Genomic DNA, 57,671 nt, shown 5'->3' with positions numbered 1-57,671 from the left:
CCTCAACATCGCGAACGTCCTGACCGTCGTGCGGATCCTCCTGGTCCCGTTCTTCATCTGGTTCCTCCTGCTCGACGACGGGCGGGACGGGCTGTTCCGCTGGCTCGCGGTCCTCACCTTCGCGGTGGCGATCTACACGGACAAGCTCGACGGAGACCTCGCGCGCAGCCGGGGGCTCATCACCGACTTCGGCAAGATCGCCGATCCGATCGCCGACAAGCTGCTCATCGGTTCGGCCCTCGTGCTGCTGTCCGTGCTGGGGGAGCTGTGGTGGTGGGTGACCATCGTCATCCTGGTCCGGGAGATCGGGATCACGCTGCTGCGGTTCGCCGTCATCCGGTACGGCGTCATGCCCGCCTCGCGCGGCGGCAAGCTCAAGACCGTCGTCCAGACCGTCGCCATCCTCCTGTTCCTCATCCCGCTGCAGGCCCTGCTCGGGGACTGGGCCTGGTGGCTCGGCGCCGCCGTCATGGCAGCCGCCGTCGCCATCACCGTCGTCACGGGCGTGGACTACGTCGTCCAGGCGATCCGCCTCCGGGCGGGCGCCCGGAAGTGACCGGTGAGGCGCTCGCGTCCGACGTCGTCGCCGTGGCCGCCCGGCTGGGACTCACCGTCGCGACGGCGGAGTCCCTGACGGCGGGGATGGTCGCGGCGACCCTCGCCGGGGTGCCCGGTGCCTCATCCGTCCTGCAGGGCGGCATAGTGGCATATCAGGTGTCCGTCAAGCGGAACCTTCTGGGCGTCGATGCTCGGCTCCTCGCGGAGGCCGGCGCCGTCGATCCCCGCGTGGCGGCGGCCATGGCGGAGGGGGCCCGGGCCGCGCTCTCAGCCGATATCGGCGTCGCGACCACCGGCGTCGCCGGCCCGGCGGCCCACGAGGGGAAGCCCGTCGGCACCGTGTTCACGGCGATCTCGAGCGTCGCCGGCACGGAGACCGCTGCCCACCGCTTCGCCGGGGGCCGCGACGCCATCCGGATCGCGTCCCGCGACGCGGCGCTCCGCGAGCTCCTCGGGGTGCTGTCCAGGGGAACAAACGGTGCCCAGGGGTAGTTATAAACAATGCCGGCCGTTGATAGGGTTGGCGGCTCAGGCTCAAGCAGGACGGGCAGGTCATCACGGAGCATGCGCCCCCCGGGGCGATGCCCACTCATGAGGGAGCAAGGCGATACAGATGGTAAAGCAGCCCGTATCCGTAAACGGCGTGGTCCGTTGGCGTGATGTGGGGTTGGCAGAGGATGCACAGCGCAAGCCCAAGGAGCGCAAAATGGTGGTTCTTCGCCATGAGATCGGCGATGTCCTCCGGGACGTGCGCCAGCGCCAGGGCCGTACCCTGCGAGAGGTGTCGCACAGTGCGAGGGTCTCCCTCGGATACCTCAGCGAGGTCGAGCGTGGCCAGAAGGAAGCATCCTCCGAACTCCTCTCATCAATCTGCAGTGCACTCGAGGTGCCGCTCTCCTCGATGCTGCGGGAAGTCAGCGACCGCCTGGCAGTAGCAGAAGGCGTCTCCATCCCGGACACCATCCCGCAGGAGTTCTCGCGGGAGTTCGGGGACGACCTCACCGACGAACTGAACGACGACTTCCGTCGGGGCCTCGCGGCGACGAACCGCTAGACCCCCACGACAAGGAAGGCCCGTCCCCGAAGGGACGGGCCTTCCTGCTGTCCGCTACCAGTTGTCCTTGGTGTAGGTGTTGTTCAGCTGGGCGATCAGGGTACCGAGGCGCGTCAGGTCCGCGACGTCCCAGTCCTCCATCAGCTGGTGGAACGCCTGCTTGCGGGCGCTCTGCGCGGCGACCAGCTGATGCGTCCCGGCCTCGGTGAGCGAGATCGCCTGGGCACGGCCGTCGAGCGGATCGGCCTCCTTCTGCACCAGTCCGAGCTGCTCGAGCATCGCGATCTGGCGGCTGACCGACGGCTTGCCGACGCCCACGCTGGCGGCGATGTCCGTCAGGCGCATCGAGCCCTCGCGCTGCAGGATCACCAGGAGCCCGTACGCCGCCGGCTCCATGTCGGGGTGCACGCGGCGGGCCACCTTGTACGAGTTGGACCGCGCACGCCGCCACAGCATGCTGAGCTGCTGCTCGAGTGCCTCGATGGCTGCATCGGTGTCGGCATCGTCCCCGGGGTAGGCTGCAGTGCCCGGGCCGGGGTCCTTGGTGCTCGGCTTCGCGTTCATGGGGCAATTGTAGGGTGACGCGTCGGCGGGGCACCATGCAGCGGAGAATGGACGGACGCGTCCGGCGGCGCCCCAGGACCGCCGTGCGGGAACGACGAGAGCAAGGGACGGCACATGCGGTTGAGCGACTTCTGGCGACTGATGGACGACGAGTTCGGCGCGGGGTATTCGAGGACCCTCGCCCGGGACCTCGTCGTGGACCGCCTGGGCGACAGGACCGCGGCCGAGGCCCTGGGCGCCGGTGTCGATCCGAAGGCCGTCTGGGAGGCGGTGTGCCGGGCCCAGGACGTACCGCGGGAGCGCTGGCTCGGCCGGGACATCAGGCCCCGGTGACACGGGTGCGGAGCCGTCCGCGGGACGTGCCCGAACACGCGGGACGGTCACGGATAATCGAATATCTGTTCGGACCGCGGTATGATGGTCGTGGCGGAGGGGCGCTCTTGTGCACATACCGGCGGCGCCATCTCAAACTGTCGGCGCAGGCCCATACAGTCGTACCGAACACGTAAACCGGCCAGTTGGCCATGAACAACCGAGGTGAAGAATGGCCGCTCCAGACCGCGAGAAAGCCCTCGAAGCTGCTCTCGCCCAGATCGACAAGCAGTACGGCAAGGGTTCCGTCATGCGTCTCGGGGACGAGGTCAGGGCCCCGATCGAGACGATCTCCACCAGCTCGATCGCCCTGGATGCCGCACTCGGCATCGGCGGGCTGCCGCGCGGCAGGGTCGTCGAGATCTACGGACCGGAGTCCTCCGGCAAGACGACCGTCGCCCTCCACGCCGTCGCCAGCGCCCAGCGCAACGGCGGCATCGCCGCCTTCATCGACGCCGAGCACGCCCTCGACCCGGAGTACGCGAAGCGGCTCGGCGTGGACACCGACGCCCTCCTCGTCTCGCAGCCGGACACCGGCGAGCAGGCGCTCGAGATCATGGACATGCTGATCGGCTCGGGATCGATCGACATCATCGTCATCGACTCCGTCGCGGCCCTCGTGCCGCGTGCGGAGATCGAGGGTGAGATGGGTGACAGCCACGTCGGCCTGCAGGCCCGACTGATGAGCCAGGCGCTCCGGAAGATCACCGGCCGCCTGAGCCAGACCAAGACCACGGCCATCTTCATCAACCAGCTGCGCGAGAAGATCGGCGTGTTCTTCGGAAGCCCGGAGACCACCACGGGTGGCAAGGCGCTGAAGTTCTACGCGTCGATCCGCATCGACGTCCGTCGCATCGAGACCCTGAAGGAAGGCGTGAACCCGGTCGGTAACCGGACCCGCGCCAAGATCGTCAAGAACAAGATGGCCCCGCCCTTCAAGCAGGCCGAGTTCGACATCCTGTACGGCTACGGCATCTCCCGCGAGGGAGGCCTGATCGACGTGGGCGTCGAGAACGGGCTGGTCAAGAAGTCCGGGGCCTGGTTCACCTACGAGGGGGACCAGCTGGGGCAGGGCAAGGAGAACGCCCGGAAGTTCCTCAAGGACAATCCCGGTCTGGCGGACGAGCTCGAGCAAAAGATCAGGGTCAAACTGGGCATCGGGGTGCAGGCCGAGGAAGCGGCCGAGACGCCCAAGCTCAAGGCCGTCAGCGGCGAGTAGGTCCGGTGCCGTCCGAGAGCGGAACCGAACCCGTCGGCTGGGGGAACGTGACGGGCCTGTTCGGTTCCGACAGCTCGGGGGGTGCAGCGGATGCCGCCGATCCCGCGACACCCCGCCGGTCGTCCTTCGGCCGGCGGGGGTCCACGCCGTCGGCGACCTCGTCCTTCCGTGCCGGGGGTTCCGCGGGGAAGCGGCAGGCCCGCACCGGCGGCCGGAGGGGCGGAGCGCGCCGTGCGGCGTTCGACGACCCGTTCGGACCGGTCGTCGGTTCGTCCGCGGACGAACCGGTGGAGGACGCCATCGTGCGCGAGGCGGGGGACTCGCCGGCCGCGGACGACGCCCCCCGACGTACCGGGGGCAGGGGAGCCAAGCGCCGCGGGGCCGGGCGCGGGAGTGACCCTGCGGCAGTGCGCCCGGGAGGTACCGGAGCCGCGGAAGATCCGGACGCGTCGGACGGCGGAGCCGGGAAGAGCGACGAGGAGTGGGCGTCGGAGGCGCGCTCCGTCCTGCTGCGCCAGCTGGCCCTCGGTCCCCGAAGCCGTCATCAGCTCGACCAGAAGCTCGCCGGACGGGCCGTCCCGCCCGCCATTGCCTCCTCGCTCCTCGACCGGTTCGAGGAGGTCCAGCTGATCGACGACGCCGAGTTCGCGCGGATGTGGGTGCGGACCCGGACCGCCGCGAAGTCGCTGTCCCGCTCGTCCCTGCGGCGCGAACTCGCGGACAAGGGCATCGACGCGGACCAGGCGGAGGATGCGCTGCTGCAGCTCTCCGACGAGGACGAGCAGGAGCAGGCGCGCGAGGTCGTGCGCCGCAGGCTGCGCCGGAGCGCCGACCTCTCGGACCGGGCCGTCCGGGAGAAGGAGGTGCGCCGGCTCGTCGGCGTGCTCGCCCGGAAGGGCTACAACCCCGGCACGGCCTTCTCGATCGTCAAGGACGTCATCGCGGGCGAGGGCACCGAGGACTGACGCGCCGACGGGATTGTGGGGGTCCGCGCCGCCCGCCGTACGCTTGATGGCGTGAGCATGACAGTCCCGGTTCCCCTCGGCGGAACCACCAGTGAGACCACCAGTGAGACCACCAGCGAGACGACGGGCACCGCCCCCAATCCCCGCACCGCCCCGGACCGCCGCACCTACGAGGTGCGCACCTTCGGCTGCCAGATGAACGTGCACGACTCCGAGCGCATCTCCGGACTGCTCGAGGACGCCGGGCTCACCCGCCTGCAGGAGGGCCAGGCCGACGTCGTCGTCTTCAACACCTGTGCGGTCCGTGAGAACGCCGACAACAAGCTCTACGGCAACCTCGGCATCCTCAAGGCCGTCAAGGAGGCACGGCCCGACCTGCAGATCGCGGTCGGCGGCTGCCTCGCCCAGAAGGACCGGGAGACGATCCTCCGCAGGGCGCCCTGGGTGGACGCCGTCTTCGGGACCCACAACATCGGTGCGTTGCCCGCCCTGCTGCAGAGGGCCCGCCACAACCAGGAGGCGCAACTCGAGATCCTCGAGTCCCTCGACGTCTTCCCGTCCACGCTGCCCACCAGGCGCGAGTCGGTCTACGCCGGCTGGGTGTCCATCTCCGTCGGCTGCAACAACACATGCACCTTCTGCATCGTGCCGTCCCTGCGGGGCAAGGAACGGGACCGCAGACCGGGGGAGATCCTCGCCGAGATCGGGGCCCTCGTGGCGGACGGCGCCGTCGAGGTCACGCTCCTCGGGCAGAACGTCAACTCCTACGGCGTCGAGTTCGGCGACCGCGGCGCCTTCGCGAAGCTGCTCCGCGCGTGCGGCGCCATCGAGGGACTCGAGCGGGTCCGCTTCACGAGCCCCCACCCGGCCGCCTTCACCGACGACGTCATCGATGCCATGGCCGAGACGCCCAACGTGATGCCGCAGCTGCACATGCCGCTCCAGTCCGGCTCCGATCGGGTCCTGAAGGCCATGCGGCGCTCCTACCGCTCCGCCCGGTTCCTGGGCATCCTCGAGCGCGTCCGCGCGGTGATGCCCGACGCGGCCATCTCGACGGACATCATCGTCGGCTTCCCCGGCGAGACGGAGGAGGACTTCCAGGCCACCCTCGACGTCGTCGAGGAGTCACGCTTCGCCACGGCCTTCACCTTCCAGTACTCGCGGCGCCCCGGCACTCCCGCGGCGGACCTGCCGGACCAGCTGCCCAAGGCGGTGGTCCAGGAGCGCTTCGAACGGCTCACGGCCCTCCAGGACCGCATCGCCGGGGAGGAGAACGCCCGCCAGGTGGGCAGGACCGTCGAGGTCCTCGTCACCGACCAGCCGGGCCGCAAGGGCTCCGAGACGCACCGCCTCACCGGACGGGCGCGGGACCAGCGCCTGGTCCACTTCTCCGTCCCCGCCGGCGCCGAGCCGCCACGACCCGGGGATCTCGTGACGCTCCCGGTCACCGGGGCCGCCTCGTTCCACCTGCTGTCCGACCCCGCGCCGGCCGACTACTCCGTCCGCCGCTCGCGTGCCGGGGACGCGTGGGACCGGAGCCAGGCCGACTCGTGCGGCGTCCCCGCGCCGACGGACGGGCCGCTCCGCCCGGTGGCCCTCGGCATGCCGTCGCTGCCCGTCCGCGCGAGCGCCCCGTGACCCTGCCGGTCGTCGCAGTGGTCGGTCCGACGGGAGCGGGCAAGTCCGACCTCGGCGTGGAGCTGGCGCTGCGTCTGCACGGCGAGGTCGTCAACGCCGACGCCCTGCAGTTCTACCGCGGGATGGACATCGGCACGGCCAAGCTGCCCCCGGAGGAGCGACAGGGCATCGAGCACCACCTCCTCGACGTCCTCGACGTCACCGAGGAGGCCAGCGTCGCCGCCTACCAGGAGGACGCCCGGCGCATCATCGACGGCATCCGCGGGCGCGGCAGTGTCCCCATCCTGGTCGGCGGGTCCGGCCTCTACGTCAGGGCGGCCCTCGATCGCCTGGAGTTCCCGCCCACCGATCCCGGCGTGCGGACGCGGCTCGAGGCGGAGCTCTCCGCCGACGGCAGCACGGCCTTCCGGGAGCGGCTCCGCGCCGTCGATCCCGCCTCGGCGGAACGCATCGACGACGACCGCCGCCTCGTCCGGGCGCTCGAGGTCCACGAGATCAGCGGGCGCCCCTTCAGCGCCTACATGCCGCGCCGCGAGTACCACCGGCCTGCGGTCCAGATCGGCCTCGCGGTCGACCGCGACGTCCTGCGCGAACGGCTGGCCGCACGGGTCCGGGCCATGGTCGGGGCCGGACTCGCCGAGGAGGTCCGCCGCCTCGCCGCACGCGGCCTGCGCGACGGACGGACGGCGTCCCGCGCCCTGGGCTACGGACAGTTCCTGCGGGTGCTCGACGGATCGATGTCCGAGACCGACGCCGTCGAGGACACCGTCGCGGCGACCCGGCGCTTCGCCCGCCGCCAGCTGACCTGGTTCCGCGGGGACCCGCGCGTCGCCTGGCTCGACTGGCAGGCGCCCGACCTCGCGGAGGCTGCCGTCGGGCTCGCCCGCCGCTCGGCGGGACCTATCCTAGAACGGTGACCGACTTCCCCGCCGAGACGGCGACCCCCACCGCCCCGCAGCCCGCAGGGCTCCCCTTCACGAAGGGCCACGGGACGGGCAACGACTTCATCCTGACGCTCGATCCCGACGGCGAAGGACCCATCGACGCGGCGTTCGTCGCGGCGGCCTGCGACCGCCACCGCGGGATCGGCGCCGACGGGTACATCCGGGCCGTGCGCTCGGCCTCCCTCCCCGAGGGGCGCGCCCTGCTGCAGACGGAGCCGCGCGCCGAATGGTTCATGGACTACCGCAACAGCGACGGCTCCGTCTCCGAGATGTGCGGCAACGGCGTGCGGGTCTTCGCCCACTTCCTCCTCGCCCGGGACGCCGCGGAGCTGCCCGAGGGCGGGGAGCTGGCCATCGGGACCCGGGCGGGCGTCAAGCGGGTGACCCGCTCCGGGGACGGCTACGCCGTCGACATGGGCCCCTGGGAGTTCATCCACCCCGACGCCGCCGTCGCGCGGGGCATGGACTCGCTCGTCGACATCGGCGGGCTCGACGTCGACCGGCCCGCGCTGTCCATCAGCATGGGCAACCCGCACACCGTCGTCGCCCTCGCCGAACAGGCCGAGCTCGACCGCACCGAGCTGCACCGGGCGCCCGTCGTCCAGCCGGTACCGCCGGAGGGGACCAACGTCGAACTCGTCGTGCCCGCCGATCCGCTCGTGGGGAACGACGGCGTCGGGCGCCTGACCATGCGCGTGCACGAGCGCGGTGTCGGGGAGACGCAGTCCTGCGGCACGGGAGCCTGCGCCGCGGCCGCCGGCACGAGATTCTGGGCCGGGGAGGGTGCACCCGCCCAGTGGCTCGTGACGGTACCCGGCGGCGTCGTCGGGGTGACCTTCTTCGCCGGTCCCGACAACCGAGAGCACGTACAGCTCAGCGGGCCGGCCGTCCTCGTGGCCGACGGCGTGCTGCTGACCGCCGGCTGAGCGCGGCACAGGGACCGCCCACCGCGGGATTCACTCCCCGCGGCGCACCTCCAGGATGCGGTACGACTTCGAGGTCTCCGCGCGCCGCACCGTGAAGTCGCCGGGCAGTTCCTCGGCGAGCCAGCGCTGCAGCGAATCGGCGCCGAGGTTCTTCTGCACGACGAGCCACGCGGTCCCGCCGGGCGCGAGGCGCGGCAGCCAGCGCAGCAGCAGGGCGTGCAACTCCTGCTTGCCGATCCGGATCGGCGGATTGGACCAGATGGTGGAGAACTCGAGGCCCACGTCGACGTCGTCCGGCGTGCTGGCCGTGACGTTGCCGAGCCCCAGCCGCCGGGCGTTCTCCGTGGTCAGCGCGAGGCACCGCTCGTTGACGTCGACGGCGAGGACCTCCGCGTCCGGCGCCTTCAGCGCCATGGTGAGCGCGAGGGGACCCCAGCCGCAGCCCAGGTCCAGCAGGCGCTGTCCCTCGGGCTCCGGCACCGAGCCGAGGAGGATCGCCGTCCCCTTGTCCACACCGTCGGGACTGAAGAGGCCCGACGAGGTCACCAGGTCCCTGCGGCTGCCCGCCAGGACGACGGCGAGGGGCCTGCGCGTGTCCGGTCCGGCCGGTCGTGCGCTGAAATAGTGCTGGGCGTCCGGCTGCGGCTCCTGCTGTGAATCCATGGAGGAAAGCCTAGTGGCACCTCCGTGCCCGTCCCTCCGCGGTGGCGTGCCCGGGCGCACCCCGGTTTCGCCCGGGGAGAATCCGCTGGAGCGCCCCGAGGGGCGGCCGTAGAATCGGAGGACATCCAACTAGGGAGAACATGACCGAGAATCACGGGCATTCCACCGGCGCCGACATGGGCCCGGAGGAGATCCAAGCCGTTATCGACCGGATCCTGGCGAGCGACGAAGCTGCCGTGGCGAAGGCGAAGAACGGGACGAAGCCGGAGAAGACCGCAGCACCGATCGAGACGACCTGGCGTTCACGGGCGCTCGCCCTCTCGGGTGACGACGAGACGTCGGACGCCGACGGGGACCAGCAGGACCTCGCGGAGCGCCGCGCCCTCCGCCGCGTCGCCGGACTGTCGACGGAACTCGAGGACGTCACCGAGGTCGAGTACCGGCAGCTCAGGCTGGAGCGGGTCGTCCTCGCGGGGCTGTGGAGCGAGGGTACGGCGCAGGACGCCGAGAACTCGCTGCAGGAACTTGCCGCACTCGCCGAGACGGCCGGGTCCGAGGTGCTGGACGGCATCGTCCAGCGGCGCCCCAAGCCGGACCCCGGGACGTTCCTCGGCTCGGGCAAGGCCCAGGAGCTGAAGGACATCGTCCAGGCCACCGGAGCCGACACGGTGATCGTCGACAGCGAGCTGTCCCCGTCGCAGCGCCGAGGCCTCGAGGACATCGTCAAGGTGAAGGTCATCGACCGCACCGCCCTGATCCTCGACATCTTCGCGCAGCACGCGAAGAGCCGCGAGGGCAAGGCGCAGGTCGAGCTCGCGCAGCTCGAGTACCTGCTGCCGCGCCTCCGAGGCTGGGGCGAGTCGATGTCCCGCCAGGCCGGAGGCCAGGTCGGCAGCGCGAGCGCCGGCATGGGCTCCCGAGGCCCCGGTGAGACGAAGATCGAACTCGACCGCCGGAAGATCCGCAACCGCATGGCGAAGCTGCGCCGCGAGATCGCCGGGATGAAGCCCGCGCGGGAGACGAAGCGCGCCAACCGCCGACGCAACCAGGTACCCTCCGTCGCGATCGCCGGCTACACGAACGCCGGCAAGTCGTCCCTGCTGAACCGGCTGACGGACGCAGGCGTCCTCGTGCAGAACGCGCTGTTCGCGACGCTCGACCCGACGGTCCGCCGGGCGGAGACGCCCGACGGCATCGGGTACACGCTGGCCGACACGGTCGGATTCGTCCGCTCGCTGCCCACACAGCTCGTCGAGGCCTTCCGGTCGACCCTGGAGGAGGTGGCGGACTCCGACCTCATCCTGCACGTCGTCGACGTGTCGCACCCCGACCCGGAAGGGCAGATCGCCGCCGTGCGCGCCGTCCTGACGGAGATCGACGCCCGCAAGGTGCCCGAGATCCTCGTCTTCAACAAGGCCGACGCCGCCGACCCGTTCGTCATCGAGCGGCTGCGGCAGCGAGAGCCACGCTCCATCGTCGTGTCCGCCCGCACGGGGGCGGGGCTCACCGAGCTCCGTCAGCTCATCAGCACGAGCATCCCGCGTCCCGGGGTCAAGCTGGACCTGCTCGTGCCCTACGAGCGGGGCGAGGTGCTGAGCCGCCTCCACGAGGAGGACGTGGAGATCCTCGGCCTGGAGCACGTCGACGACGGGACGCGCCTCGAGGTGATGGTTCGCGAGGGCCTGGCGGCCGACCTGGAGCCGTACCTGCGGCATGAGTGACACACCACGGTCCGGCGCCGCCGTCGCGGCGCCGGTCCCGGGCCCGTCCGCTCCCGGGAACCACCAAGCGATCAAACTGCTCGACACCGCCGTGGCCGCGATGGGCGGGGAGATGCGCACCGGCCAGCACGAGATGGTGCGGCAGGTCAGTGAGGCCATCCGCTCGGGCGACCACCTGCTCGTCCAGGCCGGCACCGGGACCGGCAAGTCCCTCGCGTACCTCGTCCCGCTCATCGCGCACGCCCTGGAGAGCGACCGGCCGTCGGTCGTCTCGACCGCGACGCTCGCCCTGCAGGCGCAGATCGTGGGCCGGGACCTCCCGCGCCTCCTCGAGGCCGTCCGGCCCGCCCTCGCGCGCCCCGTCGACGTCGCCCTGCTCAAGGGCCGCTCCAACTACGTCTGCCTCCACAAGACCGGCGGCGGCTTCCCCGAGGAGGACGTCCCCGATGCGCTCTTCAGCCTCGGCGAGGACGCCACACCGCACCCGTCGCCGCTGACCGGGGGCGCGCCCTCGTCGGCGCTCGGCCGCGAGGTGGTGAGGCTGCGCGAGTGGGCGGACGGCACGGACACGGGCGACCGCGACGACCTCGTCCCCGGCGTGAGCGACCGGGCCTGGCGGCAGGTGTCCGTGTCCAGCATGGAGTGCCTGGGCGCCGCCCGCTGCCCGATGGCGCAGGAGTGCTTCAGCGAGAAGGCCCGGGCCGCCGCCGCGGACGCCGACATCATCATCACCAACCACGCGATGCTCGCGATCAGCGCGTTCGAGGGGCTCGCCGTCCTGCCCGAGTACGACGTCGTCGTGATCGACGAGGCCCACGAGCTGCACGACCGCGTCACCGGAGCCGTGTCCGGGCAGCTCTCGGCCTCCATGGTGGGGGCGGCCTCCACCGCCCTCCGCCGCCACGCCTCCATCGGCACCTCGGCCCTCGACACCGCGGCCGCCGCCTTCGAGGCGGCCTCGGAGCTCGTCCCGTCCGGGCTCCTGCCCGGCGGGCTGCCGGATGACCTCGAGGAGTCGCTCGCGCAGGTCCGCGACGCAGCACGGGCCGCACTGTCCGACACGAAGACGGACGGCAAGTCCGAGGCGGACGCCGACGGCGGGCGGCAGGTGGCCCGCTCGCGCGTCACGCTGGTCTTCGACCTCGCCGAGCGCATCCTCGCGGCCACCGATTCGAACGAGGTGGTCTGGGCGTCCCGGACCAGCACCTTCACACCGGGATCCGGGTATGCGCAGCCGGACGAGGGTGCACCCGCGACACTCAACGTCGCGCCGCTCTCGGTCGCGGCACGCCTGCGGGAGGGCCTCTTCGAGGACCACACGGTGATCCTCACCTCGGCGACGCTTGCCATCGGGTCCGAGTTCGGTCCCGTCGCGGGGTCGCTGGGCCTCAGCGGACCCGGCGCGCCCGCCTGGACCGGCGTCGACGTCGGCAGTCCGTTCGACTACCCGCGCCAGGGCGTCCTGTACGTGGCGAAGGACCTGCCCAAGCCCGAGCGCGGCACGTCCGACGCGCAGCTGCAGGAGCTGCTGACGCTCCTCAGGGCCTCCCGCGGGGGTGCGCTCGGCCTGTTCTCCTCGCGGCGGGCCGCAGAGGAGGCGGCCGAGGCGCTACGGCCCCAGGTCGACTTCGAGATCCTGTGCCAGGGGGAGTCCTCCCTGAGCGGGCTCGTCGACCGGTTCGCGGCCGAGCCGGACACGTGCCTGTTCGGCACGATGTCCCTGTGGCAGGGGGTCGACGTGCCCGGCGCGTCGTGCCGCCTCGTCGTCATCGACCGCATCCCCTTCCCCCGGCCCGACGACCCCCTCATGACGGCCCGCACGCGAGCCGTCGCCCGCAACGGCGGCAACGGGTTCATGAGCGTCTCGGCGACCCACGCCGCGGTCCGGCTCGCCCAGGGGGCCGGACGGCTCATCCGTTCCACGGGGGACCGGGGCGTCGTCGCCGTGCTCGACAGCCGCCTCGCCACGGCCCGCTACGGCGGCTTCCTCCGGGCCGCGCTGCCGCCCTTCTGGGCGACGACGGACAGGGCCACGGTCACCGGGATCCTCGAACGCCTCTCCGTCCGCTGACGGTCCTGCCGATGCCATGCGAAGGGCGCCGCAGTTCCGGACTGCGGCGCCCTTAGCATGCCCGGTGGTGCGTGCCCGGACCTAGAGGGCGCGCATCACCGAGACGACCTTGCCCATGATGCTGGCATGGTCTCCGAGGATCGGTTCGTAGCGGGTGTTCTGGGGCAGCAGCCACGTATGGCCGTCGCGCTGGCGGAAGGTCTTCACCGTCGCCTCGTCGTCGAGGAGAGCGGCAACGATGTCGCCGTTCTGCGCGCTCTGCTGCTTCCGGACCACCACCCAGTCCCCGTCGCAGATGGCGGCGTCGACCATCGAGTCCCCCGAGACCCTGAGCATGAAGAGCTCCCCATGGCCCACGAGCTGCCGGGGGAGGGGCATGACGTCCTCCACGACCTGATCGGCGAGGATCGGCCCACCGGCTGCGATGCGCCCCACGAGCGGGACCAGGGCGGTGTCGACGGCGACCCTGTGCTCGGCAGAGGGCCGCTCCGGCGCCGACCCGTCACCGGTCGCCGGCTCGGGCGGCAGGGTCAGCGGCAGCAGGACCTCCATGGCCCGGGGACGCTTGGGGTCGCGCCGCAGGTAGCCGAGCCGCTCGAGCTGCGAGAGCTGGTGCGTCACGCTCGACAGGCTGGCCAGGCCGACGATGTCGCCGATCTCCCGCATGGAGGGCGGGTAGCCCTTGTCCGCGATCGAGCGCTGGATGGTCTCGAGGATGGTCAGCTGGCGCGCGGTCAGGCCCTTCGACACCGAGCGGCCGCGGGGGCGGCCACGGCCCGCCGAGATCGGCACGGCATTCGCCGGCACCTCGGCCGTGTTCGATTCCTGCCGGTCCGCCGATGTTCGTTCCGCCACTGTGATGCCTTTCGCCTGGGACTGCAGATCCCGTTGTGCCCGCCTGCCGCCCTCCGCCGGGGCGGGAGCGATTCTGTCAGTGGCGGGTGATTTCCTGAGGTACATCGACGCCGTGCCTGCCGCTTGGTGGCAGCAGGTGCCGTCCATGCCCTGCCCTGTTCACGCTAGGGCAGACGGTGGGGCTTTTCAAACATATGTTCGAGCGAGTCTCGACAAGGGTCGTCGGTCAGTGCTAGAAATAAGCTCAGATGAATTAGAACACGCGTTCGAAACGAGAGTCCAGCCCCGACCGGCTGTTCGAAGGGAAAGAGGCTACGTAATGGCTGAAGCACCAGCACAGCACGGCAGCACGGCGCTCTGGGCGCTGACCCCCACGCGTCCGGAGCCGCACCTCCGTCTCGTCCGGTCCGCCCCGCCCGCGACGGCCCCGCTCACCCGGTCCGTCCCGCTCCTCCGGTCCGTCCCTGCCCTGCAGTCCGTCCCGCCCGTGCGCACGGCGTGGACCGGGCCCCGCGTCCCCAGGCCCCGTGGCTCGGCGTCCCGCACCGCCACGTCCACGCTGTCCGATACGTCCATGCAGCCCCGTACCTCCATGCAGCGGAGTACGGAGCGGCCCGTGACCCTGACGCGGCGGGGACGGCTGGTGCTGGTCGGCCTGCCGATCGCGCTCGGCGTGGCGGCCCTCATCCTCCTCGGCGCCTTCCTCACGTCGCAGGCCCAGGCCTCGGAGTCGCTGCCGGCACCCTCGTCGACCGTCGAGGTCAGTGTGGCGGCCGGCGAGTCCCTGTGGGACCTGGCGCTCCGGTACGCGCCGGACCGCGACCCGCGCGAGGTCGTGGCCGAGATGGTCGAACTCAACGACCTGCGCAGCTCCGTCGTCCAGGCGGGCCAGAGCATCGCCGTCCCCGCGGCAGGATAGGCAGAGCCGGTCCGGCCGCCGCAGGCGCCCAGCCCGACTTCATTAGCCGCTGAAGTCGGCATCGCTTAAACTGGGAGCGTGCCCTCCTCCGTCGACGCCCTTGCAAACCTCCCGCTGCGTAACGACCTCGTCGGGCTGCACCCCTACGGTGCGCCGCAGCTCGACGTCCCGATCCTCCTGAACGTCAACGAGAACACGCACGGTGTCCCGGCCGATGTGCATGCCGCGATCGTCGAGGCCGTCGCCCACGCGACCCAGGGCCTCAACCGCTACCCGGACCGCGAATTCGCGGAGCTGCGGAAAAACCTCGCCGACTATCTCGGCCACGGCCTCACCCCGGACCAGCTGTGGGCGGCGAACGGCTCGAACGAAGTACTGCAGCAGGTCCTGCAGGCGTTCGGCGGGCCGGGGCGGACGGCGATCGGATTCCCGCCCACCTACTCCATGTACCCGCTGCTGGCCAGCGGCACGGGCACGCGGTACGTCACGGCGGACCGTCAGGCCGCCTACGCCATGACCCCTGGGGCCACGGCCCGGGCGGTACGCGAGTCGGCCGCCAACATCGTCTTCCTGTGTTCGCCGAACAACCCCACGGGCACGGCGCTGGGCCTCGACGTCGTCGAGGCGGCCTACGACGCCGGCGAGGCGGAACGCGCCATCATCATCGTCGACGAGGCCTACGGGGAGTTCGCGCAGAAGGACACACCCAGCGCGCTCACCCTGCTCCCCGGCCGCCCGCGGCTGCTCGTGTCCCGCACCATGAGCAAGGCGTTCGCCCTCGCCGGGGCGCGGATCGGGTATCTCGCGGCAGCCCCGGAGGTCGCGGACGCCCTGCGGCTGGTGCGCCTGCCCTACCACCTGTCGGCGATCACGCAGGCGGCGGCCAACGCCGCGCTCACCCACGCGGACACGCTGCTGGCCAACGTCGAGGCGATCAAGGTGCAGCGGGACCGGATCGTCCGGGAGCTCGAGCGCCTCGGACTGTCCCCGGCACCCTCGGACGCCAACTTCGTGTTCTTCTCGGGCCTCGACGACCCGCACCGCGTCTGGGAGGGACTGCTGGAGGCGGGGGTGCTGATCCGCGACGTCGGGATCCCGGGGTCGCTCCGCGTCACCGCGGGAACAGAACCGGAGACGACGGCGTTCCTGTCCGCGCTGGGGAAGCTGCTCTAGCCCCTCCGATGGCCCGTCCTGCGGACGGGTCTCCTAGACTTGAGGGGCCGCCCGGCGCGCCCCGCCGATCCCGACCCCCGGCTCTCCCAGAAACGCCGATCCGTGCCCGGATGCCCGGGAGCAGACAGAAGGAAAGCAATGACAGTTGATGCCGCCCCAGGCCGAACGGCCCGTATCGAGCGCGTCACGAGCGAGTCCAGCGTCCTCGTGGAGCTCGACCTCGACGGCACGGGTGTGTCCTCGATCGACACCACCGTGCCCTTCTACGACCACATGCTCACGGCCCTGTCGAAGCACTCGCTGATCGACCTCACCATCAGGTCCTCCGGCGACACGCACATCGACGTCCACCACACGGTCGAGGACACCGCGATCGCGATCGGCGAGGCCCTCCGCATCGCGCTCGGGACGAAGGCCGGCATCCGCCGGTTCGGCGAGGCCACCGTCCCGCTCGACGAGGCCCTCGCGAACGCCGTCGTCGACATCTCCGGCCGGCCGTTCCTCGTCCACGGCGGGGAGCCGGCCGGCCAGGAGTACCACCTGATCGGTGGCCACTTCACGGGGTCGCTCACGCGCCACGTCCTGGAGGCCCTCGCCCTCCACGCCGGGATCTGCCTCCACGTCACCGTCCTCGCGGGCCGCGACCCGCACCACATCGTCGAGGCCCAGTTCAAGGCCCTGGCCCGGGCGCTGCGCGCAGCCGTCGAGTCGGATCCACGCGTCGAGGGCATCCCGTCCACCAAGGGAGCGCTATGACCGCGCGCCGCGTCACGGTGCTCGACTACGGGTCCGGCAACGTCCGCTCCGTCGTCCGCGCCCTCGAGCACGTGGGAGCCGAGGTCGTGCTGAGCGCCAAGCCCGACGACGTCCTCACTGCCGACGGCCTGCTCGTCCCCGGCGTCGGCGCGTTCGCCGCCGTCATGAAGGGGCTGAAGGACGTCGACGCACTCCGCATGATCGGTCGGCGCGTGGCCGGCGGCAGGCCCGTCCTCGGGATCTGCGTGGGCCTGCAGGTGCTCTTCGACGAGGGTGTGGAGCACGGCGTCCGGACGCCCGGCATGGGGGAGTGGCCGGGGACGGTGGAGCGGCTCAAGGCCGACGTCGTGCCGCACATGGGCTGGAACACGGTGGAGGCGCCGGCGGACACCGTCCTGTTCGACGGCATCGGGGACGAACGGTTCTACTTCGTCCACTCCTACGGCGTCCAGGACTGGACCTTCGACGTCACGCAGCCCGCCATGAAGCCACCGCAGGTCACCTGGTCCGATCACGGCGGCCGGTTCATCGCCGCCGTCGAGAACGGGCCCCTCAGCGCCACGCAGTTCCACCCCGAGAAGTCCGGCGACGCAGGGGCCCAGCTGCTGCGGAACTGGATCGAGGGTCTCCGATGAGCCGATGCTGAGCCTCGTCCTCATGGGTGTCGCCGGCATCCTCATCGGCGGGGCGTTCTCCCTGCGCAGCCAGGACTTCCCGCGCTGGGTGTGGATCGCCTTCCTCGCGCTGGCCGGGCTGTCCCTCTTCGCCGCCTACCTGTTCACGCTTCCCGGCGACTAGCCGCAACCCGCCCCCGTCCCCGTTCTCCGCCCGTACGAAAGCAGACCATGAGCCCCTTCGCCGAAACACCCACGCTCGAACTCCTCCCCGCCGTCGACGTCGCCGACGGCAAGGCCGTGCGCCTGGTCCAGGGCGAGGCCGGCAGCGAGACCAGCTACGGCGACCCGGTCGACGCCGCCCTCGCGTGGCAGGAGGACGGGGCCGAGTGGGTGCACCTCGTCGACCTCGACGCCGCGTTCGGCCGCGGCTCCAACCGGGACCTGCTCGAGCGCGTCGTCCGACAGCTCGACATCAAGGTGGAACTCTCCGGCGGCATCCGGGACGACGCGTCGCTCGACGCCGCGCTGGAGCTCGGCGCCACCCGGGTCAACCTCGGCACCGCTGCGCTCGAGAACCCCGAGTGGACCGAACTGGCCATCGCGCGGTACGGGGACGCCGTCGCCGTCGGACTCGACGTGCGCGGGACCACGCTCGCCGCGCGCGGCTGGACCGAGGACGGGGGAGACCTGTGGGAGGTCCTGCAGCGTCTCGAGGACGCCGGCTGCGCCCGCTACGTCGTGACGGACGTGACCAAGGACGGCACGCTGAAGGGACCGAACCTCGCCCTGCTGCGTGAGGTCCTGGCGAAGACCACCCGCCCCGTCGTGGCCTCGGGCGGCATCTCGAGCCTGGACGACATCGCGGCGCTCCGCGACCTCGTGCCCGACGGGCTCGAGGGGGCCATCGTCGGCAAGGCCCTCTACGCCGGCGCGTTCACCCTGCCGCAGGCGCTGGACGTGGCAGGGCTGCCCGGGGCGTGACCGGCCGGCAGCTCCCGGCGCACATCGCGGCGGCACTCGCCGGCAACACCGCGGACTCCGCCGGGCAGGTGTGGGCCGGTCGGGACCTGTCGGGCCCGGAGAACCCCCTGCACGCCTTCGACGACGACGACGGGACCGCGGACCGTGGTCTCTCCGCCGCCGTCGCCGGGCTCCTGGCCGCCCCGGACCGGTCCGGGGACCAGCCGGGCGCGCGCGAGCGTGCGGTGTTCGCCGCCCTCACCACGGCGCGCGTGTTCATCCCCATCGTCGCCCGGCTGAGCGCGGCCGGGGAGGGCGCCTCCGGCCTGCGGTCCGACAAGGAGGCCGAGATGGCGCTCGTCACGCTGTCCGCGCCCGACGGGCGCAAGGCGCTGCCGGTCTTCTCGTCGACGGCGGCCCTGACGCGCTGGCACCCCGAGGCGCGTCCCGTGGCCGCCTATGCGGCGCGCGCCGCCCTCGCCGCCGCGGCGGAGGACGCGGAGCTGATGGTGCTCGATCCCGGGGCCGAGCTGACCGTCGTCATCCGGCGTCCCGCCGTCTGGGCCCTCGCCCGGCAGGTCGACTGGACGCCGTCCTACGAGGACACGGCCCTCGCGTCGCTCGTCGGGACCGCTGCGCGCGAGGAGCGGGACATCATCTCGGTGGCGCTCCGGCCCGCGGCAGGGGTCCTCACGCGGGCCGCCGACGGTAGCATTGCTTCCGGCGGAGGGCCGGGGCCCGAGCTGCGCATGGACGTGCAGCTCCGTGCCGGGCTGTCGCAGCAGGAGGTGCGCGACGCCGTCGCCTCCTTCCGGGGCAGGCTCCTGGGCCTCGCCGACTTCGTGGAACGCGTCGATTCGCTCGACATCAAACTCACCCGCTGACGTCCGTCGGCCAGGAAAGCCAGGAACGTGAACTTCGCCGTCTACCGGGACCTGCTGCGCATCCGCTCCGTACGGATGCTGCTGCTCGTCGGGATGATCGCCCGCTTCCCCCACTCGGCGGCCGGCGTGCTGCTGACCCTGCACGTGGTGCAGACCCTCGACCGGGGCTACGCCGAGGCGGGCGCCGTCGCCGCTGTCGTCACGATCGGCATCGCCGTCGGTGCGCCGTGGCGGGGCCGGCGGATCGACGAGGCGGGCCTGCGCCGTGCGCTCATCCCGTCGGTCGTCGCGGAAGCCGTCATCTGGTCCGTCGCACCGCACCTGTCCTACCAGTGGCTGCTCGTCGCCGCCCTGGTGGGCGGCCTCTTCACCCTCCCGGCCTTCTCGGTGATCCGCCAGGCGCTCGGCGTGCTGGTGGACGGCGACCGTCGCCGCACGGCCTTCACGCTCGATGCCATCTCGACGGAGGTCGTCTTCATGGCGGGTCCGGCCGTGGGCGTCGTCCTCGCCACCCAGGTCTCCTCCGTGCTCGGCCTGACCCTTGTCGGTATCGCCGCCGCGTCCGCCGGGCTCTTCCTCATGTTGATCAATCCGCCGACACGGTCCGAGCAGCTCCCCGACGCCGGGACGGTCGCCGCCGCGGCACCCGCCGTGCTCGGTGAAGCGGCAGCGGATCTCATCGGGTTCTCGGATGCGGGCGGACGTCGCCGCGGGGCCTCGACGCTCCGCAGGGGAGTGCGCCGGGCGTTCCCCTGGCTGACGGCACCGCTCGTCCTCGTCATGGTCGTCGCCGCGGGGGCCGGGCTCCTCCTCTCCGGCTCCGAGGTCGGCATCGTCGCCGCCCTCGAGCACGCGGGGAAGGAGAGCCAGCTCGGGCTCGTGTTCGTGGCCTGGTGTGCGGCGTCCGTCGTCGGCGGCATCCTCTACGGGGCCCTGCACCGACCGGTCGCGCCGTCGCTGCTCCTGCTCGGCATGGCACTGCTGACGCTGCCCATGGGATTCGCCGAGACCACGCTCTCGCTGGCGCTGCTGTCCATCCCCCCGGGCCTGCTGTGCGCGCCGGTCCTCTCCGCCGCGTCGGAGAAGGTCGCCGACCTCGTCGCCGAGGACCGGAGGGGTGAGGCCATGGGCTGGTACGGTTCCGCGCTGACCTCCGGCGTCGCGCTCGGGGCTCCCATCGCGGGCGTCCTCATCGACACCACCGGGCCGTGGGGCGGCTTCACCGCCGTCTCCGTGGTCTCCGCGGTCATCGGCATCGCGGGCCTCGCAGCACGCAGGATCGGGCGGGGCGCTGTGCCGACGGGGACGGCGCCGGTCGTCTAGGGACGACCCGGAAGGGATCGGCGGTCAGTTCACCGGGCCCGTGTACTTCTCGCCGGGGCCCTTGCCCGGCGCGTCGGGGATGATCGACGCCTCGCGGAAGGCGAGCTGCAGCGAGCGGAGGCCGTCGCGCAAGGGGCCGGCGTGCTGCGAACCGATCTCCGGTGCCGCCGCGGTCACGAAGCCCGCGAGGGCCGTGATGAGCTTGCGTGCCTCATCGAGGTCCTTGAGCTGTTCCGCGTTCTCCTCGTGGCCGAGGCCGCACTTCACCGCCGCCGCGCTCATGAGGTGGACCGCCGACGTCACGATGACCTCGACGGCGGCGACCTCGGAGATGTCACGCATCTCCCGACGGACATCCTGCTCGGCGGCGGACGGCGCGTCCGGTGCGTCGGCGCCGTGCGGGTGCTCCTCCGCGAAGCTCCGCCGGGAGGCCGTCGCGGGCGCGTCGTCGGGGGAGTGCTGCGGATTGTCGTGTGGCGTGTTCATACTGGTAAGCTTGGCATAGACCAACCGGTCGCTGTTACTCGCTGTGCTCCGCAAGGGGCCGGTGGAGACGGGCCGGGATGCAAGCGGAGTCCTCTCCCACCCGCGTTTGCCTGGTGCGACCCTTGGCCGCATTACAGGTAGCCGGGTCACCTGGTCGGTCCTGCGGATGATCGCGAGGAAGGCTGATGCTTTCCCCGCACGTCGGGAACCGGTTGACGAGGCCTTCGATTGCGCATGCAATGGGAGGCCTTCTTTCGTCTGCACGCGGTTCCGGTTTGAGAATTCACAGGAGTCACACATTAGCGAGCCAAGAATCAATGATCGTATCCGCGTCCCCGAGGTGCGGTTGGTCGGACCTGCCGGCGAACAGGTAGGGATCGTCCGTATCGAGGACGCACTCCGACTTGCCGCCGAGTCCGACCTGGATCTGGTTGAGGTAGCACCGCAGGCGAAGCCTCCGGTCGCGAAGCTCATGGATTTTGGTAAGTACAAGTACGAGGCGGCCGTCAAGGCGCGTGAAGCGCGGAAGAACCAGACCAACACGGTCCTGAAGGAGATCCGCTTCCGCCTCAAGATCGACACCCATGACTACGAGACCAAGCGCGGGCACGCCATGCGGTTCCTCGGAGCGGGCGACAAGGTCAAGGCCATGATCCAGTTCCGCGGACGTGAGCAGCAGCGACCGGAGATGGGCATCCGCCTGCTCCAGAAGTTCGCCGAGGACGTCGCCGAGGTGGGCGTGGTCGAGTCCTCGCCGCGCATCGACGGCCGCAACATGGTCATGGTCATCGGACCCACCAAGAACAAGGCCGAGGCGAAGGCCGAGGCTCGTCGTGCGACGCAGCGCGCCGAGGCGAAGGCCGCCAACGAGGCTGCCAAGTCCGGCGTCGACACCGGTCGGGTCGACACCTCGGGAAGCGACAACGCGCCGTTCACGCAGTCGCTCGCCGACCTGCTGCCCGAGGGTTACGCCATCAACACCGAGCCCGACGCGGCGCCCGTGGAGGCGCCGGTCGTCGAGGCACCCGTGACGGCGCCGACGGAGGCACCTGCGGCGGAAGCCGCGGCGCCGGCCGCCGCGCCGGAAGCACCTGCGGCCCCCAGGGCTGCCAGTGCACCGAGGAGCGCCCCGGCCCGCAGCATGTCGGCCCCCCGGTCGACCGCGTCGCGGCCTGCAGCCGATCGCCCCGCGGCCTCGAGGCCCGCGTCGGCTCCGGCGTCGAGGCCCGCCGCGGCCGCACCCGCCCGGCCTGCGGCCGCGGCACCCCAGACTGCGGCGCCCCAGGCCGCAGCACCCCAGGCTGCAGCGCCGAAGCCGTCCGCAGCAACCAAGCCCTCGGCCATGCCGAAGCCCGGAGCGCCGAAGCCGTCGGCGACCCCCAAGCCCGCCGGCAGGGCGGCGCCCAAGAGCCCGACCAGCCGCCCCAAGCCCGGCAGCACGGACTAGGGCTTCCGCCCGGTCCTGACGGGACTGTTTCGAAAACCAGCAGGCACCGGTACGGTGCCGAATTCCGGGTGCGTCAGCCCCGGCTACCAGAAGGAGATCGGTCCCCATGCCGAAGATGAAGACCCACAGCGGCGCCAAGAAGCGCTTCAAGCTGACCGGAAGCGGAAAGCTCAAGCGCCAGCAGGCCAACCGCCGTCACTACCTCGAGCACAAGTCCTCGACGTTGACGCGCCGCCTCGCGAGCGATCAGATCGTCTCGAAGGCCGACACCAAGGTCATCAAGAAGATGCTGGGCATCTAACCACCTATCCACCCCCGGGAAAGCGCACGCACAGACCGTGCAGCGCTGCGGCTGCGGCCGTGACCGAAGAACAAAAGGAGTACGCACGTGGCACGTGTGAAGAGGGCAGTAAATGCCCACAAGAAGCGTCGGGTCATCCTCGAGCGCGCCAAGGGTTACCGCGGACAGCGTTCGCGCCTGTACCGCAAGGCGAAGGAGCAGCTGCTCCACTCGTTCGTCTACAGCTACGGCGACCGCCGCAAGCGCAAGGGCGACTTCCGTCGCCTGTGGATCCAGCGCATCAACGCTGCCTCCCGCGCCAACGGCCTCACCTACAACCGCCTGATCCAGGGCCTCAAGGCCGCGGAGATCCAGGTAGACCGGCGCATGCTCGCCGACCTCGCCGTCACGGACGGAGCCGCCTTCGCAGCGCTCGTCCAGATCGCGAAGAACGCCCTGCCGGCCGACACGTCGGCCCCGCTCAAGGCTTCGGCCTAGGCCCATCGGCTGGAGCGGGCCGAGCGGCCCGCCCACCGGTACACGATGACTGACGACGGACGCCCCCAGGCGCCACTGATGACCAACACCCAGGCGGATCGGGTGAAGGAGGTGGCACGCCTGGCCGGGCGTCCGTCGCGTTCCAGGCGGCGCGAGTTCCTGGCCGAAGGACCACAGGCCGTGCGGGAGGCCGTCCGCCTGCACCTCGAGAGGAGCGGGACCGGGAAGGACGTCGTCGCCGCCGCCTATGCGACGCCGGACGCACTCGAACGGCACGCCGACATCGCGGCGCTGTTCGCCCGGCCCGGAGCGCCCGTCCTGCGACAGGCGACCCCCGAGGTGCTCGCCGCGATGTCCTCGACGGTGACGCCCCAGGGGTTCGTGGCGGTCTGCAGGTTCGTCGACGTCCCCCTCGAGGACGTGCTCGCCACCGCACCGCGCCTCGTGGCCGTGCTGGTCGAGGTGAGGGACCCCGGTAACGCCGGCACCATCATCCGAGCAGCCGACTCCGCGGGCGCCGACGCCGTCATCCTCACCGGCGCGAGCGTCGACCCGTACAACCCGAAGACCGTGCGGTCGACCGTCGGATCGCTGTTCCACCTGCCGCTGGTTCTCGGCGTCGAGCTCGACGGACTGATCGGGACCCTCAAGGAGGCGGGGATGACGGTGCTGGCGGCGGACGGCTACGGCCCCATGGACCTCGACGACCTGCAGGACGAGAGCGCAGCCCGCCGGTTCGGGACGGCGCAGGCCGACGGGCACGAGCCGGCCGCCGTCCGACTGGACGATCCCGGCGCGTGGCTCTTCGGCAACGAGGCTCAGGGTCTCCCCCCGGAGGTCGCCGCTGCTGCCGATGCGCGGGTCGCCGTACCCGTGTACGGGAACGCCGAATCCCTCAACGTCGGCACCGCCGCGACCGTGTGCCTCTACGCCTCGGCCCGCGCACAACGCCCCGCCTGACGGACGTCCGGGTCCGCCCCGCCGCGCCTCAGCCGACCGGGACCGACTTCCGTTCCGTCCTCAGCCCGCGCCGCCCGTCCATCCGGCCACTGACGAGCGCCACACCGAGGCCGAGCACGGCGAGGCCGGCTCCGACCAGGGCCGGCGCGGTGAAACCCCAGCCCGCCGTGATGACGGCGCCGCCGAGCGCTGCGCCGAGTGCGTTCGCCAGGTTCAGCGAGGAGTGGTTCATCGAGGAGGCGAGGGACGGTGCACCCGGTGAGACGTCGAGGAGCCGCGCCTGCAGGGGCGGGATGAGGGTTGAACCCGTCGCGCCGACGAGGAACACGAAGAGGCAGGCGCTCCAGGGCGTGCCTGCCGCCAGGGGGAAGACCAGCAGCACGGCGGCGATCGCCGCCATCGACCCGTAGATACTCCCCATGATCGATCTGTCCGCGAGTCGTCCGCCCAGGATGTTGCCGACGACCATGCCCACGCCGTACAGGGCGACGACGAACGGCAGCAGGGACGCCCGCACCCCTGCCACCTCGGTCATCACCGGGGAGATGTAGGAGTAGACGGCGAAGAAGCCGCCGAAGCCCACGATCCCGATGAGCAGCGTCATCCACAGCTGCGGACGGCGCAGGGCCCCCAGCTCGCCCCGGATGCTCGCGCCCTCCCGTACAGGGAGGGCCGGGACGAAGGCCCTGATCAGCACCACCGTCCCGGCACCGATCAGGCCCACGAGCAGGAACATGGAACGCCAGCCGAACTGCTGGCCGATCCAGGTGGCGAACGGCACCCCGACGACGTTCGCGATGCTGAGCCCGAGCATCACCATGGAGATGGCGCGCCCGCGCTTCGCCGGATCGGCGAGGGACGCGGCGATGACGGCCGCCACACCGAAGTAGGCGCCGTGCGGGAGTCCCGAGAGGAAACGCGACGCCAGCATCCACCCGAAACCCGAGGCGAAGAACGAGGACATGTTGGCCAGGGTGATGACCAGCATGAGGGCCAGGGCGACGGTGCGTTGCGGCTTCTTCGCGCCCAGGGTGGCGAGGATCGGTGCTCCGACGACCACGCCGAGCGCGTAGGCGGAGATGACGTGTCCGCCCCGCTCGTAGTCGACGCCGAGATCGGCGCGCATGTCCTCGAGCAGGCCCATGATGGTGAACTCCGTGGTCCCGAGGGCGAAGCCCCCCACGGCGAGCGCCCCGATGGCGAGGGCCAGCGGCCGGCCCGTCAGCCGCTGGGAGGAGGTCGGACGCGAAACGGGGGTGGTCATGGGTGTCCTTGCGGCGGGAGCTGGGGAAGGAGGAGCCGCCGATGCACCCGGGGGAGAAGACGCGGCGACGCTGACGCCGTCGTCTCCCTCAAGCGTAGGGGATGGCCGCGTCGCCCGGGGAGCGCCGACTCCCACGGTATGCGGCACGGATAGACTCGGCGGGTGACGCAACCCGCAGAGACCGTGGTCCGCCAGATCGTCGGGGCGGCCGTCGTCGACTCCCTCACGCAGCCCACCCGGCTCCTCGTCGCCCGCAGGACGGCACCTCCTGAGTTCGCAGGGATGTGGGAGTTCCCCGGGGGCAAGGTGGAGCCCGGGGAGGCGTGCGAGGGCGCGTTGCTGCGTGAACTGGACGAGGAGCTCGGCATCGAGGCGCGGCTGGGCCCGGAGGTGTCGGGCCCCGGCCCCCAGGGCTGGCCGCTCCATGCGACCGCGGCGATGCGCGTGTGGCTCGCCGAGGTGTCCGCCGGCGAGGCCGCACCCCTGCAGGACCACGACGAGGTGCGCTGGGTCCCGCTGGCTCCGGAGCACGAGCTCGATGCCCTGCCCTGGATCCCCGCCGACCGACCGATCGTGGACGCCCTGCGTGCCGCGATCCGCCGGAGCTAGAACAGGGTCGCCTGGACCGCACCCGGCGCGGGCGTGGGCAGGACCGACGCCGGCTCCGGGTTGCCCGCGGGTGAGAGGTTGCGGAAGAAACCGGCTCCCGCCGGCAGGCCGTGCCTCGCGCGGAAGACCCTGATCCTGCCGGACAGCCAGTCCCGGTACTCCTTCGACGCGTAGCTCCCGCCGCGGTAGAGCGTCTCGTACCGCGGGACGAGCTGCGGGTGGTGCGCGGCGAGCCACTGCATGAACCATTCGCGCGAGCCCGGCCTCAGGTGCAGGGGGCCGGCGGACACCCCCGTGGCTCCCGCCGCCGCCAGCGCCCCGAACAGCGCGTCCAGCGATTCGTCGCCGTCCGTGAGCCAGGGGAGGATCGGCATGGCCATGACACCGCAGGGCAGCCCCGCCTCGCGCAGCCTCGAGATGAGCGCCAGCCGCGCCTTCGGCGCGGGTGTCCCCGGCTCGATCGACTCGGCGAGCACAGGGTCCACGAGCGCGAGGGAGATGCCCATCCCGACCGTGACAGACTGTGCCGCGGCCTTCAGCAGCGGGAGGTCGCGGGCCAGGAGCGTGCCCTTCGTGAGGATGGAGAAGGGCGTCCCCGAGTCGGCCAGGGCCGTGATGATCCCCGGCATGAGCCCGTAGCGGCCCTCCGCCCGCTGGTACGGATCGGTGTTCGTGCCCAGAGCCACGTGCTCGCGCGCCCACGAGGGGCGGGCGAGCTCGCGGGCGAGCACCTCGCCGGCGTTGATCTTGACGACGAGCTGCGCGTCGAAGTCGAGCCCCGTGTCGAGGTCCAGGTAGCTGTGCGTCTTGCGGGCGAAGCAGTAGACGCAGGCGTGCGAGCAGCCCCGGAACGGATTGATGGTCCAGGAGAACGGCATGGACGACGTCGGCGGGACCCTGTTGAGGACCGACCTGGCAGCGACCTCGTGGAAGGTGATCCCGGCGAACTCGGGCGTCCGGACGCTCCTGACCAGTCCGGCCAGGGGCAGCAGGGCCGGCTTCTCCGGTGTGACGTCGTCCGCTGTCACTGTCTGGCCGTCCCACCGCATGCCTCCAGTAGAACACGTGTTCTAATTCGACGCTACCGCGAGGCCGCCTGACCTAGGCTGGGTGCATGATCCTGCTGACCGGCTTCGAACCCTTCGGGGGAGAATCGACCAATCCGTCCTGGCTGGCGGCACAGCGGGCGGCGGAGCTGCTCCGGGCGCAGGGGACAGAGGCGGCCGCCGTCGAACTCCCCTGTGCCTTCGGGCGGAGCATCGACGCACTGGAGGCCGCGCTCGGGCGGTTCCGCCCGGAGATCGTGCTGTGCGTGGGGCAGGCCGGCGGGCGGGGGAGCGTCTCGGTCGAACGCGTCGCCATCAACGTCGACGACGCCCGCATCCCGGACAACGCCGGACGGCTCCCCGTCGACGAGCCCGTGGTGGCCGGTGGCCCCGCCGCCTACTTCTCCTCGCTGCCCATCAAGGCCTGCCGGGAGGCCGTGGCGGCCCTCGGCATCCCGGTCGAGGTGTCGCAGACGGCCGGGACGTACGTCTGCAACCACGTCTTCTACGGGCTCATGCACCTGCTCGCACAGCGGGACGGACCGCGCGGGGGCTTCGTCCACGTCCCGTTCTCCACCGAGCAGGGCGAGGCGCACGGGCAGCCGGGACTCGCGCTCGACCTCATGGCCGACGCCCTCGCCACCATCGCGACGACGACGGCGGACACCGGGCAGGACGTGCGGGTCGCCGCCGGCGCGGAGCACTGACCCGCGGGACGGTCACCGTCGTCGAGTCCGCCCCGCGAACGAGGAGACGGCGGCTCTCACCGACCCGGCGAGCGGCCGCGGCGGACGCTCGCGGTAGCCGCCGTCGGACAGCCCCGCCCCGCGCTCGAACAGGTTGCGCGACGCCGGGTCGCCCGTGCGCAGGAGCGAGTAGGCGGCGGCAGCGAGATAGGCGGGCAGGAACGGGAGGCCGAGGCACGCGGCATATTGCCCCGTGTGCCGCGCCTCGTGCTCGAGCAGGCGGGTGAAGCCGGCCGGAGGGTCGTGCGGGACGGTGCCCCGCAGCAGCACCACGCTGCCCACCGTGAACGCCCTGGCCTTCGGGAGGCGCCGCCGGTAGCCCTCGGCGAGCAGGATGCCCCGCGGGCCGGCCGTGACCCGGCAGCCGGAGAGGGCGGCCAGCGCGAGACCGCACGGCGTCGACAGGTTGATCCAGTTCAGCAGCGGCACGAGCGTCCGGTCCATGCGGCCATCGTACCGGCGGAGGATCCCGCCCACCCGGAGTCCCGCCCCGGCGACGTGTAAGGGCGGGGCGGTTGCGACCCTGCCGAACGGGTCGCCTAGACTTGACCCGCCGGTGCGCGCCCGCTGCGACCCGGCCTCTTCCTGTCCCTGTTCCCCGTTCCCGCCAGAGCTGTGGCTCGCCCGGCAAGCCGCCGCTCGTCCGAGAGTGCAAGGTAAGCAATCCCCATGTCCGAAACCCCAGAGCACGCCGTGCCCGACGGCCCCGCCGCCCAGGTCCCCGATCCGCTGGATGCCTCGTCGGTCGCCGCCACCGTGGACGCGGCGCTCGCCGCCATCGCCACTGCATCGGACCTCGACGGACTGAAGTCGGTGCGGATCGCGCACACCGGTGAGAAGTCGCCGCTGAGCCTCGCGAACCGGGGGATCGGTGCCCTGCCGAAGGAGCAGAAGTCGGCCGCGGGCAAGAACATCGGTCCGGCCCGGGGTCGGATCAACCAGGCGCTCGCCGCCCGCACCGTCGAGCTCGAGGCGGAGCGCGATGCGCGGATCCTCGTCGAGGAGGCCGTCGACGTCACCGCGGCCCCGCGCCGTCGCAGGACCGGTGCACGGCATCCGCTGTCCACGCTGCAGGAGCGGGTCAGCGACGTCTTCGTCGGGATGGGCTGGGAGATCGCCGAGGGCCCCGAGCTCGAGTCGGAGTGGTTCAACTTCGACGCGCTGAACTTCAAGCCGGACCACCCGGCCCGCGAGATGCAGGACACCTTCTTCGTCGAGCCCCCGGAGGCCCACCTCGTCCTGCGGACACACACGTCGCCGGTGCAGGTCCGCTCGATGCTCGAGCGCGACCTGCCGATCTACGTCCTGTGCCCGGGCAAGGTGTTCCGCACCGACGAGCTCGATGCCACCCACACGCCCGTGTTCCACCAGTTCGAGGGCCTCGCCATCGACAAGGGCCTCACCATGGCCGACCTCGTGGGCACGCTCGAGCACTTCACGCAGCAGCTCTTCGGCGACGACGCCAAGGTCCGGCTGCGCCCCAACTTCTTCCCCTTCACCGAACCGAGCGCCGAGCTGGACATCTGGCACCCGGGCGCCAAGGGCGGCCCGCGCTGGATCGAGTGGGGCGGCTGCGGCATGGTCAACCCGAACGTCCTGCGGGCCACGGGGATCGACCCGGACGTCTACTCCGGCTTCGCCTTCGGCATGGGGATCGAGCGGGCCCTCATGTTCCGCAACGAGGTCGGCGACATGCGGGACATGATCGAGGGCGACGTACGTTTCAGCGAACACTTCGGGATGGAGATCTAGGTGAGAATCCCACTGTCATGGCTGCGCGAGTACGCAGCCGTCCCTGCGGACGCGACCGCGGAAGACGTGATGGCCGAGCTCGTGAAGGTGGGGCTGGAGGAGGAGGACGTCCACCGCCCCACCGACGAGCTCTCCGGCCCCATCGTGGTGGGCCAGGTGCTCAGCGTCGTCGGGGAACCCCAGACCAACGGCAAGACCATCAACTGGTGCCAGGTGCGCGTGGTGCCGGAGGGCGCCCGGCAGACACTCACGGGCGACGGGATCGACCCCTCCGGTGTCCAGGGCATCGTCTGCGGCGCTCACAACTTCGTCGAGGGCGACAAGGTGGTCGTGACATTGCCCGGCGCCGTCCTGCCCGGCGACTTCCGGATCAGCCCCCGCAAGACCTACGGCCACGTGTCCGCCGGCATGATCGCGTCCGTGCGGGAGCTCGGCATCGGCGACGACCACGACGGCATCCTCGTGCTCTCCACCCTGGGGCTCGACCCGGAGCCGGGCACGGACGCGATGGACCTGCTCGGGCTCCGCGACGAGGCCGCCGAGATCAACGTGACGCCCGACCGCGGGTACTGCTTCTCCATCCGCGGGGTGGCGCGTGAGTACGCGCATGCCACCGGGACGGCGTTCACCGATCCTGCCGGCGCCGTCGTCGTGCCTCCCGCCGCGGGTACCGGGTACCCGGTGCGCCTCGAGGACGCGGCCCCCGTCTACGGCGTGCCGGGATGCGACCGCTTCGTGGTCCGGACCGTACGCGGCGTCGACCCGACGCGGCCCACGCCACCCTGGCTGTCGGCACGCCTGCGCCTCGCGGGCATCCGCTCGATCTCGCTCGTGGTCGACATCTCCAACTACGTCATGCTGGAGCTCGGCCAGCCGCTGCACTTCTACGACCTCGACAAGCTCTCGGGCGACATCGTGGTGCGGCGCGCGGCTCCCGGCGAGACCCTGCGCACCCTCGACGACAGGGAGCGCACGCTCGACCCCGAGGACCTCCTCATCACCGACGGCTCCGGCCCGATCGGCATCGCCGGTGTCATGGGCGGTGCCTCCACCGAGGTCTCCGACGGCACGCGCAGCGTCCTGATCGAGTCCGCCCACTTCGACGACGTCAGCATCGGACGCTCGCGGCGCCGCCACCGGCTGCCGTCCGAGGCGTCCAAGCGCTTCGAGCGCGGCGTCGACTGGCAGGTCGCGGACATCGCGGCGCAGCGCGCCGTCGAGCTCCTCCTCGAGCTCGCGGGTGGGACCGCCGACGACGCCGCGACCGACGTCGGGCAGGTGCCCGAGCCGCGCGTCATCGACCTCGCCGCCGATTTCCCCGCGCGCCTGATCGGACGCGAGTTCACCGACGAGCAGATCACGGGTACGCTCACCGACCTCGGCGCGACGGTGGAGCGCGTCGACGGCGGCTACCGCGTCACCGCACCGAGCTGGCGCACGGACCTCGAGACGCGTGAGGACCTGACCGAGGAGATCATCCGCCTCGTCGGCTACGACACGATCCCGTCCACCCTGCCCGTCGCCCCTCCCGGGCGCGGCCTGACGCGCGTCCAGCAGCAGCGCCGCCGGCTCCTCAACGCCCTCGCGGCGGCCGGACTCACCGAGGTGCTCTCCTACCCGTTCGTCAGCGAGCAGGCCAACGCCGTCTTCGGCAGCCCGGAGGAGGGCGCCGCGGCGCCGTCGGTGCGGCTCGCCAATCCCATCAGTGCCGAGCGCGGACACCTCCGCCGCTCGCTACTCCCCGGCCTCGTCGAGCTCGCGAAGCGGAACTCGTCCCGCGGTTTCCGCGACCTCGCACTGTTCGAGGCGGGAGCGGTGTTCCTGCCCACCGGGACGCTGGGCACCGGGACCATCCCACCGCTCGGGATCAGGCCCGACGACGCCGTGCTCGCCGCCGTGTACGCAGGGATCCCCGACCAGCCGCAGACGGTCGCCGCGCTGTTCACCGGCCACGAGGCAGCCCCCTCGGCCGGCGTCGCACCCCGCGCCTGGGACTGGGCGGATGCCGTCGACGTCGTGCAGCTCATGGCGCAGGTCACCGGCGTCGACGTCGTCATCCGGCAGGGGACCCACCAGGCCTTCCACCCGGGCCGCACCGCGGAATTCTCCCTGCGGAGCGGTGAGGTGCTGGGATACGCGGGCGAACTCCACCCGAAGCTGATCGCGGCGGAGGACCTGCCCGCGCGCACGGTAGCTCTCGAGATCGACGTGGACCTGCTGTTCGAGGCTGCGGCGGACGTCATCGTCGCGCGGCCGCTGTCCACGTACCCGCCGGCCACGCAGGACGTCGCGCTCGTCGTGGATGCCGCCGTGATCGCCGGAGAGGTGCTCGAGACACTGCGCGAGGGGGCGGGCGAGCTGCTCGAGGACGTCAGCCTGTTCGACGTCTACACCGGCCAGGGCATCGGCGAGGGCCGGAAGTCGCTGGCGTTCGCCCTGCGGTTCCGGGCCTCCGACCGCACGCTGACGGCGGACGAGGCCAGCGCGGCGCGCGACGCCGCGGTGGCCCTCGCCGCCGAGCGGTTCGGTGCCGTCCAGCGGTGATCTCCAGGTGAGGTGAAGGCCCGTCCCGGGTCAGGGGCGGGCCTTCCCTGGCAGAGCGACCCTGTGCGATCGAGGGTGGCGCCAGGTCCAGGCCGGGCTCGCAGGCGCTTTCGCCCCGTGTCGACGCGCCCGACCCGACGGGGTTGCGGCGTCTTCGAATCAACGGTGTCGGGGCCAGGGAACTCGTCACTCAGCCCCGCGCACAGGTACCCGGATCCTCCCCCTCAACCCCTTCCGGACGAGAGGTCGAGGTTTGGCTCCGGCGTTTGTACACCGCCCCTTCGAGTGGGGAGCTGGTGGCTGCCGATTCGAAGGCCCGGCTCTTCACCCCTGGGCAGCGCCGCTTCCTCCAGGCCCGCGACGACCTCTGCCGGACCCCGTTCTGCGACGCACCGATCCGCCACGACGACCACGTCGTCCCCTGGCACGACGACGGGCCGACAAGCCTGTCCGACGGGGCAGGGCTCTGCGAAGCCTGCAACCACACCGGGGAACTACCCGGCTGGAGAGTCACACCGGCTACCAGCTCCGAGCCACACACCGACACCCATCCGAGCACCGCGGGGCGTCCTGCCCGGCACGCGATCGAACTCCGCACGCCCACCGGCCACACCTACCGTTCCACCGCGCCACCCCTACCCGGCAGCAGGCGTGACGAACAGGAATCCGAGCTGCGAACCGGCACTCGCACCCGCCCTTCGCCGCCCTCGAACCGCCCGGCAGGAGAGCGTATCGGCTCGACACCTCGATACTGGCAGCGGGGTGGACGTCGTCTTCGCCTGATTCCTGCTGCGAGATCTCAGGGAATCAGCAGCACCTTGCCCGTGGTGCGCCGGGCCTGGAGGTCCTCGTGTGCGCGGGCCGCATCCGCCAGCGCGTACCGGGCACCGATCCGCACCTCGAGCCGACCTGCAGCGACCGCCCCGAAGAGCTCCTCGGACCGCCACCTCCGCTCCTCGGGGGTGAGGAGGTAGTGCACGAGCGTGGGCCGGGTCACGAAGAGGGAGCCGCCGCTGTTGAGGCGCTGGATGTCGAACGGCGGTACCGGGCCGGACGCGGCGCCGAAGAGCACCAGCGTCCCCCTGATCCGCAGCGAGCGCAGCGACTCGTCGAAGGTGGCCTTCCCGACGCCGTCGAACACGACGTCCACACCGGTTCCCTCGGTCAGCGTCCGCGCCGCGTCGGCGAACCCCTCGTAGCGCAGCACCTCGTCGGCGCCCGCACCCCGCGCGAGCTCCTCCTTCTCCGGCGTCGATACCGTGGTGATCACGCGCGCGCCCTGTGCCTTGAGCAGCTGGATGAGCAGCAGGCCCACGCCTCCCGCACCGGCATGGACGAGCACCGTGTGATCGGGCTGGACAGGGAAGGTGGAGTTGATGAGATAGTGCGCGGTCATGCCCTGCAGGGGCAGGGCCGCCGCGGTCTCGAGGTCCACGCCGTCGGGCACGGGGAGGGCGCGGTCGGCGTCGACGAGCGCGAACTCCGCGTAGGTGGCCTTGCCCTCGGCGAACGCCACCCGGTCTCCCGGCTCGAAACCGACGGCGCCCTCACCGAGCGCCTCCACGGTACCGGCCGCCTCGGCGCCGGGGGTGAAGGGATGCTCGACGGCGTAGGCACCGCTGCGCTGGTAGGTCTCGATGAAGTTCACCCCGGCGGCCGCCACCTTCACCAGGAGCTGGCCCGGACCGGGCTCCGGGCGGTCGACGGGTGCGAGAGCGAGGACATCCGGACCGCCGGGCGCGGTGACGACGATGGCTGAGGGCATGATGGTTCCCTTTCGGTGGAGTCCCCTCATGCTATTCGTGCACTCCCCGGAAGCGGAGTGCATAAGTATGTGGGTGCATGCATGGAGTTGCTGTAGTGTTGTCGGCATGACGTTCACCGCAGCTGTTTCCGGTGCCAGTGGCTACGCCGGAGGCGAGCTCCTGCGCCTCCTCGCCAGCCATCCTGACGTGGAGGTCGGAGCGATCACGGCGCACAGCAGCTCCGGATCCACCCTCGGGCAGCTGCAGCCGCATCTGCACTCCCTGGCCGACCGCGTGCTGCAGGACACCACGCCCGAGGTGCTCGCAGGGCACGACGTCGTCTTCCTCGCCCTGCCGCACGGTGCCAGTGCGGAGATCGCCGCACAGCTGTCGCCCGAGACCCTGGTCATCGACGCCGGGGCCGACCACCGGCTGCAGGACCCCGCCGCCTGGGAGAAGTTCTACGGCTCCGCCCATGCCGGCACCTGGCCGTACGGTTTGCCGGAACTCCCGGGCCACCGGGCCGCCCTCGCGGGCGCCCGGCGGATCGCCGTCCCCGGCTGCTATCCCACGAGCGTGCTGCTCGCCCTCACTCCCGGGTTCGCTGCAGGGCTCCTGCAGCCCGACGACGTCGTCGTCGTGTCCGCCTCGGGCACCTCGGGCGCGGGCAAGGCGGCCAAGCCGAACCTCATCGGCTCCGAGGTGATGGGAGGCATGAGCCCCTACGGCGTCGGTGGCGGCCACCGCCATACCCCGGAGATGGAGCAGGGCCTCAGCCTCGCTGCGGGCGAGCGTGTCTCGCTGTCCTTCACCCCCACCCTCGCGCCCATGGCCCGCGGGATCCTGACGACGGCGACGGCACGGGTGAAGCCCGGCATCGGATACGGGCAGCTGCGCGGCGCGTGGGAGGCGGCGTACGCCGACGAGCCCTTCGTCCGGATCCTGCCCGAGGGTCAGTGGCCGGCGACGAAGTCGGTCCTCGGCAGCAACCATGCCGCCCTGCAGCTGGCCTTCGACGAGCATGCGGGCCGCGTCGTCGTCAGCTGTGTCATCGACAACCTCACCAAGGGGACCGCCGGTGGCGCCGTGCAGTCCATGAACATCGCCCTCGGACTCGACGAGACCGCAGGCCTGACCCTCCAGGGGATCGCACCATGAGCATCACCTACCCGGGCGGGTTCCGTGCCGCGGGCGTCGCCGCCGGCCTCAAGAGCACGGGCAAGCCCGACGTCGCACTCGTCGTCAACGACGGACCCCTGCACAACGCGGCGGCCGTCTTCACCTCGAATCGCGTGGTGGCAGCGCCCGTGCTGTGGTCGCGCCAGGTCGTGTCGGACGGACGCGTCGATGCCGTCGTCCTGAACTCCGGCGGCGCGAATGCGTGCACCGGGCCCGAGGGCTTCCAGAACACCCACCGGACGGCGGAGGTCACGGCGGAGCTGCTCGGCGTCTCGGCGACGGACGTGGTCGTGTGCTCCACGGGCCTCATCGGTGTGCAGCTGCCCATGGACAGGCTCCTTGCCGGCGTGACGGATGCCGCCGGATCGCTGGGCAGGGGAGGCGGTCCGACCGCGGCCGAGGCGATCATGACCACGGACACCGTCCCCAAGGAGGCGCGGTACCCGGCCACCGCCGATTCCGCGAGCGAGGGCTACGCGATCGGCGGCATGGCCAAGGGGGCCGGCATGCTCGCGCCGGGGCTCGCCACGATGCTGGTGGTGCTCACGACGGACGCGGCACTGGACGCACCGGCCCTCGACGCTGCCCTCCGGGAGGCCACGCGCGTGAGCTTCGACCGGACGGATGCGGACGGCTGCATGTCGACGAACGACACCGTCGTCCTGCTCTCGTCCGGGTCCGCAGGTATCGCCCCCGACCAGGACCAGTTCACCGCGGCCCTCACACAGGTCTGCCTCGACCTCGCCGCGCAGCTCATCTCCGACGCCGAGGGCGCGAGCCACACCATCGCCGTCAGCACCGTGAACGCCGCCTCCGAGCGTGACGCCGAGGTGGTCAGCCGCGCCGTCGCCCGCTCCAATCTCTTCAAGACCGCGATCTTCGGCAACGATCCCAACTGGGGGCGCGTGCTCGCCGCCGTCGGGACGACGGACGCCGTGTTCGAGCCCGAGCAGCTCAACGTGTCCATGAACGGCGTGCAGATCTGCCGGAACGGCGGCATCGGTGAGTCCCGCGACCTCGTGGACCTCACCCCGCGCGACGTCCTCGTCGAGATCGACCTCGCCGCAGGATCCGCGAGCGCGACCATCTGGACCAACGACCTTACGCACGAGTACGTGCACGAGAACTCCGCGTACTCGAGCTGACGGGAGACACCATGACAGACGTCCGATCGACCGGAGCGGGGCCGTCCGCGTCGACGCTGAGGGCCCAGGACAAGGCCGCCACGCTGATGGAGGCCCTGCCCTGGATCCAGCGCTTCGCCGGCACCACCATGGTCGTCAAGTACGGGGGTAACGCCATGGTGGACGACGCCATGCGCCGCGCCTTCGCGGAGGACATCGTCTTCCTGCACCATGTCGGCATCCGCCCGGTCGTCGTGCACGGCGGCGGTCCGCAGATCAACGCGATGCTCGAGAAACTGGGCATCGAGTCCGAGTTCAAGGGGGGACTGCGCGTCACGACGCCCGAGGCGATGGACGTGGTCAGGATGGTCCTCACCGGGCAGGTCGGCCGTGAGCTCGTGGGACTGATCAATTCGCACGGGCCCTACGCCGTCGGCCTCTCGGGGGAGGACGGCGGCCTGCTCCGCGCCGTCCGCACGGGCACCGTCGTCGACGGCGAGCCCGTGGACCTCGGCCTCGTCGGCGAGGTGACCGCCGTGCATCCCGGGGCCATCCTCGACATCCTGCAGGCCGGGCGCATCCCCGTCATCTCCACCGTCGCCCCCGAGTACGACAGCGCCGGCGAGGCCACGCAGCAGGTGCTCAACGTCAACGCCGACTCGGCGGCCGCCGCCCTCGCGGCGGCCCTGGGCGCGTCGAAGCTCTTGATCCTCACGGATGTCGAGGGCCTCTACGCGGCGTGGCCGGACCGCTCGTCCCTCATCTCCTCCCTCTCCACGTCGCAGCTGCGCGACCTCCTGCCCGGGCTCGAATCGGGCATGATCCCGAAGATGAAAGCGTGTCTGCAGGCCGTGGAGGCCGGCGTCGAGCGCGCTCACATCGTGGACGGACGGCTCGCCCACTCGATGCTGCTGGAGACCTTCACCACGGCCGGCATCGGGACGCAGGTCGTCCCCGATACGGCGGTCGAGGCTGCCACCGATGCAGTCACCGATGCGGTCGCCGACGCAGCCCCCGACATGCCAGGAGCCCACCCGTGAACGACACCGACACCACGCCGACCGACACCGCGCCGACCGACACCGCGCCGACCGACACCGTGACGACCGACACCGTGACGACCGATACCGCGCCGACCCCGGGCGGCGTGGACGCGCTGACGGGCGTCGCCTCCGGTGCCGAGTGGCTCGCCCGGTACGACGGGGCGCTGATGGGCGTGTTCGGCACGCCGCAGCGGGTCCTCGTGCGCGGCTCGGGCTGCACCGTGGAGGACGCGGACGGCAACCGGTACCTCGACCTGCTCGGTGGCATCGCCGTGAACGCCCTGGGTCATGCGCACCCCTTCGTCACCTCGGTCATCGCGAGCCAGCTGGCCACCCTCGGCCACATCTCCAACTTCTTCACGAGCCCCGCGCAGGTGGCCCTCGCCGAGAAATTGCTGGAGCTCTCCGCGGCGCCCGTCGGGTCGCGCGTGTTCTTCACCAACTCCGGCGCCGAGGCGCTCGAGGCCGCCGTGAAACTCGCACGACGCAACAGCACGCCGGGGCGCTCCCGTATCCTCGCGCTCGACGGCGCTTTCCACGGCAGGACGATGGGCGCCCTGGCCCTGACGTCGAAGAAGGCCTACCGGGAGCCGTTCGAACCTCTGCCGGGCGGCGTCGAGCATCTCCCGTTCGACGACCTCGACGCACTGCACGCCGCCATGGACGGATCCGTCGCCGCCCTCGTCATCGAACCCATCCAGGGAGAAGCCGGCGTCCGCCCGCTGTCCCCGGAGTACCTGCGCGCCGCCCGCGACCTGACCCGCGAGCACGGTGCCCTGCTGATCCTCGACGAGGTGCAGACGGGCGTCGCGCGGACGGGCCGATGGTTCGCCCACCAGTGGGTCGGCGGCGTCGTCCCGGACGCGATGACGCTCGCCAAGGGTCTCGGGGGCGGCTTCCCGGTGGGCGCCCTCGTCACGTTCGGCGAGGACGTCTCGACGCTCATCACGGCCGGCCAGCACGGCACCACCTTCGGCGGCAATCCCGTCGCGGCGGCGGCAGGACTCGCGACCCTCCACACGCTCGAGTCGTCCGGTGCGCTGCAGCACGTGGCCGGCCTGGGCGCGTACCTGCGGGAGCACCTCGCCGCCGTGCAGGGCGTCACGGCCGTGCGCGGGAGCGGCCTGCTCATCGGGTTCGACCTCGACGGCGCCTACGCTCCCGCCGCGGTGCAGGCCGCCCTCTCCGCAGGATTCATCATCAACGCGACGGGCCCCGGCACCATCCGGCTCGCCCCGCCGCTGATCCTCACGCAGGGTCAGGCCGCGACGTTCCTCGACGCCCTGCCCGCCATCCTCACGACTGCCCGCACCAGCGCCACGGAGGCAACAGCATGACGCGCCACTTCCTCGTCGACACGGACCTCTCGCCCGCCGAGCAGGCCGAGGTCCTCGATCTCGCCGCCGAACTCAAGGCCGGCCCCTACTCCCACGCACCCTACGCCGGGGAGGGAGCGGGCCGCCGGACCGTCGCCGTGATCTTCGACAAGACCTCCACGCGCACCCGCGTGTCCTTCGCCGCCGGCATCGCTGACCTCGGCGGCGTGCCGCTCATCATCGGGGCGGGCGACTCGCAACTGGGGCACAAGGAGTCCATCACCGACACCGCCAAGGTCCTCGAGCGGATGGTCGCCACCATCGTCTGGCGCACCTACGCCCAGGCGGGTCTCGAGGAGATGGCGGCGGCGTCCAGCGTCCCGGTCATCAACGCCCTCTCGGACGACTACCACCCGTGCCAGCTCCTCGCCGACCTGCTCACCATCCGCGAGCACAAGGGCACTCTCGCCGGGCTGACGCTGACCTACCTGGGCGACAGCGCCAACAACATGGCCAACTCCTACCTCCTCGCCGGTGCCACCGCCGGCATGCACGTCCGCATCGCGGGCCCGGACGGGTACCTCCCCGACCCGGCCGTGGTAGCCGCGGCGGAGGAGCGCGCCGCGGGCACCGGTGGTTCGGTCCTGGTGACCACGGACGCCGCCGTCGCGCTCGCAGGTGCCGACGTCGTCGCCACGGACACGTGGGTGTCCATGGGCCAGGAGGACGAGAAGGCCGCCCGGCAGGACCTCTTCCGCGCCTACGCGGTCGACGCGGCAGCCATGGCGCAGGCCGCCCCCGACGCCGTCGTGCTCCACTGCCTGCCCGCCTACCGCGGGTACGAGATCAGCGCGGACGTCATCGACGGCCCGCAGTCCCTGGTCTGGGACGAGGCGGAGAACCGGCTGCATGCCCAGAAGGCGCTGATGACCTGGCTCGTCGCACGGTCGGGGACACCGGGGACACCGGGGACGCAGTCGTGACCGTCCAGCGCGATTCCGCCCGGCCGACCACGAAGACCTCCCGGCTCGCCCGCATCACCGACCTGCTCACGGCCCGGTCCGTGCGCTCGCAGGTCGAGCTCGCCGCACTCCTCGCCGCGGACGGCGTGCAGGTGAACCAGGGGACGCTCTCCCGCGACCTGGTCGAGCTCGGCGTGGTCCGGGTGCGCGGGGCCGACGGCGCGCTGATCTACGCGGTGCCGGTGGAGGGCGGCGGACGGCACGTGCACAGCGGCGTCTCCCAGGAGATCCTCGATGCGCGGCTCGCCAAGCTGTGCAACGAGCTGCTCGTGACGGCGGAGTCCTCGGGGAACATCGTCATCCTGCGCACGCCGCCGGGGGCGGCGAACTTCCTCGCCCTGGCCATCGACCACTCGGTGATGCCCTCGATCCTCGGGACCATCGCGGGCGACGACACCGTCATGCTCGTGAGTCGCGATCCCGCCGGGGGAGCGGCCGTCGCCGAACGGTTCCTCGGACTCGCGCAGGAGCCGCAGGGACCCGCCGAGCCGTCCTGACCCCGCGCCGCTACGCCGGGCCTGCGCCGGCGGCCGCGGCATGAAAGCCTGAACACCTACAGACCCCACGGGCGCCCGCCCGGACAATCGAAGGAGCACATCCCGTGACAGAACGCATCGTCCTCGCCTACTCAGGCGGACTGGACACCTCCGTCGCCATCGGCTGGATCGCCGAAGCCACCGGGGCCGAGGTGATCGCCGTGGCGGTCGACGTCGGACAGGGCGGGGAGTCGCTCGAGACCATCCGCCAGCGCGCACTGGGTTGCGGTGCCGTTGAGGCCTACGTCGCCGACGCCCGCGAGGAGTTCGCCACCGACTACTGCATGCCGGCCCTGAAGACGAACGCGCTCTACATGGACGCGTACCCGCTCGTCTCGGCCCTGTCGCGTCCCGTCATCGTCAAGCACCTCGTCGCCGCGGCGCGGGAGTTCGGCGCGACGACGGTGTCCCACGGCTGCACGGGCAAGGGCAACGACCAGGTCCGTTTCGAGGTGGGCATCCAGACCCTCGGCCCGGACCTCAAGTGCATCGCCCCAGTCCGCGACCTCGCCCTCACCCGCGACAAGGCCATCGCCTTCGCCGAGGAGAAGGGCCTGCCGATCGAGACCACCAAGAAGAACCCGTTCTCCATCGACCAGAACGTCTGGGGCCGTGCGGTCGAGACCGGCTTCCTCGAGGACATTTGGAACGGTCCCACCAAGGACGTCTACGACTACACGGCGTCACCCGAGTTCCCGCCCGCCGCGGACGAGGTGACCATCTCCTTCAAGGAGGGCATCCCCGTGGCGATCGACGGCAACGCCGTCACGCCGCTGCAGGCCATCGAGGAGCTCAACCGCCGCGCAGGCGCCCAGGGCATCGGCCGCATCGACATCGTCGAGGACCGCCTCGTCGGCATCAAGAGCCGCGAGATCTACGAGGCGCCCGGTGCGATGGCCCTCATCGCCGCGCACCGCGAACTCGAGAACGTGACCATCGAGCGCGAGCAGGCCCGCTTCAAGAAGACCGTCGACCAGCGCTGGACCGAACTGGTCTACGACGGCCAGTGGTTCTCGCCGCTGAAGCGCTCGCTGGACACCTTCGTCGACGACACGCAGAAGTACGTCACGGGCGACATCCGCATGGATCTCCACGGCGGTCGCGCCACCGTGACGGGCCGCCGCTCCGATGTCGCGCTCTACGACTTCAACCTCGCCACGTACGACTCCGGCGACACCTTCGACCAGTCCATGGCCCGCGGCTTCATCGAGATCTTCGGCCTGTCCTCCAAGGTCGCCTCGAGCCGCGACCAGCGGGCGGGCGCCTGATGGCCCCAGAGCACGGGGGGCGCCCGGTGGGCCCGGGGACGAACGAGGGTTCGCTGTGGGGCGGTCGGTTCGCTGGCGGCCCCGCGGACGCCCTCGCGGCGCTGAGCAAGTCGACACACTTCGACTGGCGCCTCGCGACGTACGACCTCGAGGGATCCCGCGCCCACGCCCGGGTGCTCCACCGGGCGGGCCTGCTCGACGACGCCGAACTCGCCGGCATGACCGACGCGCTGGACCGACTCGATGCCGATGTGCGGTCGGGCGCCTACCTGCCGGCCGACAGCGACGAGGACGTGCACGGCTCGCTGGAGCGGGGCCTCATCGAGCGTGCCGGCCCCGCCCTCGGCGGGAAGCTGCGCGCCGGCCGGTCGCGCAACGACCAGGTGGCCACGCTCGGGCGCATGTACCTCAGGGACCACGCCCGGATCATCGCCGGCGGGGTCCTCGCCACGATCGGGGCGCTCGTCGCCCAGGCGGAGGCGCACCTCGAGGTCCCGATGCCCGGGCGGACACACCTGCAGCACGCGCAGCCGGTGCTGCTGAGCCACCACCTCCTGGCCCATGCCTGGGCCCTGCTGCGCGACGTCCAGCGCCTGCGGGACTGGGACAGTCGCGCAGCGGTCTCGCCCTACGGGTCCGGTGCCCTCGCGGGATCGTCCCTCGGGCTCGACCCCGAGGCCGTGGCCGCGGACCTCGGGTTCTCGTCCGCGACGCACAACTCCATCGACGGCACCGCCTCACGGGACGTCTACGCGGAGTTCGCGTGGGTGACGGCGATGATCGGCGTCGATCTCTCCCGCGTGAGCGAGGAGATCATCATCTGGGCCACGAAGGAGTTCTCCTTCATCACGCTCGACGACGCGTTCTCCACCGGCTCGTCGATCATGCCGCAGAAGAAGAACCCGGATGTCGCCGAACTCGCACGCGGCAAGGCGGGCCGGCTGATCGGCGACCTGACGGGTCTGCTGGCGACGCTCAAGGGCATGCCGCTGGCCTACAACCGGGATCTCCAGGAGGACAAGGAACCCGTGTTCGACGCCGTCGACACGCTCGAGGTGCTCCTGCCGGCGGTGTCCGGCATGATCGCGACGCTCGTCTTCAACACCGGGCGCATGGCGGCGCTCGCCCCCCAGGGCTTCGCGCTGGCCACGGACATCGCCGAATGGCTCGTCCGCCAGGGCGTCCCGTTCCGCGACGCCCACGAGCTCTCCGGCGCGGCCGTGCGCATCGCCGAGCAGCGCGGCGTCGAGCTGTGGGACCTGACGGACGAGGAGTTCGCGGGCATCTCGGCGCACCTCACGCCGGCGGTCCGGGAGGTCCTGACGGTCGAGGGCTCGCTCGCCAGCCGTGACGCGCAGGGCGGCACCGCTCCGGCCGCCGTCCGGCGCCAGCTCGCCGCTCTGCGGGTGGAACTCGAGGACATCGCAGGGTACGCGGGTTCCTGACCCGGACGCGGGGGGGGGTACCCCTCCAGAGACACCCCGCAGCGGCGTCCCGGAACGGTCCGCCACGGTGACCGGTGCCGGTCCGATACGCCTGCCGCGAAGTCCTTTGACACTCCCGGAGGCCCGGCGCAGTGTGTGTGCATGCAGCCCACCGAGCAGCGCGCCACGCTCCGCGAGTTCTTCCCCTATCTGCGGGGGCACGTGCGTGTCCTCGTCCTGGTCGCCGTCGTCTCCCTGATCTCGACCGGGCTGGCGATCGCACAGCCCCTCATGGTCCAGCAGCTCGTCAACGCGGTGTCGGCCAGCCGCCCGGCCACGGTGTTCATCTGGCTCCTCGTCGCCATCACCCTCGGCGGTGCCGTCTTCGGTGCCGCCCAGTCCTACCTCCTGCAGCGCACGGCCGAGTCGGTGGTCCTCGGTGTCCGCCGGTCCCTGGTCGGCCAGTTGCTGGCCCTGCCGATCCGGGAGTTCGACCGGCGCAGGGTCGGCGACCTCATGTCGCGCGTCGGCTCCGACACCACGCTGATGCGCAGCGTCATCACCTCGGGCCTGTTCGAGATCGTCTCGTCCGTCCTGATGTTCTTCGCCGCCGTCGTGCTGATGGTGCTCATCGATCCGCTGCTCTTCGGCATCACGCTGTCCGCCGTCGTGCTCGGCGCAGGAGGCGTGCTGTTCCTCGGGCGCCTCATCCGCAAGCGCAGCCGGGACGTGCAGGACGCCGTCGGATTCATGACGGCCGCCGTCGAGCGGGGCCTCTCCGGCATCCGCACCATCAAGGCCTCGGTCGCGGAGCAGCGCGAAGCCGCCGTGATCGACGTCGAAGCCACGAAGGCCTACCGCGCCGGCATCGCCATGGCCCGCCTCCAGGCCGCGGTCCAGCCCATCATGTCCATCTGCATCCAGGGCGCCTTCATCGTGGTGCTCGCCGTCGGCGGCATCCGCGTCGCCGCCGGGGAACTGCTGCTGGGCGACCTCATCGCGTTCATCCTCTACCTGTTCCTGCTCGTGATGCCGATCGGCTCGGCCATGAGCGCCTTCGTGCAGATCCAGTCCGGGCTCGCCGCCCTGGACCGCATCCAGGAGATCGCGCGGCTGGAGCCCGAGCGGTCGGACGAGGAACAGCCCGCCCCTGCGGAGCAGGTCGCCGAGCCGGAGCCGATCACCGGACCGGTCCCCGTGGCGGTCCCCGCACCGTACCTCGCGCGCACCGCCGCACCTGCGGGCGCGAGCGGCGCGATCGAGCTCCGCGACGTCAGTTTCCGCTACGCGGTGGCGGACGGGGCCCCCGGAGCATCGGCCGTGCCGGCCTCCGACGGCCTCACCGAGGTCTCCGTGTCACCGCACCGGCAGGGTCCGCCGTCCCCGGACCCGCTGCGGGTCCTTGAGCCCTTCGACGGCTACCCCCTGGTCCTGGACGGCGTGAGCTTCTCCGTCCCCGCCGGCAGCAGGACGGCGCTCGTCGGGCCGTCGGGCGCCGGCAAGTCCACGGTGCTGGCCCTCCTCGAACGGTTCTACGAGCCGACGGGCGGCAGCATCACCCTCGGCGGCACGGCGCTGTCCCGGATGCCGCGGTCCGAGCTCCGGTCACGCATCGGCCTGGTGGAGCAGGAAGCGCCCGTCCTCAGCGGGACCCTCGCGGACAACCTCCGGCTGGCGGCCCCCGACGCGACCGACGAGCAGCTCCGGCGTGTGCTCGCCGCCGTCGGGCTCGACGAGCTCGGCGAGCGGTCCGACGACGGCCTGGATCTGAACCTGGGGGAGGACGGCATCCGCCTCTCCGGCGGGCAGCGGCAGCGGCTCGCCTGGGCGCGGGTGGTCCTCGCCGACCGCCCCGTCCTGCTGATGGACGAGCCGACGTCCGCCGTGGACTCCCGCACCGAGCAGCTCCTCCAGCGGACGCTGGGGGAGGCGTCGCGGGACCGGACGGTCATCGTCGTCGCCCACCGCCTGTCGACGATCGCCGACTTCGACCAGATCGTCGTCCTCGACCAGGGGCGCGTGGAGTCCATCGGCACGCACGAGGAGCTCCTCGGGAGCAGCGACCTCTACCGTGACATGGCCGCCCGCCAGCGACTCGTGGCGCACGCCTGAGCGGTCATACCACCGGAGCCCGCCCGGCCTCGCGGTCGAGCAGACGCTGCTTCACGGGGAGACCCCACCGGAAGCCGCCGAGCGTCCCGTCCGTGCGGATGATCCTGTGGCACGGCACGAAGAGCGCCGCGGCGTTCTTCGCGCACGCCGCCGCGGCGGCGCGGACAGCCGCAGGGTTGCCGGCCCGCTCGGCATACTGCAGGTACGTGACCGGTGCCCCCGGCGTGACGGCGCGGAGGACCTCCCACGCATGCACCCGGAAGGGACCGGAGGCCTGCCGGACCCGGACCGTCGCGATGGCGTCGAAGTCGCCGTCGTAGTAGCGGGAGACGGCGTCGAGGATCGGCCGGACGGACGAAGCTGCAGGATCGAAACCCACCGCCCGGATGCTCGGATGGATCTGCCCGGTGAGCTCGGAGGCGAGCTCGGTCCATCCCGACGACAGCACTGCGCCCTCCGCCTCGATGAGGGTGAAGGCGCCGTCGGGCGTATCGACGGTCGTGGTGGTGGCGCCGCGCAGTGCGGCGGGTGGGGCGAGTGTTGCTGTCATGGGGACATCCCTTCAGTGGTCACAGGGTAGACGGAACGGGATCAGGCGACGACATCGAGCGGTTCGACGGCGTCCGCCCGGACGGGGCGGAGGGCGACCGCCCTCCAGAGGTGCAGGGTCGCGTACGAGCGCCACGGGCGCACCATCGTCATCGCGTCGTCGAGCGCGGAAGCGGACGGAGCGGAGGGGCGTGCCGCGCTCTCCACCGGGGGGCCGCCCCGGCTCACGATCCGCCACCCTGCGCGGACGGCGGCGTCGGTCGGCAGGTACGTATCGGGGTGCCCGAGGACGCGCATGGTGACGTAGTCGGCGGTCCGGCATCCCACGCCGGGGAGGCGCAGCAGATCGGCGCGCAGCGCCTCGGGGCGGGCGCCGATGCCGATGTCGAGGATTCCCTCCGCCACCCGGCCCACCGCGGTCCGCAGTGCGTCGTCCCCGTGTCGCGGCCCGCGCAGGAGCGGCTCGGGTGCTGCCGCGAGGTCCTGCGCGGACGGGAACATCCTCGACAGGGTGGTGCCCGGGAGGTCGATGGCCGGGCCCGCGTGCGCGAGGCGGACCAGGGTGGCCGCGGCCGCAGCGACCGGCTGCCGGCCGACGATCGCCCGCACGAGTGTCTCGTGGGGATCCACCGACCCCGGAAGGCGCAGGCCGGGTACGGACGCGGCGAGTCGCGCGAAGTGCGCGTTCCGGCCGAGGGCCGTGTCGATGGCCACCGGGTCGGCGTCGAGGTCGAACAGGCGCCGGATCCGGCCGAGGAGGGCCGGCAGGTCACCGAGCCCGGCAACCGAGACCGTCACGGGAAGGGCCGCCTGCCCCGGGCCGCGGGGTACTGCCGCCTCCGCCCTGAACCAGGCCGAGCCCGCCGGCAGGTGGAGGAGCCGCTCGTAGCTCGACCCGGTCGCCTGCTCGACCCCCTCCACGGCCTGCGCGGCGAGGAACCGGAAGATCCCGTTGTCGTAGGGGAGTCGCGTGGGCAGGAACAGCGGGATCCGCAGGGGACCGCCCGGGGCAGCCTCCTCGCCGGTCCCCTCGCGGGGCCGCCGCGAGGCTTCCCGGAGTTGTCCGGGCGTGAGGTCGAAGACCTGCTGGACGGTGTCGTTGAACTGGCGGATGCTGCCGAAGCCTGCGGCGAAGGCCACATCGGCGAACCGCAGGGTCGATGCCGTGAGCAGCGTCCGCGCCGTCTGGGCGCGGTGGGCGCGGGCCAGGGCGAGGGCCCCCGCCCCCAGTTCCTCCCTGAGGATGCGGTTGAGGTGGCGGGTCGAGTAGCCCAGCCGGGCCGCGAGGCCGGCCACTCCCGTCCTGTCCACCTCGCCGTCGGCGATGAGGCGCATCGCGCGGGCAGCGGCATCGCTGCGCAGGTTCCACTCGGGGTCCCCGGGCACCGCCTCGGGAAGGCACCGCTTGCAGGCGCGGTAGCCGGCCTCGTGCGCGGCGGCCGACGTGCGGTAGAAGGTGACGTTGGTGGGCTTCGGCGTGCGGGCGGGGCAGGAGGGCCGGCAGTAGATACCGGTGCTCGAGACGGCGGTGACGAACTGCCCGTCGAAGCGCACGTCGCGGGCGTCGATCGCCCTGTACTGCTGCCAGAAGTCCATACCGTCATCCTCCCACCCGGCAACGGCGCGAACTAGCGGGTTTCGGACACCGCTGCGCGTCCCGCGCGGACGGCCTTGCTACGGTCGGGACGTGGGTGAGCAGAGCGGGACGGCAGCGGACGTACGGGGCAGGCTGGGCGGCAGCGCCCTCGACGTGGCCCCCTGGCTCCTCGGGGGGTACCTGACCCATGCCGACGACGACGGCGAGGTGACCGTGCGCATCTCCGAGGTGGAGGCCTACCTCGGCCCCGACGACCCCGGCTCGCACGCGTTCCGCGGGAAGACCGCGCGCAATGCCACCATGTTCGGTCCCCCCGGCCACCTCTACGTGTACTTCACCTACGGCATGCACTACTGCGCCAACGTCGTGTGCGGGACCGACGGATGGGCCACGGGTCTGCTGCTGCGGGCCGGGGAGATCGTCGAGGGGGTGGACCTCGCCCGCGAACGGCGGTCCCGTCCGGCCACCGACCTCGACCTCGCCAGGGGCCCGGCGCGGCTCGCCCAGGCCCTGGGCCTGGACCGCCGCTTCGACGGTGCCGACGCACTCGCGCACCCCTTCCGGCTCGTCCTCCCGGAGACGCCCCCGGCCGACCTCGGCCGGGGCCCCCGCGTGGGGGTGAGCGGCGTCGCCGGGACCGCGCAGTACCCGTGGCGCTTCTGGCTGCCCGGCGACCCGACGGTCTCGCGCTACCGTCCCGGCAAGCCCGCCGCAGCACGTAGTGTTGATCCGTGACAATCAGCGGAGCGGATGCCGGCACCCCGGCCACAGGACCAGGCACGACCGGATCAGCAGCCGACGCCGCGGACGCCATCGACCGCCTGTGCGCCGTCGTCCCCGACTTCCCGTCGCCCGGCATCCTGTTCCGCGACCTCACACCCGTCTTCTCCGACGCGGCTGCCTTCCGAACCGTCGTCGACGCCGTCTCGGAGCCCTTCGCGGGATCGTTCGACGCCGTCGCCGGTGTGGAGGCCAGGGGCTTCCTCCTCGCCGCCGCCGTGGGCTACGCGACCGGCACCGGCGTCGTCACCGTGCGGAAGGCGGGCAAACTGCCCCGTGCGGTGTACAGCGAGTCCTACGACCTCGAGTACGGACAGGCGACGCTCGAGATCCACCGGTCCGACCTCCCTGCAGGGGCACGCGTCCTGGTGCTCGACGACGTCCTCGCCACGGGCGGAACGCTCGTCGCCGCATGCGCGTTGCTCGAAAGGGCAGGAGCCGTCGTCGTGGGCTGCGGCGTGGTCCTCGAGCTGGGTGATCTGGGCGGCCGCGACACCCTGGCCGGCCGGAACATCCACGCGCTGAAGACCGTGTAGCGACGCGCTAGACTTGACGGTCCGTCTTTGAAGGAAGGTAGTGTCCGATGCACGAGACGTCCCACGCCAGGGCCGAGCTGGACCACGAGCGCCGCTACGTCGACGGCCTGTACCGCCGCCTCGACGAACTCCGTGCCGAGAAGGTCGAGCAGCTCGCGGAGGTCCGGCGCACGCAGGCTGCCGGCTCCCACCAGAACCGGTCGGAGCGGGACGCCTTCGCCACGATGTACGAGGACCGCCTCGCCCAGCTGAACGCCGTCGACGACCGGCTCGTCTTCGGGCGCCTGGACCTCGACACCGGCGACGAACGGTATATCGGCCGCATCGGGCTCTCCGACGACGACCTCCGGCAGCTCATGGTGGACTGGCGCGCCCCGGAGGCGGGTACCTTCTACCAGGCCACCGCCTTCGAACGCATGGGCGTCCGCCGACGCCGCCACCTCATCCTGTCCCGCCGCGACGTCGTCGCCATCGAGGACGACGTCCTGGACGCGGACCTGCTCGGCGACGACGACTCCCTGCAGGGCGAGGGCGCCCTCCTCGCGGCGCTGAACTCGCGCCGCACCGGCCAGATGTCGGACATCGTCGGCACCATCCAGGCCGAGCAGGACCGCATCATCAGGGCCCCGCTGCCCGGGGTCACGGTCGTCCAGGGCGGCCCGGGGACCGGCAAGACGGCCGTCGCACTCCACCGCGCCGCCTACCTCCTCTACACCCACCGGGATCGGCTCAAGTCCGCCGGTGTCCTCCTGGTCGGGCCCACGGACGCCTTCATGAAGTACATCGAGCGCGTGCTGCCGTCCCTCGGCGAGACCGGCGTCGTCATGGCCGGCATCGGCACCCTGATGCCCGGAGTGTCGACGGTGCAGGAGGCGAGCGAGGAGGCTGCGGCCATCAAGGGCCGCCTGGAGATGGCCCGGGTCATCCGCGACGCGGTCGCCAACCGGGAGCGTGTGCCGGCCGAGAACAAGCGCCTCAACGTCGAGGGCACCCTGCTGACGCTCACCCCACGGCAGGTGGCCCGCGCCCGCGACAGGGCACGTGCAACCGGCAAGCCCCACAACGAGGCACGCGTCACGTTCGTCAAGATCCTGCTCCGAGAGCTGACCGAGCAGTTGCTGGACAAGCTGGAGGAGTCCTCGGGCGGCGGGAACAACGCCGACCGTTCCTACCTCGCCGAGGACGTCCGGAGCTCCCGCGACGTGAGGATCGCCCTCAACCTCGCCTGGATGCCGCTCACCCCGCAGAAGCTGGTTTCGGAGCTCTTCGCGCGCCCCGACCTGCTGCGCGCAGCCGCACCGGACTTCTCGGAGGCGGAGGTCGCCGCCCTGACCCGGCCCGTGGACGCGCCCTGGACCGAGGCCGACGTCCCCCTGCTCGACGAGGCCGCCGAACTCCTGGGAGAGCTCGACGCGTCCGCGGGCCGGGACGGTTCCGCCCGGGAGCAGGAGCAGAAGCGGGACCTCGCCAACGCGGAGCGGGCGCTCGAGAACGTGAACGCATCTCTCGAGGACGCAGGGGTGGACGGCGTGCTCACGGCCGAGGACCTCGCCCAGCACAACGCCGTGGCGGTGACCCGCCTGTCCGCGGCGGAACGCGCGTCCGGGGACCGCACCTGGGCCTACGGCCACATCGTCGTGGACGAGGCGCAGGAGCTGTCGCCCATGCAGTGGCGCCTCCTGATGCGCCGCTGCCCGCTGAAGTCGTTCACCATCGTCGGGGACATCGCCCAGACGAGTTCCGCGGCAGGCTCCAGGTCCTGGCAGCAGGCGCTCGAGCCGTTCGTGGGGGAGCGCTGGCAGCTGGAGGAGCTGACGGTCAACTACCGCACCCCCTCGCAGATCGCGGAGGCCGCGGTGCGGATGGCCAACGCTGCGGGACTCGTCGTCTCCGCGCCGAAGGCCGTGCGCGAGGGCCGGTTCCCTCCGGTCCTCGACACCGTGCAGGATCTCGTACCGTCCCTCGTGCGGGCGATGCCCGAGGAACTGGCCGCGATCGACGGCGGGCTGCTCGCCGTCATCGCGCCCGAGCACCTGGTGTCCGACGTCCGCGCGGCCCTGGCTCCGGACTACGGCAGCCGCGTGGGCTCCGGTGCGGGCGGCCCCGGCCAGGACATCGTCGTGATCGGCCCGCGCGAGTCGAAGGGCCTGGAGTTCGACGGCGTCGTCATCCTCGAACCGCAGGAGATGCTCGACTCGGCGACGGCGCGCGTGGGCGACCTGTACGTCGCGATGACCCGCCCCACGCAGCGCCTCCGTGTCATCTCCAGCGGCCGGATTCCTGCAGGTATCGCCGGCTGATAATTTGGAGGGGTGTCCCAGCGAACAGATACCCCGGTCAGTGGCCTCGACGGCCAGCGCAACGATCCCTCGTTCGGCAACGTCTACGACGAGCTGGTGTGGCGCGGGCTGATCCACGTGTCCACCGACGAGGGGGAGCTCAGGGAGCTGCTGGCGGGTGCACCGATCACGTTCTACTGCGGCTTCGATCCCACGGCGCCCAGCCTGCATCTCGGCAACCTCGTCCAGCTCCTCACCATGCGCCGGCTGCAGCTCGCCGGGCATCGGCCCCTCGCCCTGGTGGGCGGGTCCACGGGCCTGGTCGGTGACCCGCGCCCGACGGCGGAGCGCACCATGAACACCAAGGAGACCGTCGCCGAATGGGTCGGCTACCTCCAGGGGCAGGTCCAGAAGTTCCTCGACTTCGAGGGCGGCAGTGCCGCCCGGATGGTGAACAACCTCGACTGGACCGGGCCGATGAGCGTCATCGACTTCCTGCGTGACGTCGGCAAGTACTTCCGCGTGGGCACGATGATCAAGAAGGAGACCGTCGCCAAGCGCCTCAACTCGGACGAGGGCATCAGCTACACGGAATTCAGCTACCAGATCCTGCAGGGCATGGACTACCTCCAGCTGTTCCGCGACCACGGCTGCGTCCTCCAGACCGGCGGCTCCGACCAGTGGGGCAACCTCACCAGCGGCACGGACCTGGTGCGGAAGGTGGAGGGCGCGGGCGTCCATGCCATCGGCACGCCCCTCATCACGAACTCGGACGGCACCAAGTTCGGCAAGAGCGAGGGCAACGCGATCTGGCTCGACGCCGCGATGACGAGTCCGTACGCCATGTTCCAGTTCTGGCTCAACACGTCCGACGCCGACGTCGCCGAGCGCCTGCGCATCTTCACCTTCCGCAGCCGCGAGGAGATCGAGGAGCTCGAGCGGGCGACGGCGGAGCGACCGCAGCAGAGGGCGGCGCAACGCGCGCTGGCCTATGACGTCACCTCACTCGTCCACGGAGCCGACGCGACGGAGAAGGTCATCGCCGCCTCCGCCGCGCTCTTCGGGCAGGGAGACCTCACCGCCCTCGACCTCGCGACCCTGGAGGCCGCGACGGCGGAACTGGACTCGGTCACCGTCACGAAGGACGGGCTGGGCATCGTGGACCTGCTGGTCGCCTCGGGCCTGTCGGCGAGCAACTCCGCAGCCCGGCGCACGGTCGCGGAAGGTGGTGCGTACGTCAACAACGCGAAGATCGCCGATGCCGACCACACCGTGGGCAACTCCGATCTGCTCCACGGGCGCTACCTGCTCGTCCGCCGGGGCAAGCGCAACCTGGCCATGGTCGACGTCGGCTGACGCCCTGCCTCCGCCGCGACGAGAGCCGGCACCCCGCGGTGCCGGCTCTCGTCGTCCGCCCGGTGCATCGCCCTCGAGGGGTGGGTGGCGGGGTTGATTTGGTGTTGGTGGTGTGGGGTCGTATAGTTATGGAGTTGCCCAGGTGTGGGTGACAATCCCCCCTTGTTGATCAGGTTCGAAGTTGTTCCGGCGTGTGCTGTGCATGGTGTCGGGATGGGCTTCTGATCTGGTGTCGGTTGTGTGGGTCTGTTGTTTGGTCGTGGTGCCGGGTTCTGCCTGGTGGTGCGGTTGGGAGCGGGTTTGCGGGATCGGGTGGGTGGGGGTAGGCTTGGAAAGTTGCTTCGGAGCGAGGACATGATGGTTTGGTCGTGTTTGGTGCCGGTAGCTCCTGTTGTTTGAGAACTCAATAGTGTGCCAAGTTTGTTGATACCGATTGTTTTTTGATTGGTTGAATTGGCTGGTTGCCGCATGTTGTGTGGTGGCTGGTTTTTTTGGCTGGTTTCGAATTTTGTGCAGTGGGGTGTCCCGTTTTCCCGGGGTGCCTTGTTGTGTCTGTGAATCATTTACGGAGAGTTTGATCCTGGCTCAGGATGAACGCTGGCGGCGTGCTTAACACATGCAAGTCGAACGATGAACCTCACTTGTGGGGGGATTAGTGGCGAACGGGTGAGTAACACGTGAGTAACCTGCCCTTGACTCTGGGATAAGCCTGGGAAACCGGGTCTAATACTGGATACGACCTTCTGGCGCATGCCATGTTGGTGGAAAGCTTTTGTGGTTTTGGATGGACTCGCGGCCTATCAGCTTGTTGGTGGGGTAATGGCCTACCAAGGCGACGACGGGTAGCCGGCCTGAGAGGGTGACCGGCCACACTGGGACTGAGACACGGCCCAGACTCCTACGGGAGGCAGCAGTGGGGAATATTGCACAATGGGCGCAAGCCTGATGCAGCGACGCCGCGTGAGGGATGAAGGCCTTCGGGTTGTAAACCTCTTTCAGTAGGGAAGAAGCCGCTCTTTCGGGGGTGGTGACGGTACCTGCAGAAGAAGCGCCGGCTAACTACGTGCCAGCAGCCGCGGTAATACGTAGGGCGCAAGCGTTATCCGGAATTATTGGGCGTAAAGAGCTCGTAGGCGGTTTGTCGCGTCTGCCGTGAAAGTCCGGGGCTTAACCCCGGATCTGCGGTGGGTACGGGCAGACTAGAGTGCAGTAGGGGAGACTGGAATTCCTGGTGTAGCGGTGAAATGCGCAGATATCAGGAGGAACACCGATGGCGAAGGCAGGTCTCTGGGCTGTAACTGACGCTGAGGAGCGAAAGCATGGGGAGCGAACAGGATTAGATACCCTGGTAGTCCATGCCGTAAACGTTGGGCACTAGGTGTGGGGGACATTCCACGTTTTCCGCGCCGTAGCTAACGCATTAAGTGCCCCGCCTGGGGAGTACGGCCGCAAGGCTAAAACTCAAAGGAATTGACGGGGGCCCGCACAAGCGGCGGAGCATGCGGATTAATTCGATGCAACGCGAAGAACCTTACCAAGGCTTGACATGAACCGGAATGATGCAGAGATGTGTCAGCCACTTGTGGCCGGTTTACAGGTGGTGCATGGTTGTCGTCAGCTCGTGTCGTGAGATGTTGGGTTAAGTCCCGCAACGAGCGCAACCCTCGTTCCATGTTGCCAGCGGGTTATGCCGGGGACTCATGGGAGACTGCCGGGGTCAACTCGGAGGAAGGTGGGGACGACGTCAAATCATCATGCCCCTTATGTCTTGGGCTTCACGCATGCTACAATGGCCGGTACAAAGGGTTGCGATACTGTGAGGTGGAGCTAATCCCAAAAAGCCGGTCTCAGTTCGGATTGAGGTCTGCAACTCGACCTCATGAAGTTGGAGTCGCTAGTAATCGCAGATCAGCAACGCTGCGGTGAATACGTTCCCGGGCCTTGTACACACCGCCCGTCAAGTCACGAAAGTTGGTAACACCCGAAGCCGGTGGCCTAACCCCTTGTGGGAGGGAGCCGTCGAAGGTGGGACCGGCGATTGGGACTAAGTCGTAACAAGGTAGCCGTACCGGAAGGTGCGGCTGGATCACCTCCTTTCTAAGGAGCGCCTCGGGCTTTCCTTGTCCGGTCTCTGTGCCGGGTGTGGGGGTTCGCAGGAGTCAGCCCATAGCGCGGGCGTTTGTTCCGCGGTGGGTGCTCATGGGTGGAATATCGATGAATAGGTGCCTGGTGGTGCCTGCCGGCTGGTGAGTACGTTCCCTTCGGGGTTCTGGAAAGCGTGTTGTTGGTGGGGGTTACCGGGTTTTACTGTTTGGCACACTGTTGGGTCCTGAGATAACAGGGCTTCATGTTCTGTGCTGGTTGTGCTGGTCCCTGGTGGGGGTTGGAGGGGGGTGCCTGTTGTGGGTGTCCTCGTCCGGTGTCCCTGCAAAGGGGTTCGGTGTGGCTGGTGGCAGGGGTGGGGTTCGTTGTTTCTGGTTTTCCCGTGCATGCTTCGTCTGTCCCTTTGTCGGGGTGGGTGGGGGTGTGACGGGGTTGTTGGTTGAGAACTGCATAGTGGACGCGAGCATCTTAAAAAGAAGCAATTTCTAAGAATAATCTGGTTCCGATCTTCGGGTCGGGCCTGGTTTTCTCGATATGTTTTTGATCTTAGTGGTCAAGTTTTTAAGGGCACACGGTGGATGCCTTGGCATCAGGAGCCGAAGAAGGACGTGGGAATCTGCGATAAGCCTGGGGGAGTTGATAACCGAACTTTGATCCCAGGATGTCCGAATGGGGAAACCCCGCCCGGCGCGCGAGTGACCGGGTGACCCGTATCTGAACACATAGGGTACGTGGAGGGAACGTGGGGAAGTGAAACATCTCAGTACCCACAGGAAGAGAAAACAATAGTGATTCCGTCAGTAGTGGCGAGCGAACGCGGATCAGGCTAAACCAGTGGTGTGTGATAGCCGGCGGGCGTTGCATCACTGGGGTTGTGGGACTTTCCGTTCCAGTTCTGCCGGACTGGTGAAATGAGTGCGTGCGTATAGGTGAACGGGTTTGAAAGCCCGGCCGAAGAGGGTGTTAGTCCCGTAACCGTAATGCGTGACGCCGTTTGGAGAGGATCCCAAGTAGCACGGGGCCCGAGAAATCCCGTGCGAATCTGCCAGGACCACCTGGTAAGCCTAAATACTCCCTGATGACCGATAGCGGACCAGTACCGTGAGGGAAAGGTGAAAAGTACCCCGGGAGGGGAGTGAAATAGTACCTGAAACCGTGTGCCTACAAACCGTCGGAGCAGACTTGTTTCTGTGACGGCGTGCCTTTTGAAGAATGAGCCTGCGAGTTAGTGTTACGTCGCGAGGTTAACCCGTGTGGGGAAGCCGTAGCGAAAGCGAGTCTGAATAGGGCGAGTGAGTGGCGTGATCTAGACCCGAAGCGAAGTGATCTACCCATGGCCAGGTTGAAGCGACGGTAAGACGTCGTGGAGGACCGAACCCACTTCAGTTGAAAATGGAGGGGATGAGCTGTGGGTAGGGGTGAAAGGCCAATCAAACTTCGTGATAGCTGGTTCTCCCCGAAATGCATTTAGGTGCAGCGTTGCGTGTTTCTTATCGGAGGTAGAGCTACTGGATGGCTAATGGGCCCTACAAGGTTACTGACGTCAGCCAAACTCCGAATGCCGGTAAGTGAGAGCGCAGCAGTGAGACTGTGGGGGATAAGCTTCATAGTCGAGAGGGAAACAGCCCAGACCACCAACTAAGGCCCCTAAGCGTGTGCTAAGTGGGAAAGGATGTGGAGTTGCCCAGACAACCAGGAGGTTGGCTTAGAAGCAGCCACCCTTGAAAGAGTGCGTAATAGCTCACTGGTCAAGTGATTCCGCGCCGACAATGTAGCGGGGCTCAAGTACACCGCCGAAGTTGTGGCATTCACATAGATCCCAAGCCGGAGACTTGTTCTCTTGGTTCAAGGATGTGGATGGGTAGGGGAGCGTCGTGTGGGCAGTGAAGTCGCGGTGTAAACCAGCGGTGGAGCCTACACGAGTGAGAATGCAGGCATGAGTAGCGAAAGACGGGTGAGAAACCCGTCCGCCGAATGATCAAGGGTTCCAGGGTCAAGCTAATCTGCCCTGGGTAAGTCGGGACCTAAGGCGAGGCCGACAGGCGTAGTCGATGGACAACGGGTTGATATTCCCGTACCGGCGAAGAACCGCCCATACTGATCGAGGGATACTAACCGCCAGAAGCATGACCGCCCACCCTTGTGGTGACGTGGTTTTTTGTGGATCGCGGGACCTGATCTCGGGAGGTAAGCGTATTAACAGGTGTGACGCAGGAAGGTAGCCGAGCCGGGCGATGGTAGTCCCGGTCTAAGGATGTAGGGCGAACCATAGGCAAATCCGTGGTTCTGGTTTCGATACCGTGCTTGAGATCTGATGGGACCCCCGTCAAGGGGGGATTTGGTGATCCTATGCTGCCGAGAAAAGCATCGACGCGAGGTTCCAGCCGCCCGTACCCCAAACCGACACAGGTGATCAGGTAGAGAATACTAAGGCGATCGAGAGAATTATGGTTAAGGAACTCGGCAAAATGCCCCCGTAACTTCGGGAGAAGGGGGGCCCCAACTGTGAAGGCGACTAGCTCGCCGGAGCGGATCGGGGCCGCAGAGACCAGGGGGAAGCGACTGTTTACTAAAAACACAGGTCCGTGCGAAGTCGCAAGACGATGTATACGGACTGACTCCTGCCCGGTGCTGGAAGGTTAAGAGGACCGGTTAGTTTCACGCTTGCGTGGGACGAAGCTGGGAATTTAAGCCCCAGTAAACGGCGGTGGTAACTATAACCATCCTAAGGTAGCGAAATTCCTTGTCGGGTAAGTTCCGACCTGCACGAATGGAGTAACGACTTCCCCGCTGTCTCAACCATAAACTCGGCGAAATTGCAGTACGAGTAAAGATGCTCGTTACGCGCAGCAGGACGGAAAGACCCCGAGACCTTCACTATAGTTTGGTATTGGTGTTCGGTGTGGCTTGTGTAGGATAGGTGGGAGACTGTGAAGCGTGGACGCCAGTTCACGTGGAGTCATCGTTGAAATACCACTCTGGTCACTCTGGATATCTAACTTCGGCCCGTAATCCGGGTCAGGGACAGTGCCTGATGGGTAGTTTAACTGGGGCGGTTGCCTCCTAAAAAGTAACGGAGGCGCCCAAAGGTTCCCTCAGCCTGGTTGGCAATCAGGTGGCGAGTGTAAGTGCACAAGGGAGCTTGACTGCGAGAGAGACATCTCAAGCAGGGACGAAAGTCGGGACTAGTGATCCGGCGGCACATTGTGGAATGGCCGTCGCTCAACGGATAAAAGGTACCTCGGGGATAACAGGCTGATCTTGCCCAAGAGTCCATATCGACGGCATGGTTTGGCACCTCGATGTCGGCTCGTCGCATCCTGGGGCTGGAGTAGGTCCCAAGGGTTGGGCTGTTCGCCCATTAAAGCGGTACGCGAGCTGGGTTTAGAACGTCGTGAGACAGTTCGGTCCCTATCCGCTGCGCGCGCAGGAAATTTGAGAAGGGCTGTCCTTAGTACGAGAGGACCGGGACGGACGAACCTCTGGTGTGTCAGTTGTACTGCCAAGTGCACCGCTGATTAGCTACGTTCGGATGGGATAACCGCTGAAAGCATCTAAGCGGGAAGCCTGCTTCAAGATGAGATTTCCATACACCTCGAGTGTGAGAGGCCCCCAGCCAGACCACTGGGTTGATAGGCCGGACGTGGAAGCAGGGACTAACGACCTGTGAAGCTGACCGGTACTAATAAGCCGATAACTTACACCACACACCCACCCCACGACAGGGACGGTGAACCAGCACCACCGACCGGACCATCCTGGCAACAGGACCCCGACCGGTGACCGCCGGCCACCACCACCTCGCCGTGACACGGGGAAGTGAAGATCACACATGCTACGCGTCCACTATGCGGTTCCCAACCAACAACCAGGGAAACCACCACCCCC

The 57,671-nt window shown here is 70.0% G+C and carries 50 protein-coding genes, 2 rRNA genes and 1 pseudogene (1 of these 53 running past the window's edge); 43 read left to right on the top strand and 10 right to left on the bottom strand.

Annotated elements, in window-relative coordinates; translation table 11 throughout:
- From pgsA to ACX80K_RS15730, 3 genes are all read left to right on the top strand, one after another.
- On the top strand, window positions 1-556 hold the 3' portion of the coding sequence (pgsA, locus tag ACX80K_RS15740) for a CDP-diacylglycerol--glycerol-3-phosphate 3-phosphatidyltransferase (RefSeq protein ID WP_459272834.1). The gene continues 32 nt to the left of window position 1, outside the view; 556 of the gene's 588 nt are visible here — the last part of the coding sequence; its start codon lies off the left edge, out of view; its stop codon occupies window positions 554-556.
- A complete protein-coding gene (locus ACX80K_RS15735; RefSeq protein ID WP_459272833.1) occupies window positions 553-1,050 on the top strand; it encodes a CinA family protein in 498 nt (165 codons plus the stop codon). The genes pgsA and ACX80K_RS15735 overlap by 4 nt, the downstream gene beginning before the upstream one ends.
- 121 nt (window positions 1,051-1,171) lie before the next feature.
- Entirely contained in the window at window positions 1,172-1,612 is a 441-nt protein-coding gene (locus ACX80K_RS15730) for a helix-turn-helix domain-containing protein (protein WP_104179920.1), read from the top strand.
- Between the two features lie 54 nt (window positions 1,613-1,666).
- On the opposite strand, the gene ACX80K_RS15725 is transcribed toward ACX80K_RS15730, so the two are convergent.
- Entirely contained in the window at window positions 1,667-2,176 is a 510-nt protein-coding gene (locus ACX80K_RS15725; protein WP_104179919.1) for a MarR family winged helix-turn-helix transcriptional regulator, read from the bottom strand.
- A 114-nt stretch (window positions 2,177-2,290) separates the two neighbouring features.
- Between ACX80K_RS15725 and ACX80K_RS15720 the strand changes: the two genes are divergently transcribed.
- The 6 genes from ACX80K_RS15720 to dapF all read left to right on the top strand — a co-directional run bounded on the left by ACX80K_RS15720 (window position 2,291) and on the right by dapF (window position 8,240).
- On the top strand, window positions 2,291-2,509 hold the full coding sequence (locus ACX80K_RS15720) for a DUF3046 domain-containing protein (RefSeq protein ID WP_104180303.1): 219 nt from the start codon (window positions 2,291-2,293) through the stop codon (window positions 2,507-2,509).
- A 211-nt stretch (window positions 2,510-2,720) separates the two neighbouring features.
- Window positions 2,721-3,767 carry a recombinase RecA gene (gene recA, locus ACX80K_RS15715; RefSeq protein WP_459272832.1) on the top strand — a complete coding sequence of 349 codons (1,047 nt, stop codon included), beginning with the start codon at window positions 2,721-2,723 and terminating at the stop codon, window positions 3,765-3,767.
- 5 nt (window positions 3,768-3,772) lie between these two features.
- Window positions 3,773-4,732, top strand: coding sequence for a regulatory protein RecX (locus ACX80K_RS15710; protein WP_459272831.1), 960 nt, complete (start codon window positions 3,773-3,775; stop codon window positions 4,730-4,732).
- Between the two features lie 51 nt (window positions 4,733-4,783).
- The gene (miaB, locus tag ACX80K_RS15705; protein WP_459272830.1) at window positions 4,784-6,370 is read left to right on the top strand and encodes a tRNA (N6-isopentenyl adenosine(37)-C2)-methylthiotransferase MiaB; all 1,587 of its coding nucleotides are present in this window, start codon (window positions 4,784-4,786) and stop codon (window positions 6,368-6,370) included.
- On the top strand, window positions 6,367-7,287 hold the full coding sequence (gene miaA / locus ACX80K_RS15700; RefSeq protein ID WP_459272829.1) for a tRNA (adenosine(37)-N6)-dimethylallyltransferase MiaA: 921 nt from the start codon (window positions 6,367-6,369) through the stop codon (window positions 7,285-7,287). The genes miaB and miaA overlap by 4 nt, the downstream gene beginning before the upstream one ends.
- The gene (dapF, locus tag ACX80K_RS15695) at window positions 7,284-8,240 is read left to right on the top strand and encodes a diaminopimelate epimerase (RefSeq protein WP_459272828.1); all 957 of its coding nucleotides are present in this window, start codon (window positions 7,284-7,286) and stop codon (window positions 8,238-8,240) included. The genes miaA and dapF overlap by 4 nt, the downstream gene beginning before the upstream one ends.
- A 30-nt stretch (window positions 8,241-8,270) precedes the next feature.
- Here the strand turns inward: dapF and ACX80K_RS15690 are convergent, their stop codons facing one another.
- Window positions 8,271-8,903 (bottom strand): class I SAM-dependent methyltransferase, encoded by a 633-nt coding sequence (locus ACX80K_RS15690; protein ID WP_459272827.1) that lies wholly within the window; start codon window positions 8,901-8,903, stop codon window positions 8,271-8,273.
- Window positions 8,904-9,043: 140 nt separating this feature from the next.
- Between ACX80K_RS15690 and hflX the strand changes: the two genes are divergently transcribed.
- Together hflX and ACX80K_RS15680 are read left to right on the top strand one after the other, a co-directional pair.
- The gene (hflX, locus tag ACX80K_RS15685; protein ID WP_459272825.1) at window positions 9,044-10,624 is read left to right on the top strand and encodes a GTPase HflX; all 1,581 of its coding nucleotides are present in this window, start codon (window positions 9,044-9,046) and stop codon (window positions 10,622-10,624) included.
- On the top strand, window positions 10,617-12,695 hold the full coding sequence (locus ACX80K_RS15680) for an ATP-dependent DNA helicase (RefSeq protein ID WP_459272824.1): 2,079 nt from the start codon (window positions 10,617-10,619) through the stop codon (window positions 12,693-12,695). The genes hflX and ACX80K_RS15680 overlap by 8 nt, the downstream gene beginning before the upstream one ends.
- Window positions 12,696-12,776: 81 nt before the next feature.
- Here ACX80K_RS15680 and lexA read toward each other — a convergent pair whose 3' ends face one another.
- Entirely contained in the window at window positions 12,777-13,502 is a 726-nt protein-coding gene (lexA, locus tag ACX80K_RS15675) for a transcriptional repressor LexA (protein WP_459272851.1), read from the bottom strand.
- Window positions 13,503-13,869: 367 nt separating this feature from the next.
- Between lexA and ACX80K_RS15670 the strand changes: the two genes are divergently transcribed.
- From ACX80K_RS15670 to ACX80K_RS15635, 8 genes are all read left to right on the top strand, one after another.
- Window positions 13,870-14,469 carry a LysM peptidoglycan-binding domain-containing protein gene (locus tag ACX80K_RS15670; RefSeq protein ID WP_459272823.1) on the top strand — a complete coding sequence of 200 codons (600 nt, stop codon included), beginning with the start codon at window positions 13,870-13,872 and terminating at the stop codon, window positions 14,467-14,469.
- A gap of 78 nt (window positions 14,470-14,547) precedes the next feature.
- Entirely contained in the window at window positions 14,548-15,642 is a 1,095-nt protein-coding gene (locus ACX80K_RS15665; protein ID WP_459272822.1) for a histidinol-phosphate transaminase, read from the top strand.
- A 138-nt stretch (window positions 15,643-15,780) separates the two neighbouring features.
- Window positions 15,781-16,398, top strand: a complete 618-nt coding sequence (hisB, locus tag ACX80K_RS15660; protein ID WP_459272821.1) for an imidazoleglycerol-phosphate dehydratase HisB — start codon at window positions 15,781-15,783, stop codon at window positions 16,396-16,398.
- A complete protein-coding gene (gene hisH / locus ACX80K_RS15655) occupies window positions 16,395-17,033 on the top strand; it encodes an imidazole glycerol phosphate synthase subunit HisH (RefSeq protein WP_459272820.1) in 639 nt (212 codons plus the stop codon). Before hisB ends, hisH begins: the two co-directional genes overlap by 4 nt.
- Window positions 17,034-17,037: 4 nt before the next feature.
- On the top strand, window positions 17,038-17,196 hold the full coding sequence (locus ACX80K_RS15650) for a hypothetical protein (protein WP_181034991.1): 159 nt from the start codon (window positions 17,038-17,040) through the stop codon (window positions 17,194-17,196).
- Window positions 17,197-17,243: 47 nt separating this feature from the next.
- Entirely contained in the window at window positions 17,244-17,996 is a 753-nt protein-coding gene (gene priA, locus ACX80K_RS15645) for a bifunctional 1-(5-phosphoribosyl)-5-((5-phosphoribosylamino)methylideneamino)imidazole-4-carboxamide isomerase/phosphoribosylanthranilate isomerase PriA (RefSeq protein WP_459272819.1), read from the top strand.
- Window positions 17,993-18,859 (top strand): SseB family protein, encoded by an 867-nt coding sequence (locus tag ACX80K_RS15640; protein ID WP_459272818.1) that lies wholly within the window; start codon window positions 17,993-17,995, stop codon window positions 18,857-18,859. Before priA ends, ACX80K_RS15640 begins: the two co-directional genes overlap by 4 nt.
- A gap of 27 nt (window positions 18,860-18,886) precedes the next feature.
- Window positions 18,887-20,182, top strand: a complete 1,296-nt coding sequence (locus tag ACX80K_RS15635) for an MFS transporter (protein ID WP_459272816.1) — start codon at window positions 18,887-18,889, stop codon at window positions 20,180-20,182.
- 24 nt (window positions 20,183-20,206) lie between these two features.
- Here ACX80K_RS15635 and ACX80K_RS15630 read toward each other — a convergent pair whose 3' ends face one another.
- Entirely contained in the window at window positions 20,207-20,668 is a 462-nt protein-coding gene (locus ACX80K_RS15630; RefSeq protein WP_459272815.1) for a DUF1844 domain-containing protein, read from the bottom strand.
- A gap of 340 nt (window positions 20,669-21,008) precedes the next feature.
- Here ACX80K_RS15630 and infC point away from each other — a divergent pair, with 340 nt between their 5' ends.
- The 4 genes from infC to ACX80K_RS15610 all read left to right on the top strand — a co-directional run bounded on the left by infC (window position 21,009) and on the right by ACX80K_RS15610 (window position 23,853).
- A complete protein-coding gene (gene infC, locus ACX80K_RS15625; protein WP_459272814.1) occupies window positions 21,009-22,115 on the top strand; it encodes a translation initiation factor IF-3 in 1,107 nt (368 codons plus the stop codon).
- A 106-nt stretch (window positions 22,116-22,221) separates the two neighbouring features.
- Window positions 22,222-22,416 (top strand): 50S ribosomal protein L35, encoded by a 195-nt coding sequence (gene rpmI / locus ACX80K_RS15620; RefSeq protein WP_055772451.1) that lies wholly within the window; start codon window positions 22,222-22,224, stop codon window positions 22,414-22,416.
- 87 nt (window positions 22,417-22,503) lie between these two features.
- Window positions 22,504-22,893, top strand: a complete 390-nt coding sequence (gene rplT, locus ACX80K_RS15615; protein ID WP_055772447.1) for a 50S ribosomal protein L20 — start codon at window positions 22,504-22,506, stop codon at window positions 22,891-22,893.
- A 45-nt stretch (window positions 22,894-22,938) separates the two neighbouring features.
- A complete protein-coding gene (locus tag ACX80K_RS15610) occupies window positions 22,939-23,853 on the top strand; it encodes a TrmH family RNA methyltransferase (RefSeq protein WP_459272813.1) in 915 nt (304 codons plus the stop codon).
- A 28-nt stretch (window positions 23,854-23,881) separates the two neighbouring features.
- On the opposite strand, the gene ACX80K_RS15605 is transcribed toward ACX80K_RS15610, so the two are convergent.
- Window positions 23,882-25,117: an MFS transporter gene (locus ACX80K_RS15605; RefSeq protein WP_459272812.1), complete on the bottom strand. Its 1,236-nt coding sequence runs from the start codon at window positions 25,115-25,117 to the stop codon at window positions 23,882-23,884.
- 162 nt (window positions 25,118-25,279) lie between these two features.
- Between ACX80K_RS15605 and ACX80K_RS15600 the strand changes: the two genes are divergently transcribed.
- Window positions 25,280-25,726, top strand: a complete 447-nt coding sequence (locus ACX80K_RS15600) for a (deoxy)nucleoside triphosphate pyrophosphohydrolase (RefSeq protein ID WP_459272811.1) — start codon at window positions 25,280-25,282, stop codon at window positions 25,724-25,726.
- On the opposite strand, the gene ACX80K_RS15595 is transcribed toward ACX80K_RS15600, so the two are convergent.
- Complete coding sequence (locus ACX80K_RS15595; protein ID WP_459272810.1) at window positions 25,723-26,775, bottom strand: Rv2578c family radical SAM protein; 1,053 nt, start codon at window positions 26,773-26,775, stop codon at window positions 25,723-25,725. The genes ACX80K_RS15600 and ACX80K_RS15595 overlap by 4 nt on opposite strands.
- Window positions 26,776-26,840: 65 nt before the next feature.
- On the opposite strand from ACX80K_RS15595, the gene pcp reads away from it, so the two are divergent.
- Window positions 26,841-27,479: a pyroglutamyl-peptidase I gene (pcp, locus tag ACX80K_RS15590; protein ID WP_459272809.1), complete on the top strand. Its 639-nt coding sequence runs from the start codon at window positions 26,841-26,843 to the stop codon at window positions 27,477-27,479.
- Between the two features lie 12 nt (window positions 27,480-27,491).
- On the opposite strand, the gene ACX80K_RS15585 is transcribed toward pcp, so the two are convergent.
- A complete protein-coding gene (locus ACX80K_RS15585) occupies window positions 27,492-27,962 on the bottom strand; it encodes an eCIS core domain-containing protein (protein ID WP_459272808.1) in 471 nt (156 codons plus the stop codon).
- A gap of 225 nt (window positions 27,963-28,187) precedes the next feature.
- Between ACX80K_RS15585 and pheS the strand changes: the two genes are divergently transcribed.
- The 3 genes and pseudogenes from pheS to ACX80K_RS15570 all read left to right on the top strand — a co-directional run.
- Window positions 28,188-29,270 (top strand): phenylalanine--tRNA ligase subunit alpha, encoded by a 1,083-nt coding sequence (pheS, locus tag ACX80K_RS15580; protein ID WP_459272807.1) that lies wholly within the window; start codon window positions 28,188-28,190, stop codon window positions 29,268-29,270.
- On the top strand, window positions 29,271-31,814 hold the full coding sequence (pheT, locus tag ACX80K_RS15575) for a phenylalanine--tRNA ligase subunit beta (protein WP_459272806.1): 2,544 nt from the start codon (window positions 29,271-29,273) through the stop codon (window positions 31,812-31,814).
- 248 nt (window positions 31,815-32,062) lie between these two features.
- Window positions 32,063-32,458: pseudogene (locus tag ACX80K_RS15570) on the top strand (HNH endonuclease); the annotation flags it as partial.
- Between the two features lie 155 nt (window positions 32,459-32,613).
- On the opposite strand, the gene ACX80K_RS15565 reads toward ACX80K_RS15570, so the two are convergent.
- Complete coding sequence (locus ACX80K_RS15565; RefSeq protein ID WP_459272805.1) at window positions 32,614-33,579, bottom strand: quinone oxidoreductase family protein; 966 nt, start codon at window positions 33,577-33,579, stop codon at window positions 32,614-32,616.
- Window positions 33,580-33,685: 106 nt separating this feature from the next.
- Here ACX80K_RS15565 and argC point away from each other — a divergent pair, with 106 nt between their 5' ends.
- The 9 genes from argC to ACX80K_RS15520 all read left to right on the top strand — a co-directional run bounded on the left by argC (window position 33,686) and on the right by ACX80K_RS15520 (window position 44,583).
- Entirely contained in the window at window positions 33,686-34,717 is a 1,032-nt protein-coding gene (argC, locus tag ACX80K_RS15560; RefSeq protein ID WP_459272804.1) for an N-acetyl-gamma-glutamyl-phosphate reductase, read from the top strand.
- On the top strand, window positions 34,714-35,883 hold the full coding sequence (argJ, locus tag ACX80K_RS15555) for a bifunctional glutamate N-acetyltransferase/amino-acid acetyltransferase ArgJ (protein WP_459272803.1): 1,170 nt from the start codon (window positions 34,714-34,716) through the stop codon (window positions 35,881-35,883). Before argC ends, argJ begins: the two co-directional genes overlap by 4 nt.
- A gap of 11 nt (window positions 35,884-35,894) precedes the next feature.
- Window positions 35,895-36,902, top strand: a complete 1,008-nt coding sequence (argB, locus tag ACX80K_RS15550; RefSeq protein ID WP_459272802.1) for an acetylglutamate kinase — start codon at window positions 35,895-35,897, stop codon at window positions 36,900-36,902.
- A 74-nt stretch (window positions 36,903-36,976) separates the two neighbouring features.
- On the top strand, window positions 36,977-38,242 hold the full coding sequence (locus ACX80K_RS15545; protein WP_459272850.1) for an acetylornithine transaminase: 1,266 nt from the start codon (window positions 36,977-36,979) through the stop codon (window positions 38,240-38,242).
- Window positions 38,239-39,204, top strand: a complete 966-nt coding sequence (argF, locus tag ACX80K_RS15540) for an ornithine carbamoyltransferase (protein ID WP_459272801.1) — start codon at window positions 38,239-38,241, stop codon at window positions 39,202-39,204. The genes ACX80K_RS15545 and argF overlap by 4 nt, the downstream gene beginning before the upstream one ends.
- Window positions 39,201-39,740, top strand: coding sequence for an arginine repressor (locus ACX80K_RS15535; RefSeq protein ID WP_459272800.1), 540 nt, complete (start codon window positions 39,201-39,203; stop codon window positions 39,738-39,740). The genes argF and ACX80K_RS15535 overlap by 4 nt, the downstream gene beginning before the upstream one ends.
- Before the next feature lie 104 nt (window positions 39,741-39,844).
- On the top strand, window positions 39,845-41,047 hold the full coding sequence (locus ACX80K_RS15530; RefSeq protein WP_459272799.1) for an argininosuccinate synthase: 1,203 nt from the start codon (window positions 39,845-39,847) through the stop codon (window positions 41,045-41,047).
- Window positions 41,047-42,492: an argininosuccinate lyase gene (gene argH / locus ACX80K_RS15525; protein WP_459272798.1), complete on the top strand. Its 1,446-nt coding sequence runs from the start codon at window positions 41,047-41,049 to the stop codon at window positions 42,490-42,492. The genes ACX80K_RS15530 and argH overlap by 1 nt, the downstream gene beginning before the upstream one ends.
- A gap of 141 nt (window positions 42,493-42,633) precedes the next feature.
- Window positions 42,634-44,583, top strand: a complete 1,950-nt coding sequence (locus ACX80K_RS15520; protein WP_459272797.1) for an ABC transporter ATP-binding protein — start codon at window positions 42,634-42,636, stop codon at window positions 44,581-44,583.
- A 4-nt stretch (window positions 44,584-44,587) separates the two neighbouring features.
- Here ACX80K_RS15520 and ACX80K_RS15515 read toward each other — a convergent pair whose 3' ends face one another.
- Together ACX80K_RS15515 and ACX80K_RS15510 are read right to left on the bottom strand one after the other, a co-directional pair.
- Window positions 44,588-45,133, bottom strand: coding sequence for a methylated-DNA--[protein]-cysteine S-methyltransferase (locus ACX80K_RS15515; protein WP_459272796.1), 546 nt, complete (start codon window positions 45,131-45,133; stop codon window positions 44,588-44,590).
- 41 nt (window positions 45,134-45,174) lie between these two features.
- Complete coding sequence (locus tag ACX80K_RS15510; RefSeq protein WP_459272794.1) at window positions 45,175-46,728, bottom strand: DNA-3-methyladenine glycosylase 2 family protein; 1,554 nt, start codon at window positions 46,726-46,728, stop codon at window positions 45,175-45,177.
- Window positions 46,729-46,819: 91 nt separating this feature from the next.
- Between ACX80K_RS15510 and ACX80K_RS15505 the strand changes: the two genes are divergently transcribed.
- From ACX80K_RS15505 to ACX80K_RS15480, 6 genes are all read left to right on the top strand, one after another.
- A complete protein-coding gene (locus tag ACX80K_RS15505) occupies window positions 46,820-47,464 on the top strand; it encodes a DNA-3-methyladenine glycosylase (RefSeq protein ID WP_459272793.1) in 645 nt (214 codons plus the stop codon).
- Window positions 47,465-47,466: 2 nt separating this feature from the next.
- On the top strand, window positions 47,467-48,045 hold the full coding sequence (locus ACX80K_RS15500) for an adenine phosphoribosyltransferase (protein ID WP_459272849.1): 579 nt from the start codon (window positions 47,467-47,469) through the stop codon (window positions 48,043-48,045).
- A gap of 47 nt (window positions 48,046-48,092) precedes the next feature.
- A complete protein-coding gene (locus ACX80K_RS15495) occupies window positions 48,093-50,345 on the top strand; it encodes a HelD family protein (RefSeq protein ID WP_459272792.1) in 2,253 nt (750 codons plus the stop codon).
- Window positions 50,346-50,357: 12 nt separating this feature from the next.
- Window positions 50,358-51,680: a tyrosine--tRNA ligase gene (tyrS, locus tag ACX80K_RS15490; protein WP_459272791.1), complete on the top strand. Its 1,323-nt coding sequence runs from the start codon at window positions 50,358-50,360 to the stop codon at window positions 51,678-51,680.
- Between the two features lie 562 nt (window positions 51,681-52,242).
- A 16S ribosomal RNA gene (locus tag ACX80K_RS15485) occupies window positions 52,243-53,777 on the top strand.
- Between the two features lie 557 nt (window positions 53,778-54,334).
- Window positions 54,335-57,490: ribosomal RNA gene (locus ACX80K_RS15480) — 23S ribosomal RNA — on the top strand.
- Together the 16S and 23S rRNA genes form the textbook arrangement of a ribosomal RNA operon.
- The last annotated feature ends 181 nt before the right edge of the window (window positions 57,491-57,671 follow it).

The organism is Arthrobacter sorbitolis (assembly GCF_054510995.1).
Note: the sequence above shows the minus strand (reverse complement) of the source record. Positions and strands in the feature narration are given on the sequence as shown.

Coding starts and splice junctions, on each gene's coding strand:
- hisH (WP_459272820.1), top strand. CDS start 16,395: ATGACCGCGCGCCGCGTCACGGTGCTCGACTACGGGTCCGGCAACGTC.
- argH (WP_459272798.1), top strand. CDS start 41,047: ATGGCCCCAGAGCACGGGGGGCGCCCGGTGGGCCCGGGGACGAACGAG.
- ACX80K_RS15610 (WP_459272813.1), top strand. CDS start 22,939: ATGACTGACGACGGACGCCCCCAGGCGCCACTGATGACCAACACCCAG.
- hisB (WP_459272821.1), top strand. CDS start 15,781: ATGACAGTTGATGCCGCCCCAGGCCGAACGGCCCGTATCGAGCGCGTC.
- priA (WP_459272819.1), top strand. CDS start 17,244: ATGAGCCCCTTCGCCGAAACACCCACGCTCGAACTCCTCCCCGCCGTC.
- ACX80K_RS15595 (WP_459272810.1), bottom strand. CDS start 26,775: ATGCGGTGGGACGGCCAGACAGTGACAGCGGACGACGTCACACCGGAG.
- argC (WP_459272804.1), top strand. CDS start 33,686: ATGACGTTCACCGCAGCTGTTTCCGGTGCCAGTGGCTACGCCGGAGGC.
- argJ (WP_459272803.1), top strand. CDS start 34,714: ATGAGCATCACCTACCCGGGCGGGTTCCGTGCCGCGGGCGTCGCCGCC.
- ACX80K_RS15650 (WP_181034991.1), top strand. CDS start 17,038: ATGCTGAGCCTCGTCCTCATGGGTGTCGCCGGCATCCTCATCGGCGGG.
- ACX80K_RS15690 (WP_459272827.1), bottom strand. CDS start 8,903: ATGGATTCACAGCAGGAGCCGCAGCCGGACGCCCAGCACTATTTCAGC.
- ACX80K_RS15510 (WP_459272794.1), bottom strand. CDS start 46,728: ATGGACTTCTGGCAGCAGTACAGGGCGATCGACGCCCGCGACGTGCGC.
- ACX80K_RS15725 (WP_104179919.1), bottom strand. CDS start 2,176: ATGAACGCGAAGCCGAGCACCAAGGACCCCGGCCCGGGCACTGCAGCC.
- ACX80K_RS15730 (WP_104179920.1), top strand. CDS start 1,172: ATGGTAAAGCAGCCCGTATCCGTAAACGGCGTGGTCCGTTGGCGTGAT.
- argF (WP_459272801.1), top strand. CDS start 38,239: ATGACGCGCCACTTCCTCGTCGACACGGACCTCTCGCCCGCCGAGCAG.
- ACX80K_RS15585 (WP_459272808.1), bottom strand. CDS start 27,962: ATGGACCGGACGCTCGTGCCGCTGCTGAACTGGATCAACCTGTCGACG.
- ACX80K_RS15605 (WP_459272812.1), bottom strand. CDS start 25,117: ATGACCACCCCCGTTTCGCGTCCGACCTCCTCCCAGCGGCTGACGGGC.
- pcp (WP_459272809.1), top strand. CDS start 26,841: ATGATCCTGCTGACCGGCTTCGAACCCTTCGGGGGAGAATCGACCAAT.
- ACX80K_RS15670 (WP_459272823.1), top strand. CDS start 13,870: ATGGCTGAAGCACCAGCACAGCACGGCAGCACGGCGCTCTGGGCGCTG.
- ACX80K_RS15565 (WP_459272805.1), bottom strand. CDS start 33,579: ATGCCCTCAGCCATCGTCGTCACCGCGCCCGGCGGTCCGGATGTCCTC.
- rpmI (WP_055772451.1), top strand. CDS start 22,222: ATGCCGAAGATGAAGACCCACAGCGGCGCCAAGAAGCGCTTCAAGCTG.
- argB (WP_459272802.1), top strand. CDS start 35,895: ATGACAGACGTCCGATCGACCGGAGCGGGGCCGTCCGCGTCGACGCTG.
- ACX80K_RS15720 (WP_104180303.1), top strand. CDS start 2,291: ATGCGGTTGAGCGACTTCTGGCGACTGATGGACGACGAGTTCGGCGCG.
- recA (WP_459272832.1), top strand. CDS start 2,721: ATGGCCGCTCCAGACCGCGAGAAAGCCCTCGAAGCTGCTCTCGCCCAG.
- ACX80K_RS15495 (WP_459272792.1), top strand. CDS start 48,093: ATGCACGAGACGTCCCACGCCAGGGCCGAGCTGGACCACGAGCGCCGC.
- ACX80K_RS15680 (WP_459272824.1), top strand. CDS start 10,617: ATGAGTGACACACCACGGTCCGGCGCCGCCGTCGCGGCGCCGGTCCCG.
- pheS (WP_459272807.1), top strand. CDS start 28,188: ATGTCCGAAACCCCAGAGCACGCCGTGCCCGACGGCCCCGCCGCCCAG.
- ACX80K_RS15520 (WP_459272797.1), top strand. CDS start 42,634: ATGCAGCCCACCGAGCAGCGCGCCACGCTCCGCGAGTTCTTCCCCTAT.
- ACX80K_RS15630 (WP_459272815.1), bottom strand. CDS start 20,668: ATGAACACGCCACACGACAATCCGCAGCACTCCCCCGACGACGCGCCC.
- hflX (WP_459272825.1), top strand. CDS start 9,044: ATGACCGAGAATCACGGGCATTCCACCGGCGCCGACATGGGCCCGGAG.
- ACX80K_RS15515 (WP_459272796.1), bottom strand. CDS start 45,133: ATGACAGCAACACTCGCCCCACCCGCCGCACTGCGCGGCGCCACCACC.